Origin of the sequence: Arthrobacter sp. NPDC090010 (genome assembly GCF_044748305.1) — a bacterium.
Taxonomy (GTDB): Bacteria; Actinomycetota; Actinomycetes; order Actinomycetales; family Micrococcaceae; genus Arthrobacter_E.
Genome location: NZ_JBIVFT010000002.1, coordinates 365,793 through 422,844, shown reverse-complemented (window position 1 = coordinate 422,844; position 57,052 = coordinate 365,793). Strand labels below are relative to the sequence as shown.

The window sequence follows — 57,052 nt, the reverse complement described above, 5'->3', positions numbered from 1 at the left end:
GGGAACATCTATGCCGACGAGGCTCTCTGGGCAGCACGCCTGCACGGCGAGCGTGCCACCGACACCTTGCGCCGCCCGGAGACGTTCCGGCTTCTGGAAGCGGCCCGGGACGTCATGGAGCGGGCACTCTCCGCGGGCGGAACGAGCTTCGATTCGCTCTACGTCAACGTCAACGGGGCGTCCGGGTACTTCTCCCGCTCACTCAACGCCTACGGCCGGGAGGGGCAGCCGTGCCTGCGCTGTGCTGCGGAGGGCCGCGAGACCCTGATCCGCCGTGCGTCGTTCATGAACCGCTCCTCGTACTTCTGCCCGAGGTGCCAGCCTGCGCCGCGGAGACGCTGAATGCGGGGCGCTGATGCCGGCGGCAGCGCCTCCCGGCCGCTTGGCGTGGTGCGCAGCTACGCAGGACTCATCATGACGGAGGGATTTTTCGAGGAATTGTTTGCATGCGAACGATTCTGAAATGCAAAACTATCGATCGTAGACGGAATCGATCAGAGCTGTGCCGCGTTCCCAACGGATCTCATCAACCTTTTGGCGCACACGCCGTTGGATCACGCGTTCGTCTAGGCCGATGAGAGCGGCTCGCTCCTTGTCTGCGACTTCGACCACACTGATGGGAATCGCCGCGAATCGTAGGTAGTTCGCCATGGTGGGGAGTGGGACCTGCAACTCACGCTCGACGGACGAACGAACTTGCCGCAGCCGGAGAAGTTCGACAAGGAAGTCGGGGTTCAAGGCGGGAGACTTAGGCGCGGCCTCTTCGCCGATCCGATCCCGCAGCCACGACGACAGTCGAAAGGCCGCCCGATCAAGAGTAAGCCACCAATGCTCGAAGCCCATAGGGCCAACTGGTGTTTTCCCTCTGAGTTGAGTTACGCCAATGGAACTGGTCACGTCGTGGCTGGCGAGACGCAACACAAGGGTCTGATCGGTCTCATGCCCCCATTGTTTTCGGCGATCCTCATGGGTCTGCACCCAAAACTCTTGCACCGCTGCTCGAAGCTCAGGCGAGGCTTCGTTTGCGACGGCCCCAAGGTCCTGTCCGATGATACCGTGCTCTTCCTCGAGATAAAGTGCGAGATCGTCCTCGGGATACGTTTCGCCACGGAAAGTCTCGAGCCACTCGACCATCTGACTTCTACCCCGGCCACTGGCGGCATACATCCCAAAGAGGTATGGAACCGCACCTTCCCAAGAAGTGGGGATCGTGCGCGCGCAGTTCAATGACCTAGAGATATGCTTGAGCAGTTCCTCGATGACACCATCCGTGACGTATAGCGAAGCGCCAGCGTCCCGTGCCGCTTGAATCAACGAGGTGAAATATCGCTGGGTCGCATTCTCCTCAAGGCGTTCTGAAAGGAGAGGCAGCAAGACGTTGGTGTCGAGCCAGATCTTCCCACCTTGGAAAACGTTGAGCATTGCCTTCTGAACATCGGGAGTTTGGCGGAGGAACGAGAATAGGGTATAAGCGGACGCGAGATTGCTCAGGTATGTGCGTGTCGCTACGCTCGGAGCCGCGAGAGTCTCGCCGACGATCGAAATCAGCGCATCGACAGAGGGGCCACCCTCAACTGGTGAGAGCAGTGACTCCAGTGTTCTGGGATCGAAATCTGTGACCTCACCCGTAAGCACCGCTGAAGCAAATGCCTCTCCTCTGCGCAGCAACCAAGTGTCCATGGCAACACGCAAATCGGACGCTGCCGCGATGGCTCGTGATTCATCGATACCATCTAGCACGCTGATTCTTGCTCTTAATTCGTCAAGAAGATCTTGTTCTGACGTCAGCACTGCCGCAGACTGGTTGCGGACGCGCTCCTGTTCCTGAAAGGACAGACGATACTCGTCTGTTCCGCGCATCTGCTTTATCGGGCCCTTCTTCGATAGACGGGCCAGGGCACTCCGCACCTGTGCCTCGACCTGGGCAGGATCACCAGCGGGAACCAGTGCCACGGTCTGTGTGATGATTTCGTCGACAGTCATCGTTAAACCGGCATTCGTATCGTGCATGACGGAACGAACGAGTGCTTCAAACGCGCTACGCGTAATGCCCTGGTTGTCCCGGCGGTCCACGCTGTCGAGAGCGAGATGGATTAGGGCGACACGTGCCTCAGCTGGCCCAAGAGGTCGTGCTACACGGGGAGCGAGCCCGGCAGAGGCTAAAAGGGGATCGACGAACTGACGAGCGAGATCGTTACTCGCAACCGTTCGCTGTTCGTGAGTGTGGGCCCGTTCGACAAACCAAGATCGATCCCGCACATCGACTTCAAAGCCGACTTTACGTTGCTCCGCTACCAGATTGTCAGCATTCGGTCCGACCTTTTGGTTCGTCGCGTAGATCAGCCGGAAAGTGCCACCAAAGTTCTTCTTGAGAGTGGCAATCGTCCCAGTGATCTTCGCGGCCCAGTTTTCGGTGACCGAATACTGGATGAATGTAGTCTGCTCTTCGTTCGGCTGATAGAGCTGCCCGTCCCGACCTCTGTCTCCAGACATGGAAGCCATGGTTCGGAGTGACGGGTAGTCAACGACGAGAAACTCAGCTGCGAACTTTTCGAAAGCGGACCAGTCCTCCGGCCCGAGTTGTCGAAGTGCCATGTCGAGTCGTGCGTCCGTCATGGAGCAACAATATCGTGGAGTGGGATACAACCATCGCAGAAACCGCGTGATTTCTTACGAATCGCTGGAGCCTGAGATCAGTCCTTGGTTGTTGAGCCGTTCAAAGTGGCGTAGGCCGTTCAAACGTTCCAAGAAGGCTGCGTAGTCATTGATCTTCTTGAGAGGGTCTGTGGCGAGCTTGAAGTCGCGTCGGATGCTCGCAGTACCGACCCGGATCGCGTCGCTAGCGCTAGTCGAATCTGCAGCCGCGTCGATCTGGTTGAGCATAATAGTTGCTCGATCTCTAGTGGATCCTGTCGGGTAGTCTTTGGCAAAGGTGTCGAGCGTACGATCAAGCCGTTGATTACGTCTGCCCTCCAATTCCATCTCTTTCGCACGGTTCAACGTTTCTGCTAGTCGCTGAAGTAGCAGGCCAAAGTTATTGTCCAGCGCAGGAACGCCTGCCGGTCGCCGATCATCGGGTGCCTCAGCCAAGTACGCGAGGAGTTCCTTCGCAAAACCCGCCTTCCCAATATCGGTTGCGAAGACGTCGGTGAAAGTCTGTGCAAGGGCATCCCATAGACTTCCTTCCTTGGTCGCTAACTTGCCGGTTACGTCGCTCTCGGTGAGCTTGGATGCGGTCACGTCGTCGTGTCCGAGGAAGTTCTTTGCATACCGCCGCGCCGCGAGGACGGCGACGCCTGCTGGTATGAGATCTTCCGGCTCGCGGACGGCCACCCCCGGGGTTACTTCCAGCGGAGCCCCGGCGGCCCATTCTCCAAGATGAACGACGAGCTCGTCAGCTACGGTGGGTTTGCCGTGCGCCCCGTTCCGTCTAATCTGTCTCCGCGCCGTGTCTCCGGCAGAATCTCCGTCGACGAGGACAGCGCAAGCCGGCTTCACCTGATCCCGGCCACGTGCAAGGTACAACATGTAGGGGATGTTCGAACCGCCTGGGACGATCGTCACCTGGTTCAGGTCGAGGCACTGGCTAGGTGCAACACCGTGGCGCAGTAGTCGCATGTTCATTCCGGCTAGCAGCACCTGGTCAGAGATGCCTTCGACGAAGAGGTTGTCGCCTCCGATGAATGCAGTTTCGGCGACGAAGGAGCCGAGCGAGGTTCGCAACGGCTCATAATGATTGCGTGTCGCGTCTTTGACATGCCGGGTGCCTTCATCACGAGATCCCTTGTCAACGACGCGGACGCGGTGACCGGCGTTGCGGTTGATGAGGAAAGGGGAGTGGGTAACGTAGACGACTTGATCCTCCCGATCGGAGTCGTCGGGGCGAGCGTGGTGCTCGAGCACGCGAAGGAGATCCTGCTGGCCTGACGCCGATAGGTAGGCATCTGGCTCGTCCATGAGGAGAACTTCAGGTTTCGCGTCGGGGCGTTCATGGGCGAGCATTTGTACGTAGTAGCTGAGAAAGTACTGTAGACCGCGGCTGCGTTCCGCGAATGAGTAGTCCGTACCTGTTCGATCGCGGATGGTGAAGACCAGCTCGTGCTCGCGAGGTGAGACGCGGAGTTGGAATTCTGGGTCCTGACTCCACCACCGAGATACGTTGAGATGGCGGGAGATCGAGTTGTTCATCTCCTGGATAAGACCATTGACGAGGCCCTCACGCTCTTCAGCGATCGCCTCCTGCAACTCTTGGAAGCTGGACTGCTCGATTCGAGCAATCTTGACGAGGAGATCGATCCCAAGCTGCTGCTCTTTCCACTTCTTGGAGTCAGTGGTGTCGTTACTTGCAATTATCTGCGCCAAGCTTGAAGCCTGTTGTGCCAACTCATCGGCTGAAGTCGTTGAAGCGAGCAGATCGAATAAAGCAGTTCGCCTTCTCCGTCCTGACAGCGGGTTTGTCCTGCCAGCGAGCATTGAGATTGACACGGAATCAGGGAGCGCAACGTTCGTATCGAGTTCGTGAGGGTGCGGCAAAATCGTCTGGAGCGCGGAAGCTTGAGTATCACTTAGGACGAAACGTTCGTCATCTGCCCCCACTGTAGCTACGACGCCTGGCGTAGGACGAAGTAGCAGCACGTCACCGTTCTTAAGACGCGGGATCCCATGTGCGTTGATCATTTCCGTCTCTTCGAGATCGGGGGTGAGTATTGCTCCGACCTCGGGGTAAAGACGAGAACCGTGTTCGACGGAGAAGAGCGTGGAAGACCGACAGAAATCTCTCTGGCGTAGGCCGTCTCCCGTGAGTACGATTTTGATCGCGTCAAGGAGATGCGTCTTACCTGATTCGTTGGCTCCGACGACAGCTGTGATGTCGGGCTCAAGAGGAATGCGCACGTGTGGCATCCAACCATCCTGGGTTAGCTGCCATGGCAACTGCTTGGCGTTCGGTAGTGCTTTTAACTCGTAGTCGAAGTTGAATGACTTGTAGAAGCGCACCAATAGCTGTGTCACGCGCATCGTGTACCATCACTTTCGTTTCGTTGAGGTTTCGAATGCTGGTGGCACAAAGTCTGCGAAGTGCCACTGACAATAATTCGACATTGGGCGGTCGTTGGCGTTGTGTGACGTCATGCCTAATCAGCGTCACCTTCAGCCATCACGGCGTCGTGCGAACGTCCGGGGCAGCCACTCCGGGGCCCGCATGTGCGCGACGGGGTCCCCGATGATCGGGAACCGGCGGTTGGCTCCGCTGAGTCGGACGGCGGTCACCGGCGTCAGGCACCGTCGATGATGGACTTCAGCACGCAGGTTGCCCCATGCCGTTGGGCCAACCAGCGTAAAACGACAGATGCAGCAGGGTCTCCTTCAGTTCCTCATCGGTGACGCCGTTCTAACGGGTGAACCCCAGATGGACCTTCAGCTGGTCCATCTTGCCCGGGGCCGTCAGGGCTGCGACTGCGATCAGACTACGATCCCGCGCGGACAGATCCTCGCGTTCCCAGACCTCATCGAACAGGACCCGGTCCGTGTGTAGTGGGCCAGCCCAGGGGCGAAGTTTCCGAAGGCATTCTTCGCACCGCTCCAGTCGGTTCCGGGCTCCTTCTCCCTCGTGGTCAGTCTCCTCCGCGGTCGGTTCATGAACGAATCCAGTTCGTCGCGAATGCCGTCCGTGGGGAGTCCCCAGCGAAGGGTGCACCTGCAGCGCCTACCTGGACCGCACTCGCAGCATCGATCCGACGCCTGCGCCGCCGCGCCACCCTCAGGAACCCCGCCATCCCGGGATAGTCTTGAGGGACGCGTATTCCTCCAACCCGTCCTGTACCGGCCCTAGAGAGTCCCCACCACCGTGCACCTGAAGAACCTCACCATCCGCGGCTTCAAGTCCTTCGCCTCGGCCACGAGTTTCACCTTCGAGCCCGGCGTCACCGCGATCGTGGGACCGAACGGCAGCGGCAAGTCCAATGTGGTGGACGCCCTTGCCTGGGTGATGGGGGAGCAAGGGGCGAAGACCCTGCGCGGCGGCAAGATGGAGGACGTGATCTTCGCGGGGACCGCGGGACGGCCTCCACTGGGCCGGGCCCATGTCTCCCTGACCATCGACAACGCCGACGGCGCCCTCCCCATCGACTACAGCGAAGTCACCATCTCCCGGACTCTCTTCCGCACCGGGGGCAGCGAATACGCCATCAACGGCAGCAGCTGCCGCCTCCTGGACATCCAGGAGCTGCTCTCCGATTCGGGCCTGGGCCGTGAGATGCACGTGATCGTCGGGCAGGGCCAGCTGGACCGCATCCTGCACGCCACCCCCGAGGACCGCCGGGGCTTCATCGAGGAAGCCGCCGGAATCCTCAAGCACCGGCGGCGCAAGGAACGGACTCTCCGCAAGCTCGACGCCATGCAGGGGAATCTTCAGCGTCTGAGCGACCTCTCGGCGGAATTGCGCCGTCAGCTGGGCCCGCTCGGGCGGCAGGCCGCCGTCGCACGCCGCGCACAGACGGTGCAGAGCGAGCTGCGCGATGCGAAGGCGCGCCTCCTCGCCGATGACCTGGTCCGGCTCACCGCCGAACTGGAATCGGACGCGGCCCGGGAGCGGACGCTCCAGGAACGCATCGCGGTGATCGAGACGGATCTGGCCACGGGCCGGGAACAACAGGCCCTGGCGGAGCAGTCTGCGGCGGCCATGGCTCCCAGGATCATTCAGGCTCGCGGGACCTGGCATCAGCTGACCACCGCTCGCGAGCGTTTGCGGGGACTCGGACAGCTCGCCACCGAGCGGCACCGTCTGCTGGGCAGCGCCGAGCCGGCGGCACGTCCCGGGGATGCCGAGCAGATGGAACAGCAGGCCCAGCGTGCCCGGGCCGAAGCCGCGCGGCTGGGTGAGGACGTCGCGCAGCTGAAGGAGGCGCTCGACGTCGTCGTCACACAGCGCGCCGAAGCTGAGGCATTGGCAAGGGCGGAGGACGCCCGGGTCACGGCGGCGTTGCGGACCGCGGCTGACCGGCGCGAATCGCTCGCGACCCTCAGCGGCAAGGTCGGGGCGGCGAGGTCCCGGGTCGAGTCGGTCGAGGAGGAACTGGGACGGCTGCATGAGTCGTTGCTGGAGTGCGAACGCCGCCGGGCGGCCGTTGAGGCCGAATTCGCTGCGCAGGAGGCCGAACTGGCGCACAGCGAGTCCGGTGAGCAGGACCTGGACAGTGAGTACGAGGAAGCCGCCGCCGTCCTCGAACATCTGGAGGCCAAGGACGAGGAACTGGCCGGACAGCAGCGCGAAGCCGAACACCGCGTGGCCGCCCTGGGCGCGCGCCTCGAGGCTCTGAAACAGGCCAGTGCGCCTCGCGACGGAAGTGCGCTGCTGGCGGAGCACCCCGGCATTCTCGGCAGCATCGCCGGCGCGGTGCGGGTCACGCCCGGTCATGAGACCGCCATCGCCGCGGCTCTCGGCCCGTATGCCGAGGCGCTTGTCGCGGACGGGCTGCACGGCGCCGCGGAGGCGCTCGGACGCCTCAAGGACGACGACGGCGGACGGGCGCACGTGCTGATCGGCAGCACCGCGGAACAGCCGTCGGCAGCTGAGACTGAGGTGCCAGGCGCCGGGGGATCGGTACTGTCCGCGCACGACGTCGTGGTGCCTCAGGGACCCGGCGCCACGGCGGTGCTCCGCCTCCTGGAGGGCGTGCTCATCACGGAAAGTCTTGAGCAGGCTCGGCAAACGCTCAGCGAGCAGCCCGAAGCGACGGTGGTCACGCGGGACGGCGACGTCCTCTCCGGGCATGCGGCCAGTGGCGGATCGCCGTCGAGCGGCTCCCTGCTGGAAACCCAGACCGCACTCGATGAGACCGGGGCCGCCCTTTCCCGGGCCACCGCGGACACCGAAAGGCTCCGCTTCGCCCGGAAGAGCCTGGCCGAGGAACTGGCCCAGGCGCAGGAACGTGCGGACGCCGCCTTGGACCGGCTGCACGAATCAGACGCTGCGCTGGCGGCGGCGGCAGAGAAGCTCGGTGGTCTGAAGGGTCAGCTGCGATCCATCGCGGCCGAGGCCCAGCGTCTTCAGGACGGCAAGGCAAAGGGGCAGGAGTCCTTGCATCGCGAGAGCGCGGGCCTGGAGGACCTCGCGTCCCGCCTGGCCGAAGCCCAGCGCGAGGCGACGGAGGAGCAGGGCGGCGCTGCGATCCAGGACAGGCGAGAGGAACTTGAGCTGCGCGCCCGCGAGGTGCGGGCAATGGAAGTGGACGCACGGCTCGCCCTGCGGACGGCCGAGGAGCAGCAGTCCAATGGTGAACGGCGGGCTGCTGGACTCGAACGTGCGGCAGTGAGCGAGCGGAGGGCCCAGCAGGAGGCCGCCGCGCGGGCCGAACGGCGGCGACGCCAGGCCGCACGTGCTTGTGCCGTGGCGGAGGCTGCACGGCAAGCCGCGCTGCTGGCCGACCGTTCGGTGGACCAGGCGGCTTCGGAGCTGGCCCGGGTCGAGGAGGACGGCGGCAAGTACGACGCCTTGCTGACGGGACTGCGCGCCGGAAACGAGACGCTGAGCCGGGAGCTGGCTGAACTGACCGGTTCGGCGCACCGTGATCAGCTGGCTCTGACACAGCAGCGTGCCCGGATCGAGGCCGTGGAACAGCGATCGATCGATGAGCTGGGGATCGGACCGGAACAGCTGCTGGCCGAGTTCGGTCCGCATCTGCCCGTGCCCATGGCGGACGCTGCGCAGGACAAGTGGGCCGAGCTGCGCCAGGAGGTGGATGAGGAGGGTAACCCGGTGCCCGTAGGTGTTCCCTTCGTCCGCGCCGAGCAGGAGAAACGTCTCAAGAGAGCCGAGCGGGACCTTTCTTCACTGGGCAAGATCAACCCTCTCGCCTTGGAGGAGTTCGCGGCTCTCGAGGAGAGGCACCAATTCCTCAACACCCAGCTGGAGGATCTGAAGTCCAGCCGGAAGGATCTCCTGGACATCATCAAAGAGGTGGACGCGCGCGTCCAGGAAGTCTTCACCCAGGCCTTCGCGGACACCTCCGAGCAGTTCGTTCACGTCTTCGGGCGGCTTTTTCCCGGCGGTGAGGGCCGTCTGGTGCTGACCGACCCGGAGGACATGCTCACCACCGGCATCGAGGTGGAGGCCCGGCCTGCCGGTAAGAAGATCAAGCGGTTGTCGCTGCTGTCCGGAGGCGAGCGGTCGCTGACCGCGGTGGCGCTGCTGGTGGCGATCTTCAAGGCCCGCCCCTCGCCCTTCTACGTGATGGATGAGGTGGAAGCGGCCCTTGACGACATGAATTTGGGGCGTCTGATCACCATCTTCGAAGAACTTCGCGAGTCCAGCCAGCTGATCGTCATCACGCACCAGAAACGCACCATGGAGGTCGCGGACGCCCTGTACGGCGTGACGATGAGGGGAGACGGCGTCACCACCGTCATCTCCCAGCGCATGGGCGAATAGCGGGCCATGAGAAGCTAGGGGGGTGAATGACCTCCTTCCCTTGATCCTGATCATCGTCGGTGTCCTGGTGGTGCTCGGCATTGCCGTGCCGCTGCTGCTCAAGGGCCGCAGCACCCGAAAGTACACCGGCACTCGCGATGCCAACGACCCGGTCATGCCCCCTTCGGGCGGCACCGCCGTCCTTGACCGGGAGGAGGCTTCCAGCGCCGACGACGGCGGTCCGGCCGCATCTTCGGGAACTCTCACCGAGGAGACCGTCGAGGAGGTCCTGCCGGCCGCCCCGTCCATCGAGCAGCCGGCCCCGGTGGCCGGCCGTCTGCAGCGGCTCCGGGCCCGCCTGCTGGGTTCCAGCAATATGCTCGGCAAAGGTCTGCTGGCCTTGCTCTCGAGCGATCAGATCGACGAGGACACCTGGGATGAGATCGAGGAGACCCTGCTTCTCGCCGACCTCGGCACCGAGCCGACCACTGAACTCATGGATGCCCTGCGCGCCCGGGTCAAGGTCATGGGCAGCCGCGACTCGGCGGATGTCCGCGGCATGTTGCGGGAGGAACTGCTCAAGCTCGTCGACCCCGCCATGGATCGCAGCCTGGACGTGAGCCGCAAGGCCGACCGTCCCGCGGTGATGCTCGTGGTGGGTGTCAACGGTGTCGGCAAGACCACCACCGTCGGCAAGCTGGCGCGCGTTCTTGTGGCGGAGGACAAGGACGTGATCCTCGGTGCTGCGGACACCTTCCGTGCTGCGGCCGCCGAACAGCTGACCACCTGGGGCGAGCGTGTCGGCGTGCCCACGGTCAAGTCCGACGTCGAAGGCGCCGACCCGGCGTCGGTCGCCTTCGAGGCCGTGAAGGCGGGCATCGAGCAGGAAGTCGACGTCGTCATGGTGGACACCGCCGGACGCCTGCAGAACAAGATCGGCCTGATGGACGAGCTCGGCAAGGTCAAGCGCGTCATCGAGAAGCTCGCCGAGGTCGACGAAGTCCTCCTCGTGCTGGATGCGACCACCGGGCAGAACGGTCTCACGCAGGCCAAGGTGTTCTCAGAAGTGGTGGACGTGACAGGCATCGTGCTGACCAAGCTCGACGGCACGGCCAAGGGCGGCATCGTCGTCGCCATCCAGCGCACCCTCGGGGTCCCGGTCAAGCTCGTGGGGCTGGGCGAAGGCCCGGACGACCTGGCTCCGTTCGATCCCGAGGCTTTCGTGGACGCCATCCTCGGCTGATCCACACGACGCTTCGACCCCCGAGGCCGGGGTGCTCCTGAACGTTCAGGAGCACCCCGGCCTCGGGGGTTTCCGCGTTGTCGCGGGTCACCGGCAGAGCGCCGGCTCACCGGCGGAGCACCAGTTCAGCGGTGGAACGTGAGCACTGTCGCGGTTCCTGCGGTCAGGGGGAGCGAGACCGTGTCCCCGCCGCCGAAGCCCGGGATGCCCGGCCTCCGGCTCTCGGGAATGGCGACGGCCTTCTTGCCATCGATCACGGTGGCGTTGTCGGAGGCATAGGACGGCCCCTGCAGCTGGGCCATGGTGCCGCGGCTGGCCGGGAACGGCAGGGAGACGGTGACCTTGCTCTGAGCCGCACGCTGCGGATCGTTGGTGTTGATGATCACCACCGTGAGCTGATCCGCACCCTGCCGGATGGCGTAGGCATAGCTGAGCCGGTCGCCGTCGGCGTTCAGTTTCAGGAACTCACCCGCCGGGAGCTGTGCGACGAAGGCCTCGCCCCAGAAATTGGCCCGGGTCAGGAAGTCTCCACTCGGAGCGGACATGGTTCCGGTGTTGCAGACGGAGGACATGGACGGTCCGCCCTTGCAGGCCGCCAGCGAGGAGTGGAAGCCGAGGCGCTGGACTCCGAGGGCGCCGGAGCTGAGGGCGTAGTCGATGCTCCACAGCGCCGATGCGTGGGACTTGTTGGTCTCGTTCTGGTAGCCGGGGCAGGCTGAGGTGCCGGCCTCGGTGATCCACACGGGCAGCTTGTTCTCGGTGGCCGCGGCCATCATGCGCTGGCGGAAGCCGATGCCCCCGTCCCGGTTCGACCTGCTCAGCAGGTTCGCATACGTGGGCTTGCCCGCGGGATCGGCCCCGTTGCAGCTGGAGAAGGGGTAGTGATGGAAGGAGTAGATCTTCTTCTCGGGGAACTCGGCCGCCGCGAAGCCCCGGCCCCAGGTCATGGAGTAGGTGCCCGGCCCGATGACCGGAACCTCGGGAGCCGCCTTCGCGATGGCATCGGCATAGCTGCGGGCGTCCTGCAGGTACCCGGCCTCGCCCCATCCCTTGGGCCGCATTCCGTTGGCCTCGTAGCCGTTCGGCTCGTTACCGGGCGTGTATCCGAGGAAGCGGGGTCCGAAGACATCCTGGGCGGTCTTGACGAAGTCCGCAGCACGCTCAGGTTCAAGATGGGCCAGATCCACGACGATCGCCGCGGTGGAGTCGCTCGCGTCGAGCAGCCCTTTCACCCTGCGGAGGTCCTCCGGAGTCACCTTCGCGGTGGGATGTGTGGAGTCGCCCTTGACCCATGACGGCAGGGCCTCCCCGCTGGAGGTCCAGAAGGCCCGGCGCTCCACCGAATTGCCGCCGAAACGGAGCATCGGTCCGTTGAGTGACTTCAACAGCTCAACCAGGCCGGTGTTGTCTTTGGACAGCGAGGGCAGGGCGAGATCGGTCAGCTCCAAGGAAAGCCCCACGAGGCCCTTGTCGAGCCGCGCCCCGGTGGCGTCGGGCGAGATCGAGACGGTGAAGGGCTCGACCGGATTCATCGGGGAGCCCGCTGGTGGGCCCGGCTGACGGTAGGCGTTCGCCGCCGTGACGGTCTTGAGTGCCGAGGGAGTGGTGGCCGGGTGGCTTGCAGAGGGGCTTCCGGACGCACGGCTGCTTGCAGCAGGGGAGCCGCCGTCTTCGCCGTACTGGGCGAGCAGCTGCACACCCGCCGTGCCTCCGAGCCCGAGGGCCACGGCGACGCCTCCCGCCACGAACCAGTTCCGTTTCCTCTTACGGAATCCGGTGCCCGAAGCACCCGCGCGGGTACTGCGCCGGCTCTCAGGCCCGCCCGGCGGAACGGGGTCGAAGGGCGACGGATGCTGTGAAGGGCCACTCATGATTCTCCAGTTAAATGTCCGATATTTGAACGTCTGTGGAGACATCCTCGCATTTCCGCGGGCGCAGACGGGCACCAGGACCGCGGCCGGCCCCTGCCCGGAGCGCGAAACATTCCGGAAATATCGCCGTCACGGGGCTTTTACCCAGGGGCCGGAAGCGTAACAGCGGTGCAATCTGGCGCCGTGCCCGGCGAAACACGCGACGTCGAAAGTGGATGTCAGGACGCTCCGGCGTCGGACTGAACCACCGGCCCGTCGTGAGACGGCCCTCAGAGATAAGGACACAAGCCATGGAACTGACCGCCAGCAACGTATGGCTCATGGTGGCCGCAGCCCTGGTGCTGTTCATGACACCGGGCCTGGCCTTCTTCTACGGCGGCATGACCCGTGCCAAAGCCGCCCTGAACATGATGATGATGAGCTTCATCTCCATCGGGATCGTCGGAGTGGTCTGGGTCCTGTGGGGCTCCTCCATGAGCGGAGGGGAGGGCGTCTTCGAGATGTTCGGCAATCCCTTCGCCACCTTCGGACTGGAGAACGTCAGCAGCCCTGACGGACTGATCAAGGCCGGCTATGCCGCCACCTTCGCGATCATCACCGTGGCGCTGATCTCGGGAGCGATCGCGGACCGTGCCAAATTCGGTGCCTGGGCCCTGTTCGTCCCGGTCTGGGTGACGCTGGTCTACTGCCCGATCGCCTTCATGGTCTGGGGTGGCGGGCTCTTCGGTCCCGACGGAGCGATCGGCAAGGCCCTGGGTCCCGCCATCGACTTCGCCGGTGGCACCGTGGTCCACATCAACGCCGGTGTGGCGGGACTGATCCTGGTGCTGATCATCGGCAACCGCCGGGGCTTCGGCAAGGATCCCAACCACCGTCCCCACAACATCCCCTTCGTCATGCTGGGCGCCGCGATCCTGTGGTTCGGCTGGTTCGGGTTCAACGCCGGTGCCGCCACGACAGCGCAGCAGGGTGGACTGATCTGGATCAACACGCTCGCGGCTCCCGCGGCCGGCATGCTCGGCTGGCTCGTGACCGAGCGCATCCGTGATGGCCACCCCACCTCGCTGGGCGCCGCCTCCGGTGTGGTGGCCGGTCTGGTCGCGATCACCCCCGCGTGTGCCAACGTCAGCCCGGTGGGAGCAATCGGCCTGGGCATCGTGGCCAGTGTGGCCTCCGCCCTCGCGGTCGGCCTGAAGTTCCGCTTCGGCTATGACGACTCGCTGGATGTGGTGGGTGTCCACCTCGTGTCGGGTCTGATCGGCACCATCGCCCTCGGCTTCATCGCGATCCCGGTGGACGGCTCGCGTGCCGGATTGTTCTACGGCGGAGGCTGGGATCAGCTGATGTCCCAGCTGGCTGCCGCAGGCTTCTCGGTCGCCTACACGGCCATTCTGACCGCGGTGATCGGCTTCGCGATCCACAAGACCCTGGGCTTCCGGGTCTCCGAGGAGCAGGAGGAGATCGGGGTGGACCTTTCGCTGCACGCCGAGTCCGCCTACGAGTTCGGCCTGGCAGGTCACGGCGGAACCTTCCAGCCGCAGGGATCTCTGGAGGCCATTTCAGCGGCCCTGGATCGCCGTGCCGCGGATTTCCAGAAGGCTGCCACGGGGCAGACCTCGGGCAAGGACCGTAAGGAGAGTGTGGACGCATGAAACTCATCACCGCGATCGTCCGGCCCGAGAAGCTGGAGAGCATTCGAGAAGGTCTGGAAGCCTACGGAGTCCAGGGGCTCACGGTCAGTGCGGCCAACGGCTACGGCCGGCAGCGCGGCTACACCGAGGTCTACCGTGGGGCCGAGTACAACGTGAATCTGCTGCCGAAGCTGAGGGTCGAGGTCCTGGCCACCGACGACACCGCGGACGACATCCTGGACGTCATCATCGCCAGTTCGAACACCGGCCGGGCCGGGGACGGCAAGGTGTGGACCGTGGATGTCCACGAAGCGGTCCGGGTCCGGACGGGGGAGCGGGGAGCAGCGGCCATCTGAGACTGCCAGGCCACCGCACCCCACGACGACGGCGGGTCACCCTGAAGAGGGTGACCCGCCGTCGTCGTATGCTCAGCCCGTCGGCTGAACTCGCGCATTCCGTGCGAGCCCGCGCATAGGGGACGCGGGCTCGCACGGAATGCGCGAGTTTGCGGGGCGGGGGTCAGGATTCGGTGGACGGTCCCTGCGAGCCGGCGGGGTAGTCCTCCAGAGGAACCCGTCCGTGGGCCCACGCCGAGAGGACCGGATCCACGATCCGCCAGCAGTCCTCGGCCACGTCGGAGCGGACGGACAGCAGAGGGTCGCCATGCAGTACGCCGTCCAGGACTTCGCCGTAGGGCAGGAGTCCGGAAGAGTGCAGCTCGGTGGTCAGCTCCACCCGGGACAGGGAGAAGACGTTGCCGGCGCTGGTCACGTCCAGCCCCATGCTCAGTGTCTCGGGGCCGAACCCGATGCGCAGCTCATCCGCCTCATCGGTGCCGGAGAAACCGGCCGGAAGGTGTGCGAGCGGTTTGAACCGGATCACCGCCTCCTTCCGTTTGCTCCCCAGGGCCTTTCCGCTGCGGAGGATGAACGGGACACCGGCCCAGCGGGCATTGTTGATCTCCATGCGAACCTCGGCGAACGTCTCCGTCTCGCGCTCAGGATCGACGCCTTCCTCGGCCACGTAGTCGGGTACCTTGCGTTCCGCTATCTTGCCCGCCGTGTAGCGCGCACGCCGGGTGTTCTTGCGGAACGGTGTTGCCACCTTGCTGGCGCGCAACACGGTCGCGATGCCGTCCCTCAGATCACGCTCGCTCAGGGTGGCCGGTGGTTCCATCGCCATGAGTGCCATGATCTGGAGCAGATGGCTCTGGATCATGTCGCGGAGCGCTCCGGCCCGGTCGTAGTACCCGGCCCGTCCTTCCAAGGCGAGATCCTCGTCGAAGACGATCTCCACCTCTGCCACGTTGTCGCGGTTCCACAGCGGCTCCAGGAACCGATTGGCGAAGCGCATCCCGAGAATGTTCAGCACGGTCGACTTGCCGAGGAAATGGTCCACGCGGTGGATGTGGTCCTCGGGTGCCAGCCTGCGCAGCGTGCCGTTGAGCTCGCGGGCGCTCGCCGCATTGGACCCGAACGGCTTCTCCAGCACGAGCCGGGTGCCGAAGGGGACGTCCTCGGGGGATAACGCCTCGCAGGCCAGCAGGCTGATCCTCGGAGGCAACGCGAAGAAGACCGCCACCGGGCCTTCCAGTTCAGCCAGCAGCGAAGCGAAGGCGCCCGGAGCCGTCACATCCACCTGGCGGTAGGACGAAGTCGCGGTGACTTCCTTCCACAGGGATTTGGCCTCGTCGCCGGCGTCGATGGGCAGGGCTTTGGCGAGCCGGCGCTGCCATTTGCTAGGGGTCCACGATTCGGCTCCCGCCCCGATCAGGCTCAGTTCAGGGGCCCGTCCGGCGGTGACCAGTGAGGCGAGCCCTGGGAGGAGCAATCGCCCGGTGAGATCGCCGGATGCTCCGAGAATGAGAAGGGTCTTGATGTCCTTGGCCCGGGAACGCCGGGCGTGTCTGATGCTGGTCACTATGCCAGCATGCCATCACGTCACCCTGACTTGGTACCCTTGAAAGCTGAAAGTCCGTGCCCCCTGGCACGGGGCCCGTGCCGGGATCACCCGGCTCCGGGTTGCAGTCCTGGTACCTCATTGCGAAAGAAGTGCGCGGCGCGTGTTCAATTCACTCTCTGACCGGCTGACAGCGACGTTCAAGAACCTCCGCGGCAAGGGCCGCTTGAGCGAGGCCGACGTCGATGCCACCGTACGCGAGATCCGTCGCGCCCTGCTCGACGCCGACGTCGCCGTCCCCGTCGTGCGCGAGTTCGCCTCCCGCATCAAGGAGCGCGCCCTCGGTTCAGAGGTGTCCGGCGCTCTGAACCCGAGCCAGCAGGTCGTGAAGATCGTCAACGAGGAGCTTGTGACGATCCTGGGTGGCGAGACCCGCAGGCTGCGTCTGGCGAAGAATCCGCCCACCGTCATCATGCTCGCGGGCCTCCAGGGCGCCGGTAAGACCACCCTGGCCGGCAAGCTCTCCAAGTGGCTCAAGGGTCAGGGACACAGCCCGCTGCTGGTGGCCTGTGACCTTCAGCGTCCCAACGCCGTCACCCAGCTGCAGGTGGTCGGCCAGCGCGCCGGAGTTCCGGTGTTCGCACCGCACCCGGGCACCACGAGCGAGTTCGATGTCCCCAGCGGCGATCCGGTGGCTGTCGCCGAGGCCGGTGTCGCCGAGGCGCGCCAGAAGCTGCATGACATCGTGATCGTCGACACCGCCGGCCGCCTCGGTGTGGACGCCGAGATGATGGACCAGGCCCGCCGGATCCGTGACGCCATCACGCCGGACGAGGTCCTCTTCGTCATCGACGCGATGATCGGCCAGGACGCCGTCAACACGGCGAACGCCTTCCATGAAGGTGTCGATTTCACCGGCGTCGTGCTCTCCAAGCTCGACGGCGACGCCCGCGGCGGCGCCGCGCTGTCCGTGGCCTCCGTGACGGGCAAGCCCGTCATGTTCGCCTCCACCGGCGAGGGCGTGGATGACTTCGAGCTCTTCCACCCGGACCGCATGGCCTCCCGCATCCTCGACATGGGCGACATCCTCTCCCTGATCGAGCAGGCCGAACAGAACTGGGACAAGGATGAAGCGGCCCGGATGGCGAAGAAGTTCGCCGACCAGGAGGACTTCACCTTCGAGGACTTCCTCGCCCAGATGCAGCAGATCCGCAAGATGGGATCGATGAAGAAGATGCTCATGATGATGCCTGGCGCGCAGAACATGCGTCAGCAGCTGGAGCAGTTCGATGAGCGCGAGATCGACCGGGTCGAGGCCATGGTCCGCTCCATGACCCCGCACGAGCGCGTGGCTCCCAAGATCATCAACGGCTCGCGGCGTGCACGCATCGCCAGGGGTTCCGGTGTTCACGTCTCCGAGGTCAACGGTCTGCTGGAGCGTTTCGGTCAGGCCCAGAAGATGATGAAGAAGATGGCCCAGGGCGGAATGCCGGGGATGCCCGGAATGTCCGCGGGCGCCGGTGGCGGCACCGCGCGCAAGGCGGCGAAGAAGAACGCCGGCAAGAAGAAGGTGCGTTCCGGCAACCCTGCCAAGGCGGCTCAGGAGCTGCGTGAGGCGGAGGAACGCCGCGCCAACCGGACCCCTTCGGGTGCCGCCTTCGGCCAGCAGGCACAGGACTTCGACCCGTCGAACATGGAACTGCCCAAGGGCTTCGAGAAGTTCCTGGGCAAATAAGGGCCCGTGTCCTCCTACTCTCCCGCCTCCCGCTCCCGGGTGGTCCTGGTCCCCGGACGTGATGCGTCCGGGGCCTCGGCGTGGCCGCGTCAGCATGGCCTGGCGTTGGACTTCGACGCCCTGTTCCTGAGGCAGGACCCGGAGAAACCGCTGGACGCGGAGACTCTGATCGAGACGCTGGGTGGCGTGCCGGCCGCCGTCGTCGCTCATGGTGAAGGTTCGACGGCGGCCGTGAACGCCGCCGTCGAGCGCCCTCTGCTGGTGAGCGCCCTCGTGCTCTGCGAGCCGTGGCTGCCGGAGCTCACGGCGCGAAATCCCGGGGAGCAAGGCGACGGGATCATCCCCGGTGTGCCGATGCTCGTGGTCTCGGGAGGCTGGGAACCCGCGTATGAACGGATCGCCCGGCTCCTGGCGGAATCCGGTGCGGAGCATGTGGTGGTCCCCGGTGGGCACCGGCCACAGGACTCGCCTGAGGGAGCCGACGCGATCAAGGCATTCCTGCGCAGACACCTCTGAAGGCGCAACGCGGGGTCACTTAGGGCCCGATTTTCCCTTGGGATCGGGCCCTGAGTGACCCCGCGTTGCGGGGACTCAGGTCTTCGGCACCCCGACCGGGATCGACTCGATGTACACCTTGCCGCCCTGATCCAGGAACTCCTGGCTCTTGGCGGCCATCCCGGCCAGCGCCTCCTGAACTTCGGCCTGCTGGGCTTCGCGGGATCCATAGGCGTCACGGATGTCCTGTGAGATGCGCATGGAGCAGAACTTGGGCCCGCACATCGAGCAGAAGTGCGCCGTCTTGGCCGGTTCCGCGGGCAACGTCTCATCGTGGAATGCTTCTGCGGTCTCCGGGTCCAGGGACAGCGAGAACTGGTCTCGCCAGCGGAACTCGAAGCGGGCCTTCGAGAGAGCATCGTCTCGTTCGTGGGCTCCAGGATGCCCCTTCGCCAGATCCGCAGAGTGCGCCGCGATCTTGTAGGTGATCACGCCGGTCTTCACATCGTCCCGATTCGGCAGGCCCAGGTGTTCCTTCGGCGTGACGTAGCAGAGCATGGCCGTGCCGTAGCGGGCGATCTCCGTGGCACCGATGGCCGAGGTGATGTGGTCGTAACCCGGGGCGATGTCGGTGACCAGCGGTCCCAAAGTGTAGAAGGGGGCGCCGTCGCAGAGTTCCTGCTGCCGTTCCACGTTCTCCCGCACCAGGTGGAACGGGATGTGACCCGGTCCTTCCACCATGACCTGCACGTCGTACTCCCACGCCCTCTTGGTCAGCTCCGCCAGCGTGTCCAACTCGGCGAACTGCGCGGCGTCGTTGGCATCCGCTGTGGAACCGGGCCGCAGTCCGTCGCCCAGGGAGAACGCGACGTCGTACCTTGCGAAGATCTCGCACAGCTCATCGAAGTGGGTGTACAGGAAGTTCTCCCGGTGATGAGCCAGGCACCAGCCGGCCATGATGGACCCGCCGCGCGAGACGATGCCGGTGACCCGGTCCGCCGTGAGCGGAACATAGCGCAGCAGCACGCCGGCATGGATGGTCATGTAGTCGACGCCTTGCTCGCACTGCTCGATCACCGTGTCTCGGAAGACCTCCCAGCTCAGCTTGTCCGCCTCACCGTTGACCTTCTCCAGGGCCTGATAGATGGGAACCGTGCCGATGGGGACGGGAGAGTTGCGGAGGATCCATTCACGGGTGGTGTGGATGTCGTCGCCGGTGGAGAGGTCCATGACGGTGTCCGCGCCCCACAGGGTCGCCCAATGCAGCTTGTCCACTTCTTCCGCGATGGAACTGGTGACGGCGGAGTTGCCGATGTTGGCGTTGACCTTCACCAGGAAGGCTTTGCCGATGATCATCGGCTCGGACTCGGGGTGATTGATATTGGCCGGGATGATCGCGCGGCCCGCAGCGACCTCGGAGAGCACGAGCTCCACGGGGCAGTTTTCGCGCAGCGCCACGAAGCGCATCTCGGGCGTCACGATCCCCGCCCGGGCGTAGTGCATCTGGGTCACACGCCGTCCGTTCTTGGCCACGAGCGGTGCTCTGCGCTCGCCCAGCCACTCCTGCGAGGAGGCTCCGCGCCGGACGGCCGAGCGGCCGTCGTCGAGCAGATTGCGTTCGCGGCCCTGATAGGTCTCCACGTCCTCGCGGTCCCGGATCCACTCCGCCCGCAGAGGCGGCAGGCCGCGCTCGGGCTCGCTGCCGGGGCCGACCGTCCGGTAGACCCGCAGGGGAGCGTTGGCCCGGCCGCCGGGCGAATCCTCCAGGTGGATGTTCGTCACCGGGACACGGATGCCGTGTTCCCCATCGAGGAATTCCAGACTGTGGGCAGGGGATTGCTGCAGTGATTTCATCGATACTCACTTCCTTCGCCGGCATTACCCGGTCAGGTTCTACGGTCCGGACAGCATCAGTCCGATCTCAGCCCCTTGCCGGGACACCCGTGTGGTCTCGAACACGGTAACACGAGGCCGCTACGCTTGCTCCATGGCTGAAATGCGACCACGCCCGGTCATCGAATTCACGGGTCCTGTGCTGCTTGGACCGGACGATGAGGCCTTGGGCCTTTGGTCTGTCGGAGGCCGCCTGACCTTCCGGATGCCATCCGTCGAGCCGGATCTGCGAGTGGACGGCTGGGTTCTCCCGGGGCTGGTGGACGCCCACTGCCATATCGGGCTGACCGAGGGCGGAGCCGCGGATGAGGTGCTGACCGTGGAACAAGCGCGCCGGGATCTGGCTGCCGGGACCCTCTTGGTGCGTGACGCAGGATCGCCGGCGGACACGCGGTGGCTTGATGGTCGTGCGGATGCGCCCCGGATCATCCGAGCGGCGCGGCACGTGGCGGCGTCGCGTCGTTATCTGCGGGGTCTGGCGCTGGAAGTGGACGACGCCGGGCTCGTCGAGGCCGTGCGCGAGCAGGCGAGGCTGTCGGTCGCGGCGGACCCTCGGGGCTGGGTGAAGCTGGTGGGGGACTGGATCGACCGCTCCGCCGGGGATCTCAAGCCGTCCTTCCCCGCGGAACTCCTCGCCGAGGCTGTCGCGGCGGCTCATGACGAAGGAGCCAGGGTGACCGCGCACTGTTTCGGTGAGGAAATCCTGGACGATGTCATCGCGGCCGGAATCGACTGCATCGAACACGCCACCGGCTTGCAGGAGGAACATCTGCCGCAGCTGGTCGAGCGGGGCATCCCCATCGTTCCCACGTTGATCAACATCGCGACCTTCCCGGACATCGCGGCCCGGGGGGAGGCGAAGTTCCCACGGTATGCCGCACACATGAGGGCACTGTGGGAACGACGCTATGAGAATGTGGCCCGCGCCCATGCCGCGGGGGTCCGGATCTTCGCGGGCACCGACGCCGGCACCGTGATCGCTCATGGACGCCTGGCCGATGAGGTGAACGAGCTGCACAGGGCGGGCCTGACCACGCAATCGGCGGTCGATTCCGCCTGCTGGGCCGCACGGAGCTGGCTGGGGGCCTCCGGCCTGGATGAAGGCGCTCCGGCCGATGTGGTGGTCTACGCCCAGGACCCAAGGAAGAATCTGACGGTCCTCGCGACTCCACAGCAGGTCTTCCGGGAAGGTGTCCCATACAGGACCCTCGCGGAATGAATTGAAGTGCGGAATAAATTGAAGCTTCAAGTAATTGAGAAGAGTATGAACGCTTCAGCCGCACACTCTCAGGACCTTCTGCCCGCCGATCTTTCCATGGGTACGGTCATGCTCAAGGTCTCCGACATGAAACTCATGAGCGACTATTACCAGCGGGCGCTCGGCCTTGAGGTCATCGCCGAACGGGACGGAGGGCTGGCCCTCGGCCGCGGCGGGAACACCTTGGTGCATCTTGCTCCGGCGGCCGGTCTGCAACTGCCCGGCCGGGGTGAGGCGGGTTTGTATCACACCGCCCTCCTGTTCGAGGATCGCGCCGGCCTGGCGGCGACCCTCGCCACCGCGGCCTCCTACGACCCGAAGCTCTTTCAGGGCAGCGCAGACCACCTGGTCAGCCAGGCCTTCTACTTCGGCGATCCGGAAGGCAATGGCATCGAACTCTACTTCGACCGTCCCCGCGGCGAGTGGTCCTGGAACGCGGGTGACGTCGTGATGGATTCCTTGCCTTTGGACCCCAATGGTTTCCTGCAGCAGCACCTCGCGGAGGAGGCCTTGACCGGACAGCGGCAGGCCGCCGCCGATGTCGGGCATGTCCATCTGCAGGTGGGCGACGTCGCCACCGCCTCCGACTTCTACGTCGGCACGCTGGGCTTCGAACGGACCGCGGCCATCGGCGCCTCGGCGCTCTTCGTCTCGGCCGGCGGATATCACCATCACATGGCCATGAACGTCTGGAACAGTCGTGGCGCCGGTCCTCGCAAGGACACGCTCGGTCTCGGCGAGGTACTGATCCGTGTCCCCGGAGGGGACGACGTCGCGGCGCTCGCCGACCGTCTGCGGGTCGCCGGGGTGACGCATCACCACACCGGCGCGGAACTGCGCTTCGAAGACCCGTGGCGCAACAGCCTCCGGGTCGCGGTGGGATAGCCTGAAGTCGGACGGACCGCCGTTCCCAGGAGAACTGAATACCCTGCGCCTGCCCTTGTTCCGCATATCGACTTTCCGAGGATGACATGAGCCAGTCGAACGCTTTCGTAGAGGTTTTCGTTGCCAACCACCCCCAGGCGCTGAAACGGGCGGGTGAGCTGTCCTCCGGGGCTGCAGCCGCTCCCGAGGCCTTGCGCATCGACGGGGTCAGTGATTTCGAGGTGGAGCAGCTCTGCGCGCTGGCGGCACAGGCCGTGCACAGCGCGGGGGAGCAGGAGCTCGAGATGGCCGATATCGCGGTCGATGAACTCTATGCCTTCCCTGCGACGGCCCTGAGGGTGCTCGAGGAGCTTCCGAAGTACCACGAGGAGGGTGAGGACCCGGCTCTGGCCACTGTGGCCGGACGCTGGGCGGAGGATGAGGACGTGCCTTTCAGCACCGCTGAGGCGCAGCGTCATCTGCTGGCGCTCACCGCGCTCGCCGGAGCCGTCGATTCCGGTTCGCGTCAGCGGCTTTATCTCTGGTCCGCCTGAATTCCGCAGTCCGCGGGTCCATTAGGACGGTTTGCCGGGATCTGGCATAATGATCGGGTACCTGATCTGCGCGGCCCCTCTTCCCGCGCATGCATCATGTTCTCGGAACCCTTCAGTATGGCCCGCCCCACGGGAGCAGAACAAGGGGTTCAACCCCGTTTCAGAAACAGGAGTGACCACAACAGTGGCCGTTAAGATTCGCCTCAAGCGCTTCGGCAAGATGCGCGCACCGTACTACCGTATCGTCGTTGCGGATTCCCGCACCCGCCGCGATGGCCGTGCCATCGAGGAGATCGGCAAGTACCACCCCACCGAGCAGCCCTCGTACATCGAGGTCGACTCCGAGCGTGCTCAGTACTGGCTTTCCGTCGGCGCTCAGCCGACCGAGCAGGTTCTGAACCTCCTCAAGATCACCGGTGACTGGCAGAAGTTCAAGGGTCTCCCGGGCGCCGAGGGCACCCTGAAGACCAAGGAAGACAAGGCTGCGTTCGTGGCTCCGTCCACCGACTCCGTCGTGCTGCCCGAGGCCATCACCCCCAAGGCCAAGAAGGCTGAGGAGGCTTCCGAGGAAGCCGCCGAGACCACCGAGGCTGAGTAATTGCTTCCCGAGGTTCTTGAGCATCTGGTCCGCGGCATCGTGGACAGCCCTGAGGACGTCACCGTGGCCGCCCGCAACGGCCGTCGCGGTGAAAGCCTCGAGGTTCGTGTGAGCGACGACGACCTGGGCCGTGTCATCGGCCGTCAGGGTCGTACCGCCCGCGCGCTCCGCACGGTGATGGGAGCCCTCTCCGAGGGCGGCCCGGTCCGCGTGGATGTCGTCGACGGCGAGCGTCGCCGCTAGAAGCGGCTTGAGACACTCAGGCTAGAACCTCAACGGCCCCTCCGCCCTCATGGTGGAGGGGCCGTTGCTTTGTGCGGTGACATCCGCGGCGTAACCGTGAATGTCACCGCCTCCTTTGACATTCAGGACATTGACAGGAGGACCATGGAGCTCCAGGTCGCACGTTTGGGCAGGCCGCACGGCATCCGCGGCGAGGTCACGGTGGAGGTCTTCACCGATGATCCGGAAGGCCGTTTCGTCCCCGGCGCCGAGTTCGCCACCAAACCCGAGGCGAACGGGCCGCTGATCGTGACCCGTGCCCGCTGGAACAAGGGCATCCTTCTGCTGGGCTTCGAATCGGTGGCGGATCGCAACCGGGCCGAGGAACTCCGGGGCACCTATCTGTTCGTGGAGAGCGACGAACTCGAGGATGAGGGCTCTGACGACGGCTGGTACGAGCACGAACTGCAGGGGCTCGAGGTCCGCGTGGGGGATGAGAAGGTCGGCACCGTCGCCGCTCTGACCACCATGCCGGTTCAGGATCTGCTCGTGGTCGAGACCCTTGACGGCCGTGAGGTCCTGGTTCCGTTCGTCGAGGAGATCGTCCCGGAGATCGATCTTGAGGAGGGGTACGTGCTGCTCACGCCTCCACCGGGTCTTCTCGATCTGAACAACGACGGCGGCGAGTCGCCTCGCGACGGGGACGTGGACTGAACCATGCGCATCGACGTCGTCAGCATCTTCCCGGAGTACCTGGAACCCCTCAAGCTGTCGCTGATCGGCAAGGCCCGCCAGGACGGACTTCTGTCTCTGGACGTGCACGATCTGAGGGACTTCACCACCGACCGGCACAGGACCGTGGATGACACGCCGTACGGCGGCGGTGCGGGCATGGTCATGAAGCCGGAACCGTGGGCTCAGGCCTTGGAGTCCGTCCTGCCTCCGGAGGCGGAGCGCGGCGCGGCGGAGACGGCTGGGGATTCCCGTCCGGTTCTGATCGTCCCGTCCCCGGCCGGGGCCCGTTTCACACAGGCCATGGCATACGAGCTGGCCGAAGAGGAGCACCTGGTTTTCGCCTGCGGCCGTTACGAAGGCATCGACGAGCGGGTTCTAGACTGGTCGCGGGAACGCTTCGACGTCCGCCCAGTGAGCCTGGGTGACTATGTTCTCAACGGCGGGGAAGTGGCCGTCATGGCCATGGTTGAAGCCATCGGCCGGCTGGTGCCGGGTGTGGTGGGCAACGCCGAGTCGCTGATCGAGGAGTCGCATTCGGACGGTCTGCTGGAGTACCCCGTGTACACCAAGCCGTCGTCCTGGCGCGAACACGAAGTGCCCGAGGTACTGCTGTCCGGCAACCACGGGAAGATCGCTCGCTGGCGCCGCCATCAGCAGTTCGAACGCACCGCGGAACGGCGTCCTGACCTTCTGGAGGAGTTCGACGCGACGGCGCTGCCCGGTGCAGACCGTGAGGCTTTCGCTCAACTGGGGTACGACGTCGTCGACGGAAGACTGCGGAGACGCCCCGAAGCGGGCTGACGCGCTGCGTGCGATTGGTCACGGAGAGGTCTCTGTGGCAAAATTGACTCTTGGTGTCCATTGGGCTGCCGCCTGCCACAGGGGGCGCACGGCCAACAAGCGGACCACCGCGGAACCCATCCCCGGGAACCGCGGCGAGCACACTTCAGCATCCTGCCCGGCCGAGCCGTCGGGATGCTGGCTACCAAAGCGGATGACCTGTGGCGTCCGCCAGGAGTGGATCTATGAACATCCTCGATTCCATCGACGCAGCCTCGCTGCGTAACGACGTCCCCGACTTCCGCCCCGGCGACACCCTCAAGGTGCACGTCAACATCATCGAAGGCAAGAACAGCCGTGTTCAGGTCTTCCAGGGCTTCGTCGTCGGCCGTCAGGGTGCCGGTGTCCGCGAGACCTTCACGGTCCGCAAGGTCTCCTTCGGTGTCGGTGTGGAGCGTACCTTCCCGGTGCACTCCCCGATCATCGAGAAGATCGAGCTCGTCACCCGTGGTGACGTGCGCCGCGCCAAGCTGTACTACATGCGCAAGCTGCGCGGCAAGGCAGCAAAGATCAAGGAGAAGCGCGACTTCGGCGCCTCCAAGTAATCCTTCGCGGGAGCACCCGCGGTCACCGCGAGTACCTCCCCAGAGGATCACTTCTTCATGAAGACGACAAAACGCCAGTCCCCCTTCCGGGGCTGGCGTTTTGTCGCTCTCGGGGTGGTTGTCGCGGTGCTCGTGATCTCGTGCGTCCGGGCCTTGTGGGTGGACGTGTATTACATCCCGTCGGCGTCCATGGAACCCCTGTTGCAGGAGGGGGACCGGATCGCGGTCTCCAAGACGGCGTTTCAAGGACGGGCGCCTGAACGGGGGGACTTGGTGGTCTTCGACGGACGCGGCTCCCTGGACCCGGCCGACAGTGGTCGGGGACCCGTCCTGGACGGGTTGAGCGAGGCAGGGCGCTGGCTCGGCATCGTCGGACAGGACACGGTGTACGTGAAACGCGTCATCGGAGTGGCCGGAGATCATGTGGTGTGCTGCACCGCGAACGGCAGGCTGACGGTCAATGGGAAGGCCGTGGACGAGCCCTATCTCTATCCCGGAGATGCGCCGAGCACGGTCTCCTTCAACGTCCTGGTGCCGGCCGGCCGGCTATGGCTGATGGGGGATCACCGCTCCGTGTCCGTCGACTCCCGGTCATTGCTGGGTGCACCGGGCGGCGGCATGATCCCGGTCGAGCGTGTCCTGGGGGAACCGGTCAGGATCGTCTGGCCGCTTGATAGATTGAGACAGATCCCGTCACCGGCGCTTGGCCGATGACCCGAACGGAAGGACAGCATTGGGAGCACACCTTCCTGAACCGGACTCGCAGGCCGGACAGGCGCCAGACGAACGCAGAAGCCGTTCGAAGAGGCGGAAAAAAGAACATCCGGTGCTCTCCTTCTTGAAGGAGATCGGCGTGATCGTCGGAGTGGCGGTCCTGCTGTCCTTCCTCATCAAGACCTTCCTCTTCCGGGCCTTCTACGTACCGAGTGAGTCGATGGTTCAGACCCTCGAGGTCAACGACAGGATCTTCGTGAACCGCCTGGTGCCCACGCCGATCGGCCTGGAGCACGGCGACGTGGTGGTCTTCCGGGACACCAAGGGCTGGCTTCCGCCGATCGAACAGACGAACCGTGGTCCCTTCGCCTGGGTGAACGATTCCCTGGCCTTCCTCGGACTTCTGCCGGATGAATCCAAGCAGTACCTGGTCAAGCGCGTGATCGGGCTGCCGGGGGATCACGTGGTCTGCTGTGACGCCCAGGACAGAATCCAGGTCAATGGTGTGAGCCTCAACGAGAGCTACATCAACCCGGCCGTCAAGCCTGTTCCGCAGAGATTCGATGTGACCGTGCCCGCCGGCAAGATCTGGGTCATGGGCGATAACCGGAACAACTCCGCGGACTCGCGGGCCCACCAGGGCGGACCGGGCGCCGGTTTCGTGGACATCAGCGATGTGGAGGGCCGCGCCGTCGTCATCGTCCTCCCGCTGAACCGGATGGGCGGCCTGGGCAACTATCCCGAGGTGTTCAAGGACGTGCCCGCGCCGGCGAAGGCTGCCGAGAACGTGCGTCCCGATCAGATCCCCGCGGCTCTGGCGAGCCATTCCGGGGAGTGACCTTGCCTGCTCCCACACTGGAGTTCGAACGTTCCCTTGCCACCCAGGGAGTCCGCTTCCTGGCCTGCCTCGACGAGGTGGGGCGTGGCGCGCTGGCGGGGCCCGTCAGCGTGGGGCTCACGGTTCTGGATCTGGAACAGCTGGTGGAACTTCCGCAGGTGCGGGATTCCAAGCTCCTGAAGGCTGCTCGGCGCGAAGAACTGGTTCCCGTGGTCCGGGATTGGGCACGTCACGCAGCAGTCGGGCACGCACAGGCGGCTGAGATCGATGCGTTCGGCATCGTGGAAGCACTGGCGCTTGCCGCTGAACGGGCCTGGGCGCAGGTGCGGGGCGCCGGAGGCGTGGCCGACGCCGTGCTGCTGGATGGAAAGCACAATTGGCTTCAGCGCCCGGCGGATTCCCTGTTCGACGCTCTGGCGCCGTCGTCGACGTCGGGCGAGGACGACGGCGTTCCCAGCCTCCGCGATCTGCCGGTGACCATGCGGATCAAGGCGGACATGGACTGCCAGGGCGTTGCGGCTGCAAGCATTCTCGCCAAGGTGGAACGTGACGAGTTGATGGCCGTCATGGCACAGGAGTTCCCCATGTTCGGCTGGGAGATCAACAAGGGCTACGGGACGGCAGTCCACAAGACCGCCCTGCGCGAGCACGGGGCGTGTGAACAGCACCGCAGGAGCTGGAAGCTCCTCTGAGAACGGGATCGGATGGCGTGCGCCACCCTGTCCGCTGAGGGAAGATGGAAACATGAGTGCCGAGGATCTTGAGAATTACGAAACCGAGATGGAACTCCAGCTGTACCGCGAGTACCGGGACGTGGTGGGACTCTTCAGCTACGTCGTGGAGACCGAGCGGCGCTTCTATCTGGCCAACCATGTCGATCTGCAGGCCCGCAGCGCCGACGGGGAGGTCTATTTCGACCTGACACTCAATGACGCCTGGGTCTGGGACGTCTACCGCACGGCGCGGTTCGTGAAGAACGTCCGGGTGATCACGTTCAAGGACGTCAACGTCGAAGAGCTGCCACGGAACGACGACCTGGGCCTGCCACAGCCCGATGACCTGGGGAACTGAGCCCCTTTCCGGTCAAGGTGACGCGGGCGGCTCTGGGACTTCGGGGCGTCATCCTTTCCAGTCACGACGCAGCAGCCCATACACCCAGGAATCCGACACATCCCCGTTCACGATGCAGTCCTCGCGGAGAGTGCCTTCGAGCACGAAGCCAAGCTTTTCCAGCACACGGGCGGACGCCCAATTTCCGGTGTCGGTCTCGGACTGGACGCGGTTCAGATCGAGTGTCGCGAACGCCCATCGGAGAAGGGCACGCGCTGCCTCGGTCGCATAGCCGCGGCCCCAGCTCGACTGATTGAGACAGTAGCCCAGCGAGGCGCTGCGGAACTCGGGGTTCCAGCTGTTGAAGGTGCACCAGCCGACGAAGCTGTGATCGGAGATCCGTTCGATCACCACGCGTGCGCCGCTGCCTTCCTCTGACATCCGCCGGCATCCGTCCATGAAGCGCGTGACTGATGTCCTGTCGGTCCACGGTGGGGAGTCCCAATAGCGAAGGACGTCGGCATCGCTCTGCAATGCGAACAGGTCCTCGGCATCGGCCTCGGCAAAGGGACGAAGTCGAAGACTCGCGGTTTCCAGGGTCGGAGTGGGCAGTGCCATGTGTGCATCATCGCACGGTGCGCACGAATGGGGCGTGGTGAGCCCGCTCTTTCGGCTGTTGTGGAGGTTTTTGCCCGGGCCCTGTCCACATAGCTTGTCCGCTTTCCCCGGGAGGGTTCTCGCCGCTGAAGACTGGTGTCGGAGGTGGATACATGAGAACGAAGGACGTGCTCGGGTGGCGCGGTGAAGCGCTTGCCGCGGATTTTCTGGAGGACCAGGGGATGCGTGTGGTGGAGCAGAATTGGCGGTGTGCGGCGGGGGAGCTGGATATCGTGGCGGTCGATGGTGACACCTTGGTGGTGGCTGAGGTCAAGACGCGCAGCAATATGGACTACGGGCATCCGTTCGAGGCCGTGACTCGGGAGAAGCTGTTGAGGCTTCATCGTCTGGCCCGGCAGTGGGCGGGGGAGCATGCTCTCCGTTTGCCCAAGAGACGTCTTGATGCGATCGCGGTGCTGGCTCCTCGTGGTGCTGCTCCGGTCATCGAGCATTTGAAGGGGATCGGCTGAGGTGGGCCGGGCTCGGGGTGTGGGCAGGTGTCTGTCCGTGGCGTTGAACGGTCTGCGGGGACGGATGGTCGAGGTCGAGGCGGACATCGGGAACACGCTGCCAGGGTTCGTGATCCTTGGCCTGCCGGACACTGCGTTATCGGAGTCGCGTGAACGGATCCGTTCCTGTGCGACGAATTCGGGTATTCCGTTGAGCCGGCGGAAGATCACGGTGAATCTGTTCCCGGCGTCCTTGCCGAAGCGGGGTTCGGGATTCGATTTGGCGATAGCTGTCTCGACCGTCGCCGCCAATGGGGAGATCCGGGGCACGGAGGGCGTGGTGTTCCTGGCAGAGCTCGGGCTCGATGGCAGACTTCGGCCGGTGCGGGGCGTGCTGCCCGCGGTGGCTGCGGCCGTGAAGGCCGGCCATAGGCGTGTGGTGGTGGCCCGCGGGAATGCGGCGGAGGCCTCCTTGGTGCCGGGAGCGGAGGTCTCCTCTTACGCCACTTTCGCTCGTCTGGTACTTGACTTCGGGGCTGAACCGAAGGACCTGAATCTCGGTTTCGAGCCACTGGAGACGGGAAATACGGAACAGGCGGCGGGATCTTCCGGGGCGGAGCCGGATCTGGCGGAGGTTGCCGGGCAGTCCGAGGCGCGTTTTGCGTTGGAGGTCGCGGCGGCCGGCGCCCACCACATGCTCATGGTCGGACCGCCGGGAGCGGGGAAGACGATGCTCGCGGAGCGTCTGCCGGGGCTGCTTCCAGCGCTCGACGACGACGCCGCACTGGAAGTCACCAGTATTCATTCCTTGGCAGATCAGGGAGAAGTGCGCAGGGAGCTTCTGCGCCGCCCTCCTTTTGAGAACCCGCATCACACGGCGACGTGTGCCGCGATCATCGGCGGAGGCTCGGGACTTCCACGGCCCGGAGCCGCTTCTCGCGCCCACCGGGGCGTGCTGTTCATGGACGAGGCTCCCGAGTATGAGCGACGTGTTCTCGACGCTCTCCGGCAGCCCTTGGAGCATGGCGAACTCGTGATTCATCGGGCGCACGGAGTGGCTTCCTACCCCGCACGCTTCCAGCTGATTCTCGCGGCGAACCCGTGCCCGTGTGGCAAATCCAGCGGTAAGGGAACCGAGTGCACCTGCACGCCGCTCATGCGACGCCGGTACTTCGGTAAGCTCTCCGGCCCGCTTCTGGACCGGGTGGACATCCAGCTGCCAGTCCACAAGATCAGCCGCGCGGAGCTGGAAGCTCAAGGTAGCGCCGAAACCACCGCAGCGGTCCGGCTGCGGGTCGAAGCCGCTCGCGGTGCCCAAAGCGAACGATTGCGGCGTTTCGGACTCGAGACCAACTCCATGGTGCCGGGCAAAGTCCTGAGGGGCACGCTGAGACTCGACGGCAAGACCACCCGCATCCTGGACACGGCAATGGACCGGGGAGTGCTCAGCGCTCGCGGCTATGACAGGGTACTGAGACTTGCGTGGACCCTGTCGGATCTCAGTGGCCAGGGCACACCCTCGGCCGATCATGTCGGACAGGCGCTCTCGCTACGTTCACCGGAGCTGAGCTCATGAGCGGGATGGGCCCCGGAGCCGACTCCGGGCATGTCGAGGAAGGCTGGCATGATGAAGCGACCGGAGAAATCCTTGAACAAGCGGTGCCGGTGATCGGTTCCAGGGTCGTCGTGCAACCCGCGCAAGCTGTGGAACGTTCAGAGCCGTCCGGATCCGTGGATCGTTCGGAGCGCCTGGCCAGAGCTTCCCTGACGCGGCTCATGGAACCGCAGGACGCTGCCGGTCTGGCGTTGGTCGAATTGTTGGGGGCCGTGGACTGCCTGGATTTCATCACATCCCGCTCCTCTCATGAGCCGACCCTGGAGAAGCAGCTGTGGGAGCTGTTGGAGGAGCACCATGCCAGCCGGGGGTGGAAGGGGCTTTCTGCGGCGCTGGCGAGGTGGCGGCCCCGGCTGGAGTCTCTCGCCCCGGGCCGCGATCTTTCGGTGGTTGAGAGGCTCGGCGGGGGCTTCCTGGTGCCTGCGGACCAGGAGTGGCCGGAACAGTTCAACGATCTCGGGCTGCAGAGGCCTCTGGGGCTCTGGTACCGAGGCCGGCCGGGTCCCTGGCCTGGCCCGGAGAACGCGGTGGCGATCGTCGGATCGAGGGACAGCACCGGATACGGGGCTGCCGTGACGGCCGATCTTGCCCACGAGCTTGCACGGCGCGGCCGCACTGTGGTGTCCGGCGGAGCCTATGGAATCGACGCCCACGCACATCGTGCTGCGCTGACAGGACACGACCCCGCTTCTGAGGGCATACCCACCATGGCTTTCATGGCAGGTGGGATCGATCGCTTCTACCCCAGCGGCAATGAAGAACTGCTGCGCGTCGTCGGCCAGAGGGGTGCCGTCGTGGCCGAGGTGCCGCCCGGGTCGGCGCCGACCCGGTACCGCTTCCTGCAGCGGAACAGATTGATCGCCGCGTTCTCGGGTGCCACCGTGGTGGTCGAGGCACGTTGGCGTTCCGGTGCGTTGAACACGGCACATCATGCAGAGGCTTTGGGCCGGGCCGTGGCCGCTGTACCAGGACCGGTTCACTCGGCCAGCAGTGCAGGATGCCATCGCTTGCTGAGGGAGGGTGGAGCAGTGCTTGTCACCGACGTCTCGGAAGTCCTGGAACTTCTCGACGGCCCGGTAGCGGACCCGTCAGACCACGAAGCCACGGCCCGGGCGGCGATTCACGATGGACTTGCTCTGGAAGACCTGGTTCTCCTCGATGCGCTCCCGCTGCGCACCGCCTCCACCGTGGACAAGCTGAGCATCGTCGCAGGACTGGACTCGATGAATGTGCGGGCAGGACTTGGCCGGCTCCAGTTGCTTGGACTGGCAGAAGCCGTCGGGGCGCGCTGGAAGCGTCGCGCAGAGAAAGACCGAACAGGGAAGAACTGAGGGGAAGGGCGGAACGGCGAAGCTTCGCGCAGAGAAGGACCGAGCAGGAAGAGACTGAGCAGGAAAAGACTGAGGAGCCGTGCTCCCCACCTGGAACCGCAGCTGTCGGGCTGATGGCCTTTCGTCAGGCTCGCTCAGATGGCGCAGGGCGCGCCCAACCAGCTAACAGCTCCGGGAATGGCACCATGAAAGTCCACTACGACATGTGAAAGGAACGGCCTGTGACCACGGAACCGCGGCAGCCCGGCTTCCGGCAGGACTTTCTGGAGGACTACACCCGGTACCTCAGCGGGGAACGTGGCCGGTCCGGAAACACCCTGAAGGCCTACCTGACCGACGCTCAGCAGCTGATGACCTTCTCCCTCAGCCAGGGCCTGGCGTCCTGGGAGGAAGTGGACCTTCAGCTGCTCAGGGACTGGCTTGCCGGCCTGTCGTCGGACGGCAAGGCGCGGGCCACGCTCGCCCGGCACGCGGCCAGCGCCAGAACGCTGTTCTCCTGGCTGCTCCGGGAAGGTCACGTCCAGCAAGACCCCACCCTGAGGCTCCGCTCCCCGAAGAAAACCTCCTCACTGCCCACCGTGCTGCGCCCCTCTCAGATGGATCAACTGCTCCAGGAACTGCAGGAAGCGGCCCAGGACGGAGACCCACTGGCCCTGAGGAACCTTGCAATCGTCGAACTGCTCTATGCCTCAGGAATCCGGGTCGGTGAACTGATAGGCCTGGACGTTGACGACCTCGACCTGGAACGCCGGACCATGAAGGTTCTCGGCAAGGGAGACAAGGAGCGCACCGTGCCGTTCGGAACACCGGCGGCCCGTGCCGTAGAGGGATGGCTTCGCAGAGGTCGACCCGCCTTGGCCGGACCATCCAGCCGTGCCGCACTCTTCCTCGGCGCCCGTGGAGGCAGGATCGACCCTCGTCAGGTCCGTTCGCTTGTTGCCGCCCGCTTCCAAGCGCTCGGAGACACCGCCGCAACGGGGCCGCACGCTCTCCGGCACACCGCCGCGACACATCTGCTGGACGGAGGCGCGGAGCTGCGCGCGGTCCAGGAACTCCTGGGGCACAGCACCCCGGCTACCACGCAGCTCTACACCCACGTCTCCGTGGAACGTCTCCGTGACAGCTATCGCCAGGCGCATCCCAGAGCCTGACCCGTGGTCGGCAGAGCAGCCTCGGAGGATGAGCGGCTGACGTTGCCCATGGCCCGCGGTCGAGGTCAATGAGCCTGGGCCCGCCTCCAGGAGCCTCCGTAGCGAAAACATGACGGGATGAGGTTCCATGATGTCCTCCGGACACGGCCTGTGACACCGGAACAGAGCGTCACTGGCGCAATCGTCGGTGCTGCGGCAGAATAAGTACCAACGCCGAGGTTCAAGCAGTACTTGAATCTCGCGTTCATGTCGTTCCGGCGGCACTCAATTCAATACATTGCGGCAATCACCTGACTTCAGGGAGTCGAAGGGCGTTGGGGAAGACGTACCTACGGCTAAGGAGGAAGGCATGTCTGTTGCAATGACCAGGGGAGTGTTGTTCATTCACTCCGCCCCAGCTGCGCTGTGCCCTCACGTCGAGTGGGCGGTGGCATCGTTGCTGGATGATTCGGCGACCCTTGACTGGGTGGCCCAGCCCGCTGCACCCGGAATGTTCCGGGCTGAGTTGGCGTGGAACGGACCCGCAGGGACCGCCATTCAGCTTGCCTCTGCTCTGCGCGGATGGACTCACCTTCGCTACGAGGTCACCGAGGAAGCGTCCCAGGGTACCGATGGTGGCCGTTGGTCCCACACCCCCGAACTGGGCATCTTCCATGCCGTCACGGATGCCCACGGCAACATCATGGTCTCCGAAGACCGTATCCGCTTCGCCTACGAGGCCGGTGCAGGGGATCCTGCGGCGGTCTATCACGAACTCTCCCTCGCCCTGGGCGAGGCCTGGGATGAGGAACTGGAACCCTTCCGGCACGCCTCTGAAGGAGCCAATGTCCGTTGGCTCCATCAAGTCGGCTGAAGAAGGCGCGATCTCCCGAGCTCTCGGGTGCGTGACTCCACGCTGCACGCACTCGAGGCGCCGTGAATGCTCTTAGCCGGAAACGACGTCGGCGCCGCTCACCCCGAAGGTGAGCGGCGCCGACGTCGTTGTTGCGCGGTTCTCAGTAGTTGCGGACCGCGATCACGGCGTTGTGGCCGCCGAAGCCGAAGGAGTTGCTCAGGGCGACGATGTCGCCCGCAGGCAGGTCACGGGCGGTGGTGACCACGTCGAGCGGGATCTCCGGATCCTGGTTCTCGAGGTTGATGGTCACCGGGGTCTTGCGCTCGTAGACGGCCAGGGTCGTCAAGACCGCCTCGACGGCGCCCGAGGCGCCCAGGAGGTGGCCCATCTGGGACTTGGTCGCGGAGACCGCGACGTTGTCCACGTGGGTGCCCAGAGCGGCACGGAGAGCCGTGTACTCGGGCTTGTCGCCGACCGGGGTCGAGGTGGCGTGTGCGTTGACGTGCACGACGTCCTCGGCCTGGATACGACCATCGAACATCGCCGCCTTCAGCGCACGGGTGGCGCCCAGACCCTCGGGGTCAGGAGCGGTGATGTGGTAGGCGTCCGCGGTGACGGAGGTGCCGGCCAGCTCACCGTAGATGCGGGCGCCGCGAGCCAGGGCGTGCTCCTCGGCCTCGATGACCAGCGCGCCTGCGCCTTCGCCCATGACGAAGCCGTCGCGGTTCACATCGTACGGACGTGAGGCGTGCTGGGGATCGTCATTGCGGCGGGAGAGCGCCTGCATGGAGGCGAAAGCCGCGATCGGCATCGGGTGGATGGCCGCTTCCGCGCCACCGCACATGACCACATCGGCCTTGCCGGAGCGGATCAGGTCCAGGCCCAGGTGCAGGGCCTCGGTACCGGAGGCGCAGGCGGAGACAGGGGTGTGGGCGCCGGCGCGCGCACCGAGGTCCAGGCTGACGGCAGCCGCCACGCCGTTAGGCATGAGCATCGGGACAGTCATGGGCAGGACGCGACGCGGGCCGCGCTCCTTGAGGGTGTCCCAGGCGTCGAGCAGCGTCCACACGCCACCGATGCCGGTGGCGAAGGCGACGCCGAGGCGATCCTTGTCCATCTCTTCGATGCCGGAATCGGCCCAGGCCTCGCGGGCGGCGACCACGCCGAACTGGGTGGAAGGGTCCATGCGCTTCATCTCGACGCGGCTCAGCTTCTCGGAAGCAGGTTCGGAGCATCGCGCGGCGAAGGTGACGGGGAGCTCGTAGGTGCTGACCCACTCGTCCTCAAGAGTGCGCGCACCGGAAACACCCTTCAGGGCGTTCTTCCACATGGTGGGTACGTCGCCGCCGATAGGCGTGGTGGCACCGAGGCCGGTGATGACAACTTTGCGAGACATTGTCACTCTCCAAGTGATGATGGATGTCTGCCCGATGGGGCATCAGGTTCAGGGGTGTGCCGGAATGAAAGGGAACCCGCAAGGTGTCCGGCACGGGCACCCGCTCCGTGGCTCCTGACGGAGGAGTCAGGAGCCACGGCGGGTCATACCGGGAACCTCACCCCGGTGGGGGCGGCTCGCCGGCATGGAAAGGCGATCAGGCCTGGGCGTTGGCGATGAAGTTCACAGCGTCGCCGACGGTCTTGAGGTTCTTGACCTCTTCGTCGGGGATGCGCACGCCGAACTTCTCCTCGGCGTTCACCACGATGGTCATCATGGAGATGGAGTCGATGTCCAGGTCCTCGGTGAAGGACTTGTCCAGCTCGACAGCCTCGGGAGCCAGACCGGTCTCCTCGTTGACGATTTCAGCCAGGCCGGCCAGGATCTCTTCGTTGCTAGCCATTTCGGCTCCTTTTCTGTGTTGTTCCGGCTACCGCCGGGGGCTTATCGACCAGCTTGTGCTGACCGCGACTGTGAAGTTGTACGGTGATCGCGCCGGACTCAGGGGAGCCGGACGACCTGGGCCCCGAAGACCAGACCTGCGCCGAAGCCGATCTGCAGTGCCAGCCCGCCGCTGAGGCCGGGGTTCTCCTCGAGCAGGCGGTGCATGGCGAGAGGGATCGACGCCGCGGACGTGTTGCCCGAATCGACGATATCCCTTCCCACCACGACGTGTTCGGGAAGCTTGAGCTGCTTGACCATCTCGTCGATGATCCGCATATTGGCCTGATGCGGGACGAAGGCGCTGAGATCCTCGGCGGTCACACCGGCGGAGTCGAGGGCGGACTGCGCCACCTTCGCCATCTCCCAGACAGCCCAGCGGAAGACGCTCGGACCGTCCTGACGCATGGTGGGCCAGATGTTCAGGGCGGCGGAGATGAGGGCTTGGTCGTCGCTCTCGTCGGCATGCCGGGCCAGCGACTCCAGTTCTCGCACCTCATTGAGGGAGTGGGTCATGCCGATGGCCTCCCACTTGCTTCCGTCGGAGCCCCAGACGGAGGGGCTGATGCCCGGTTCCTCCGATGGGCCGACGATCACGGCACCGGCGCCGTCCCCGAGAAGGAAGGAAATGGTCCGCTCATGGTTGTCGATGAAGTCGGAGAGCTTTTCAGCTCCGACCACCAGGACGTACTCCGCGGTACCGGAACGGACCAGCGCATCGGCCTGAGCCACGCCATAGCAGTACCCGGCACAGGCGGCAGAGATGTCGTAGGCGGGGGCCGGTGCGGCACCCAGACGTTCCGTGAGAGCCGCCGCTGCGGACGGCGTAGCGTACGGATGGGTCACCGTGGAGACGATCACGGCGCCCAGCCGGGAGGCCTCAAGCCCGGCGCGCTCCAGCGCGTCTCGGGCGGCGCCCTCCGCCATGTCGATGACGCTGACATCCGCAGCGGCACGACGGCGCGTGACGATGCCGGTCCGCTGCCGGATCCATTCGTCCGAGGAGTCGATCCACTGACAGACGTCGTCGTTGGTCACCACCACATCGGGGCGGTATGCGCCCACGGCATGGATGCGGCTCCCGGAACGAGTGGCGTTCTGCCGGAGGACGGGAGCCATCAGCGGGCGCCCTCGGTGTCTTCAGCCGCGGCCGTGTGGTGTCCGGTGCCAGCGGGTGCGGACTCCTGCTCGACCTCTGCGAAAAGCGCGAGGGCGGCTTCCAGATCGGCGGGAGTCTTGACGGCAACCGTCTTGACGCCCTTCATGCCGCGCTTGGCCAGGCCGGTGAGGGTGCCTGCGGGGGAGAGCTCGATGAGGCCCTTGACACCCTGGGCGAGCAGGGTCTCCATGCAGAGGTCCCAGCGGACGGGGCGGGAGACCTGGGCCACCAGGCTCGCGACTCCGGCCTTGCCGTTGGCGATGGGCTGACCGTCGAAGTTGGACAGCAGCGGCACCTGGGGCTCATGGATGTCCAGCTCATGCTGGAACGAGTCCAGAGCGCCGACGGCCGGAGCCATGTGGGTCGTGTGGAACGCGCCGGCGACCTTGAGCGGGATCACGCGGGCCTTGGCCGGCGGATTCCCGGCCAGAGCCTCGAGCTGTTCGAAAGTGCCCGCAGCGACGATCTGACCGGCGCCGTTGACATTGGCCGGGGTGGCTCCAGCGGCCTCGATGGCGGCCAGAACCTCGCTCGGCTCACCGCCGACGATGGCGGTCATGCCGGTCGGAGTGACCGCAGCGGCCGCGGCCATGCCGTTGGCGCGCTCCCGGACGAAACGCATCGCGTCCTCTTCGCTGAGGACACCTGCCAGAGCGGTGGCGGTGATTTCGCCGACGGAGTGCCCGGCCAGCGAGATGGGAAGGCTTGAGAGTTCGACGTCGAACAGGGCCTTGGCGGAGACCAGACCGGCGGCCACGATGAGAGGCTGGGCGACGGCGGTGTCCTTGATGGTCTCTTCATCAGAGGTGGTGCCGTGAGCGGTGAGATCGAGCTGGGCGACCTCGCTGAGGGCGGCCAGGTGCTCGGCGACGCCGGGAACCTCCAGCCACGGGGCGAGGAAACCGGGGGTCTGAGAGCCCTGTCCAGGGCACACGATAGCTAGCACGTATATCAGCTTTCCAAATCGAAGGGGCGTTTCCGCCTGTTTGCTCGCACGAAGCTCGCCAAGCCTATTTGTAGGAAGTCTACAAGAGAGGCTCAGTGAGCGCGGGTAGCGTGCCGTTCATGCGCCGGCCGCTGTGGTGGAGCCAGCCGCCCGACTGCCAACGCGGTCTGCAGGACGTACGCCTCGCGGGGGATCAGAGGGTCCCAGCCGGTCACGTCGCAGACGCGTTTGAGACGGTATCGCACGGTGTTGGCGTGGACGAAGAGCTCCCGCGCCGTGGCTTCCAGGGAGTGGCCCAGTTCCAGGTAGGTGCTCAGAGTGTCGACGAGTCCGTTCGAGGCGGCGAGCAAAGGACGGTAGATCCCGCTCACCAGCTGCCTTCGGGCCGTCTCGTCGCCGGAGATGACCCGTTCCGGCAGGAGGTCCCCGGCCGCCACCGGACGGGGTGCCGCCGGCCACGCGCGGGCCGCGGTCAGGCCCGCGAACGCCGCCTGGGCGGAGAGGCTGGCGTCGACGATGGAGGCCGCTTCGGGGCCGTGGACCACGGGTCCGGGGGCGAAGAGATCGCTGAGCTTGGTGAGAGAGCCTTCACGGTCGTGCAGTCCGCCCAGAACCAGGATCAGCCGGTCTCCCTGAATCCCCACCAGGGCGTCTTCCGCGTAACGTCCCGCCGTCCTGCGCAGCTCACTGACATAGCTGGCGCTCGGTTCCAGGGGGGCCTTGCCGACCACCACGGTGAAGCGTTCCTGCGCCTTCCAGCCGAGTGCCGCGATGCGGGACCGCAGGGCATCCGTGTTCTCTCCGCGGAGGATCGCGTCGACGATCAGGGCCTCGAGCCGGGTGTCCCACGAGCCTCGGGATTCCGCGGCGCGTGCGTAGACGTCCGCCGCGGCGAAGGCCACCTCGCGGGAGTATCGCAGAACGGCTTCCCGCAACTCAGGCTGAGCGGATTCGGGGGCGAGGACCGGGACCTGTTCCTCGACGACCTCGACCACGATCCGGATGAGCTGGAGGGCCTTCTGCAGGCTGATGGCGCGAGTCATCTCGCTCGGGGCCGTGCCGAAGACGTCGGAGAGGATCCAGGCGGGGGAACTGGGACGCTCGTACCAGGTGACGAAATTCGCGATGCCGTTCTGCGCCACGAGGCCGAGGGTGGAGCGCTCGTCCGCACTCAGCCGGGCGTACCAGGGAAGAGAGGCTTCCAGCTGCCGAATGGTCCGGGTGGAGAGCTGGCCCACGTTGGCACGGAGCTTCTTGAGCGTCTCCGCCTTGTCTGCCGGGCTGGTGGGTACGGTGCTCGGCTTTCCGTCGGAGGGCTTCATCCTACGAGCATAGTGCCAGCCGCTTTGTGTGAAGGCTACAACTGCCTGCCGAACACTCAGGATTGATCACGACGACGGCGGTCAGCTCGCCGTCGGACGCGGGAGAGGCCCCCACCCCGGCGGGGGTGAGGGCCTCTCGGCAATCGGAAGGATGTCAGGCGTCGCCGCCCGCGCCTCCCGTGGTTCCGGCGTTGACGTTCATCAGGTCGTACTTCTCGATCGCGGCACGCGGAGCCGAGGCGTCGACCTTGCCCTCCGCTGCCAGCTGCTGCAGAACGGCGACCACCACGGAGTGGGTGTCGTTCTTGAAGAAGCGGCGAGCGGCCTGGCGGGTGTCGGAGAAGCCGAAGCCGTCCGCGCCGAGGCTGGTGAAGCGGTTCGGCAGGTACTGGCGGACCTGATCGGAGACCGATCGCATGTAGTCGGAGACCGCCACCACGGGGTGGGGGTTGTCTGCGAACTTCCCGGTCAGGTACGGGGTGCGCTGGTCCTCCGGGTTGAGCAGATTGTGCTCGTCCGTGGCGACGCCATCGCGGCGCAGTTCGTTGAAGGAGGTGACGGAGAAGACGTCCGCCGCAACACCCCAGTCCTCGGCGAGTACCTTCTGGGCTTCCAGGCCCCAGGGCACGGAGACACCGGCCGCGAAGATGTTGGCGCGGGGACCGTCCACGGTGGGGGCACTGATGTGGTGGATACCGCGGACGATGCCCTCGACATCCACGCCCTCCGGCTGTGCCGGCTGGTGGATCGGCTCGTTGTACACCGTGAGGTAGTACATGACGTTCGGGTCCTGGGAGTCCGGGCCGTACATCTGCTCGAGGCCGTGGCGCACGATGTGTGCGATCTCGTAGCCGTAGGCCGGATCGTAGGCGCGAACCGCGGGGTTGGTCCCGGCCAGGATGAGGGAGTGGCCGTCGGCGTGCTGGAGGCCTTCACCGGTCAGGGTGGTGCGCCCGGCGGTGGCGCCGATCACGAAGCCGCGCGTCATCTGGTCGCCGGCGGCCCAGAAGGAGTCACCGGTGCGCTGGAAGCCGAACATCGAGTAGAAGACGTAGATCGGGATCAAGGGCACGCCGTGGGTCGCGTAGGCGGTGCCCGCCGCGGTGAAGGCTGCGACGGCCCCGGCCTCGTTGATGCCGGGGTGGATCAGCTGCCCGGTTGCGGCTTCCTTGTACGCCAGGACCAGTTCGCGGTCCACGGACAGGTAGTTCTGGCCGTTCGGGTTGTAGATCTTGGCGGTCGGGAAGAACGCGTCCATACCGAAAGTGCGGGATTCGTCGGGGACGATCAGGGCGACGTGCTTGCCGAAGTCCTTGTCGCGGAGCAGATCCTTGAGCATGCGGACGAAGGCCATGGTGGTGGCGGCCTTCTGCTTGCCGGAACCCTTCCGGGCGACCTCGTAGGCCTTGTCCGAAGGAAGAACGAGTTCCTCGTGCTGGTGACGACGTTCCGGCACCGAACCGCCCAGAGCACCGCGGCGCTCCATCATGTACTTGATCTCCGGGGCGTCATTGCCCGGGTGGTAGTACGGCGGGCGGTACAGGTCCTGCTCCAGCGCTTCGTCACTGACGGGGATTCGCAGGTGGTCGCGGAAGGCCTTCAGGTCCTCCATGGTCAGCTTCTTCATCTGATGCGTCGCATTACGGCCCTCGAAGTGGGTGCCGAGGCCGTAGCCCTTGACCGTCTTGGCCAGGATCACCGTGGGCTTGCCCTTGAACTCGGTGGCGGCCTTGTAGGCGGCGTAGACCTTGCGGTAGTCGTGGCCACCGCGCTTGAGGTTCCAGATCTGCTCGTCCGTCAGATCGGCGACGAGTTCCTTGGTCTGCGGGGTCCGTCCGAAGAAGTGCTCGCGCACGAACGCGCCGGACTCTGCCTTGTAGGTCTGGTAGTCGCCGTCGACCGTCGTGTTCATCAGGTCCACCAGCGCACCATCGCTGTCCTTGGCGAGCAGGTCATCCCACTCGCGGCCCCAGACGACCTTGATGACGTTCCAGCCGGCGCCGCGGAAGAACGCTTCGAGTTCCTGCATGATCTTGCCGTTGCCGCGGACGGGTCCGTCGAGGCGCTGGAGGTTGCAGTTGATCACGAAGGTCAGGTTGTCCAGGCCCTCATTGGCGGCGAGCTGCAGCAGGCCGCGGCTTTCCGGCTCGTCCATCTCACCGTCGCCGAGGAATGCCCAGACGTGCTGATCGCTCGTGTCCTTGAGCCCACGGTTGTGGAGGTAGCGGTTGGACTGGGCCTGGTAGATGGCGTTCATCGGGCCGATGCCCATGGAGACCGTGGGGAACTCCCAGAACTCCGGCATCAGGCGCGGGTGGGGGTACGACGAGAGGCCGTGGGGTGCCTTGGACTTCTCCTGGCGGAAAGCGTCGAGGTCGTCCTCACTCAGACGGCCTTCCATGAAGGCGCGGGCGTACATGCCGGGGGAGGCGTGGCCCTGGAAGAACACCTGGTCGCCGCCGCCGGCGTGGTCCTTGCCGCGGAAGAAGTGGTTGAAGCCCACCTCATACAGCGTCGCTGCACCGGCGTAGGTGGAGATGTGGCCGCCGACGCCGATATCGGCGCGCTGGGCACGGTGCACCATGATCGCGGCGTTCCAGCGCATGTAGGCGCGGTAGCGGCGCTCGAACTCCTCGTTGCCGGGGAAAGCCGGTTCGGAGTCGACAGGGATGGTGTTGACGTAGTCGGTGGTGGTCACCATCGGCACGCCGACGGACTGTGCGCCGGCACGCTGCAGCAGGGACCTCATGACGAAGCGGGCACGTTCCGTGCCGCGCTCCTTCACCAGAGCATCGAACGATTCAACCCATTCGCTGGTCTCCTCAGGATCCGCATCAGGGACCCCTGCGGTGAGCCCGCTCAGGATGGAAGGGGTGATTTCTTCAGCAGCCACGTCAAACCTCTCTTTGATGCAACTGCGGGGCCTCGCTGATCCAGGGGCCACCGCACGCGGCAATTCGCTTCCGGGCGCCGGGCAGGTGATCCCGGCACTCTCAACTTGTCACGCGTCTCGCGCACCCGGGATACCGGGCGCGACTCACTCGTGTTCATGGATCACTCTAGCCCTCACCTCGCGGCATATGCATTCGGGGCGCCTTGCATTGCGTCGCGCGCACGGAGGGCGCTGAGCGGGCTCCGGGAGGCATGCACAGGGACAAATCGGCGTCAACCGCTGCGAAAGCGCGTGGAATGCAGCACAATGGGAAGGAACACGGGCCGGGTAGAGTCGCCGGACCATCACAAGGAGGAACGAGTGAGCGAGGCCGACGCCGTCGAGGACGTCACCATTGCCGGCCGTCTGGGTTTCAAGGACGGCGATCTGATCCAGGAATTCGGTTACGACGAGGATGTCGATTTCGACTTCCGCGGTGACCTTGAGGACATCGTGGGTTCGGAGCTTCTGGACGAGTACGAACAGGAAGTCGTCGACGGCGTGATCCTCTGGTGGCGCGAGGACGACGGGGACCTGGTGGATGCCCTGGTCGACGTTCTCCCCGCGCTGGAAGGCGACGGGGTCGTATGGATTCTCACGCCGAAGTCGGGCCGTGACGGCTATGTTCCGCCGGCTGACATCCAGCACGCTGCTCCCACCGCGGGTCTGCACTGCACATCGACCATCTCCGCCGCGAAGGACTGGTCCGGGACCCGACTGGTGTTCCGGAAGAAGAAGTGATGTCTGAACAGCTGACGAACCCCTTGGGACTGGTTTCCCCGGGCGTCGGTGAGGTTGCACCGGACTTCACACTGGTGAACCAGTTCGGTGAAGAGGTCACGCTGAGCGCTTTCCGCGGACAGCCGGTGGTTCTCGTCTTCTACCCCTTCGCGTTTTCCGGCATTTGCACGGGTGAGTTGTGTGAGATCCGTGACAACATCTCGCTCTTCTCCGGACTGAACGCCAAGGTCCTGGCCATTTCGGTGGACAGCAAGTTCGCTCTGCGGGCCTGGGCGGAGCAGCAGGGCTACGATTTCGATCTTCTGGCGGACTTCTGGCCGCACGGCGAGGTCGCCGGCAAGTACGGCGTCTTCGACGAGGAATCGGGCATGGCCGTGCGTGGCACCTTCATCCTGAACTCTGAAGGGCTGGTCCACTACGCGGTGGTCAACTCCCGTGGCCAGGCACGCGACTTCGAGGCCTACCGGGAAGCTCTGGCGGCGCTGTCCGCATGAGCCCGAACGACGACGGCGGGACGCTGCAGCAGGCGATCGAGCAGCTGCGGGATCGCGCCGTCGTCGTCCTCACCGGAGCGGGCATCAGCACCGACTCCGGCATCCCGGCCTACCGAGGACCGGGTTCGCGGCCGTCGAATCCCATCACGGTGCAGGAGTACATGGGTTCCGAGCAGGCGCGTCGGCGCTACTGGGCCAGGAACCATCTCGGCTGGCGGCGGGTGAAATGGGCCGTTCCCAACGAAGGGCACCAGGCTCTGGCGGAGCTGGAGCGCGGCGGAGCGGTCCGGGCTGTGATCACGCAGAACGTCGACCGCCTGCACGAGGATTCCGGTAGCGAGAACGTGGTGGACCTGCACGGACGGGTGGACCAGATCATCTGCACGGAGTGCGGGGACCTGTTGCGCCGACGGACCTTGGAAGAGATTCTGACGTCACTGAATCCCGGTTTCGTCGAGCGTGCCGAGGCTCTTGGTGTGGTGGAAGCGCCGGACGCGGATGCCCAGATCGATGATTCCCTGGCTCGCGAATTCGTGGTGGCGCCGTGCCCGAGGTGCGGGGGAGTGCTGAAGCCTGACTTCGTGTTCTTCGGCGAGAACGTGCCCAAGCCGAGGCTCGCACGGGCCCTGAAGCTGGTGGACGAGGCTGAGGTTCTGCTCGTGGCGGGGACGTCGCTGACGGTCATGAGCGGCCTGCGGTTCGTCCGTCAGGCCGCGAAGGCGGGGACTCCCGTGGTGCTGGTCAACCAGGGGCCGACGCGCGGGGACGAGTTCGCCACCGTACGCCTGCATTCGGGGACCTCGGAGACGCTGCGCGCCGTGGCCGACGCCCTCCTTCCTCGGCGCTCGGCCGGCCGGTCCCATGGCGCGGAGCGGGTGACGGTTGAAGGTTTGGCCGCTGAGCAGGGGATCCGCTAAGGTTGATACCTGTTGGCCGCGGTGCGGTCAACACTCCAAGGGCCTTTAGCTCAGCTGGTAGAGCGCCACGTTTACACCGTGGATGTCATCGGTTCGATCCCGGTAGGGCCCACCACGAAACACCCCGCCTCCAAGGAAGCAAATGTCCTGGAGGCGGGGTTTTCTCGTTCCCTGAGAAGGTCGGTTTCGAGGACGCGGCCGGGAAGCCGGGTCAGTCCCGCAACCGTGCGACCTCGTTCACCCAGGCGCGATGTGCGAAGTCGCCTGCAGCGAAGGGCAGCGGAATTCCGAGGGATTCGTGGGTCTGGGACACGAACCGCAGCGCGACCACCGGCACGCCTGCCGCTGACAGGGCACGGGCATAGGCCTCGCCGTCTCCGCGCAGCGGGTCCAGTTCGGCGGTGAAGATGACCGCCGGCGGCAAGCCCTCGTGCGAGGTTGCCAGGAGCGGTGAGGCATGGGGATCCCGCGCCAGCTGGCGGTCCGGGCCGAGGTACTGCGAGACGAGTGCACGGCCGGCCTTCTCGAGGATCACGTGTGGCATGGCGGGCCCGATGCCCTTCATATCGGCATGGCCGATCGTCAGATCGAGCGCCGGGTTCTCCAGTATCTGCAAACGGATGGGCCGGCCGGCCCGCTCGCGGTTCATCAAGGTGATGACGGCTGCAAGATTGCCGCCCGATGAGGCGCCGCCCACCGCGATGCGATCGGCCGAGCCGCCCAGCTCATCGGCGTGTTCGCAAGCCCACTCGAACGCCGCCCAGCATTGCTCGGGCTGCACCGGAAACCGGTGTTCGGGAGCGTGCGCGTAGTCGGGCGCGACGATGATCACCCCGGCGTCCCTGGCGCGCCGTCGCAGTCGTGCGTCCCAGGCACTCCAGTCGACGCCGCCCAGCGTGAACCCGCCACCGTAGCAGTAGACGAGCACCGGAAGGCCTGAGCCTGGAGGGGCCGGATCCTGGCCCGGCCAGTAGACCCTCACTCGCACATCCGGCGCGCCCTGGGCCGGCACGAGGTGATCGACGCTCGCCGTCGTGAGCGGCTCGTGACCGTATTCGGCCTGGATACGGTCGTCGTTCTCCTGGGCGACAAGTCGTCTCCCGGCAGCATCGCTTGGTTCCTGGCGTTTCAACGGTGCGACGGCACGCTCGAATTCGGTGACCGTCGGATCGACCTGGGGATGACGCCAGCGGCCGCGTCTGAACCTCATGTCACGTCCTTCCTGCCGGCGATACCAGGATCGCTGAAACCGGACTCAGCGTTACGAATACGGTCAACGTACGCTCTTGATCTTCAGGACCGAGAACCCGGCGAAGACGGCCATGACGAAAGCGGCGACGTAGAGAGCCACGAAATTCTCCCCGTTCGGGGAGCCGATCCTGGTGAGCAGGAATCCGAGAGCCGGGACCAGGATGTTCGGCAGCAGATAGGCGAGGGCGACGATCCCGAGGTCCTTGCCGGCTTCCGATACCGAAGGCAGGCACTCCGTCATCAATGCGACGTCGGCCGAGATGTAGGCTCCCTGCCCGGCTCCGACGAGGGCGATCCCGACGAGGAAAATGGGAACCCCTGGCGTCGAGACGGCGACGATGAGTCCGACGGCGCTCAGCAGTGCGCCGAACAGCACGCTGGGCTTGCGCCGACGGGTCCGGTCGGAGATGACGCCGAAGATGAAAGCGAAGGCGAGGTTGCAGACGGTGAAAGCCAGTGTCGCCTGGGTCTGCAGTCCCGAGATCGTGGCGGGATCATCGACGTCGAAGCGGCCCGAGATCGTGAGGTAGAGGTAACTGGTGACGGTCACGATCGATGCGGTCATGAGGAAGCGGCAGATCCACGCCCACGCGAAGTCGGGGCATTGACGTGGGCTCAGCCAGAACGTCCCGATGAATGACTGGAGATCGAACGGTGCCGGGGGATCGGTCCGTCTGAGATCACGGAGGGTGGCGAACAGGGTCAGAGACAGCACCACGGCGACGGTGCCGGGGATCAGGAACATGGCAGCCTGACCCGCTGACGCGATCTGACCGGTGACCATGGTGCCGACGAGAATGCCCACCGTTGCGGCGGCACCGGTGACGGCCGACATGATCGCCCGGATGCGACGGCGGATCTGGTCGGCGAAGAGGCTGTGCTGTGCCATGGCGACGGCGCCCCACCCGACGTAGTTCAGCACGATCCCGATCCAGAGCCAGGCCGCGGACGGGGCGAAGGCGAGAGCGAGGTAGCCCGCGAATGCGATCAGGGAGCCCAGGAGGATCCACGGGCGCCGCAGCCCCAGCCGGGAACGGGAACGATCACTCAGGCGCCCGAAGATCGGTGTCACCACGAGCGTCGCGAGTCCTCCGATCGTCAGCAGGCCGCTGAGGTTCGCTGAGGCCGAGGCGGCATCCCATTGCTTCAACAATTGCGGCACGGCAACTCCAGCCACACCTTGTGCGATGCCGGTCGCGCCCCAGGCCACGGCGAAGCTGATCCAGAACAGGGGGGTCTGCCGTTCGCCCGGCACAGTCTCGGCGAGCGCAAGCGCACCGGAGTCGTCCAGGTTCCGCGCCGGGGACTCGAGCGGGCTGGCCGTGTTGCTTTCGTGGACCGACATGTAACTCCTCGTTGAGCTAGTGCACGGGTGGTGATGTCAGAGGTGAGTGACTTCGAGTGTATGCGCGTACATTGAAGTCGACAAGAGTCTGTCCCGGGTTCCTTCACGGTGTCGCCTGCAGCGTGGTCCCGGCATATTCTGGGGTGATTGAATTCAGGAGTCATCGAGCGAGAGGACCAGCGTGTGACAAAGGTGCGCCCGTCGGTTTACGACGTCGCTGCTGCGGCCGAAGTGTCGACTGCATCGATCTCGAGGTACTTCCGTTCCCCTGACAAGCTCAGCGAACAGATCAGGACCCGCATCGAGCAGGCCGTCCTTGAGCTTGGCTACTTGCCGAGCGGTCTCGCCAGAGGGCTTGCCGAACGGCGCACGGGCAGCATCGGACTCTATTCGTTCAGTGGACACGAGCCCGACGAATGGGAGCGTTCAGAGGCGTCCGGACGAACCGGCGAGGTGGCCCGGGTGGTCGAACACGGCACGTGGCCCCGCCTGTACCCGCTGTTCGCGGACGAGGTTCTTCGCGGCGTCGAGCTCGAGTGCACCTTGCGGCGGCTGCCTCTCGCCGTCGGGTGGCAGGACGCTGAGGGGAGGGGAGTCGCCCTCGACGACATCGCCCGGCGAAGCGATGGCCTCATCGTCCTGCCCGCAACGATCGACGAAGCGCATCTGAGACTGCTTTCGCGCCGCATGCCTTTGGTGCTGGTGTCGCAGCCGGTGCCGGACGGCGTCGTCGCGTCGTCGGTGCGGGTCGATGATCTCAGCGGGATGCGTGCGATCACCGCGCACCTTGCCGACGAACACGGGGCACGAAACTTTGCATTCGCCGGCTCCACTGCGGGGCCCGAGCATGAGGCGCGCTTCGCGGGTTTCGAGCAGGTGCTGCGGGAGCGCGGTCTCACCGTTCCAGGGGCGCCGCTCATCAATACGGGATCGCGGTCGGGCTCGTTCACGGCGATGGGCGATGTGCTCGCTGAGCGGCCCGCACTCCTCAGCAGTCTCCCTGACGCAATCGTCTGCTCAAGCGATCAGACGGCGCTCGGTGTGCAGGAGGCACTTGCCGAACGAGGACTCGACGTCCCTGGAGACGTCGCGGTGACCGGTTTTGACGGGATAGACGCGGGGCGGCTGACCGTGCCTTCGCTCACGACCGTGCGCCAGCCGATGGACGAGCTGGGGCGAGAAGCCGTCGGGCTGCTCTCGGAGGCGTTGACGGGGGACGCGCAGCCGCGCCACGTCGTTCTGTCGGTTTCGCTCGTGACACGGCGCAGCTGCGGCTGTGTCTGATCGTTGCCGGAGCGACGATCAGACCCGATACCCTTCCAGATCCCGGCCGACCAGAGTCGGTTCCCTCCACGTGAACGTGAATTCGGCGGAGTCCGGGACAAGCCTCAGAAGACCTACATGTGGTCCTTCGATCATGCGCAGCTCGGCATCGAAGACATCGTCGCCGTGCCAGCCGCCGCGTACGGCGAACGGAACCGGCGGCCCTTCCAGCAATGCGCCCCGCGTCCAGTCATCGTTCCCTACCCCGAGCCGGTAAGCCTCACCGCCGATCTCCAACACCAGTGCGTCGCGCTCCAGGCGAACGACGTCGAGCTCCGGCAGATCGACGCCACCCAGCGCGCCGAAACGTACGGAGGGGATGTCGGGGTCGGCCGGGGCGCGCGTGAAGGCGATGTGGGACACGTCGCGGGACGAGGCGGCAGCAAGCGGTGCGGAAGGACCGGGCGCACCTTCCTGAAGGAGAGCCGCTGCTGCGGCCCACTCCGGGGCGTTTTGGGCCGCCTCTCGCCAGTCCTCCGGAGCCGCATCGCCTCGCAATGCGACGACCATTCCCGCGAGCATTCCCAGATTCGCTTTGGCCTGTGCCGCCGCGACACGTTCGGCACCAGGGAGTGGAGCCGGAACGGAATGCCCACGAAGACGTTGGGCGAGGGCGGTGTCCACTTCGGCCTGCCGGCCGGAGAACGCCGGATCATCGTTGCGGTCGGCAAGGGCCGGCAGCAGGTGGTCCCAGACGGCATCCAGCAGGGCCTGTCCGAACGGAGTCGAGGCGGTCATGGCGACGACCGCATTCACTCCCGGCAGCACGATGCACAATTGCGAGTAGGCGCCACCTGCGTGGTAGCCGTGGTCGCCGATCCAGAACTGATAGCCATAGCCGAGAGAACTGTCGCGGTCCACCGCCTGACCGGGAGGGAAGCGGTGTGCTGAATCGTTAGCCATCTGAGCCGACGTCGCCAGTTCGATCCAGGCCGCGGGTACCAGTTGCCGGCCGTGCCACATCCCGCGCTGCAGCAGCAGCTGCCCGAACGCTGTGATCGTTTCGGTGCGCAGATAGAGCCCTGTGAAACCCGGGTTGGTCTCGCCGCCCGCCCACTTGGCATCGCCTGCGCCAAGCGGCTCGAGCAGCCGTGGCCTGAGGTAATCGAGCAGCGACATTCCGGCGACGCGCTCCACGATCTTGGCGACAGCGAAGGTGGCCAGCTGATCGTAGGTGAAGACTTCACCTGGTGCCTGCTCGGGTCCGTAAGCGACGAGCATCCGGCGCAGCGCGGCGTCGTTCACCGGCATCTCCGTGCTCGGGTCGAGCACGGGATCGAGCAGATGCCCGACCGACATCCGAAGTGCATCGGCGATGGTCGCTTCGCCGTAGCCGGAGGCCTCGGCGAGATGATCGGAGAGCCGGTCATTCATGGTCAGCAGGCCCTCGCTCTCGGCGATTCCGGCGGCCACCGAGGTGAAGCTCTTGCTCAAGGAATAGAGCAGGTGAGGCGTGGCCGGATCGTAAGGACGCCACCACGATTCTGCGACGACCGCGCCATCGACGGCGATCATCAAGCTGTGAAGTTCGATGCCGGCTGCGGAGACCGCGTCCAGGAACGAGTTGATGGCATGGGGATCCACTCCGGCCTCGTGCGGCGTGCTCCTGGGCAAGATCTCAGCGGTCATCCGGTTCACCTCTCGTGACTGTTCTCTGTATGCGCGTACAAACGACTTGGAGACAACCTAATCACGAGCTGAATTCCGTGTCCACGGCATGAGCCGTGCTGAAGTGGCGCAGTGCTGAAGTGGTACAGCGCTGAAACGGCGCAGGTCTGCCGCTTGGCTCGGTGGACGTTCCTTCGTGAATCAGCACTCTGGAGGTGGGCCTGTGGCCGACGTGCGCGAAGGTGAGATCGAAGCGTTCGCCCAATCCGTCCTGATGTCGGTATTCCGTTCCGAAAGCCGCGTCATGGATCGCGCCCTCGGCCCACTAATGAGAGTCATGGGATGCCGCTGGAGGCACTGTGACATGAGGACTCCACGCCATCCGTGGTGGAGAGCTGCGAATGGCGGAACCAGCGGAACTCGTTTCGCCGGCCGAAGCTGCCGGAGCCCTCATCCCGTCTTGATCTGGCGACCGGGTTACGGTCGCCAGATCAGACGTCGGAAACCGAGAAAACATGAGGAACCCATTGTGAGCGACAGCTATCTTGCCTTCGACGGCAAATGCGCCTTCTCCCTGTCCCTTGGGGGCAGTTCCAGGGCACCCGAAGGCAAGCCGGAATGCGCTTTGACGCGCGATGGGAGAACCTACATTTTCGCCGGTGCTGTGCCGAAGGCGCTCTTCCAATGGATTCCCGGCAGTGCGGCCCGGGCCCGGCGGAACTGGGTCAAGACGCTGCGCTGATCCCGGAAATCGCAGTCCAGGACCTCTAGATGTGGTGTGCCCGCCGGGCACGCTCAAACGGCCGGTCACCGGCCGGAAGGAGAAAGAAATGACGAAGTACCTGGTGCTGTATCGCGCGGGCGTCAGTGCCCGTGAGCAGATGGCCAACACCACTCCGGAGCAGGCCAAGGCAGGCATGGACCAGTGGATGGCTTGGTTTGCCAAGGCCGGAGACGCGATCATCGACGGCGGTTCGCCGGTTGCCGGGGAGGATGCCTCGATCGGAGGCTATTCGGTTCTTCAGGCCGAAGACCGTGCGGCCCTGGACGCAGTGCTGGAAGGCCATCCCCATTTGCAGATCGGGACCATCGAGGTTCTCGAGTTCCTGCAGATGCCGGGCATGTAATCCGGACGGCCCGCGGGGCGGGGCACCGTTGCGTGAACTACAACCGCCCCGCCCCGCGGATGCCGACCGGTGCGCGCTCCCGTCTGACGAGGTTGACGGAACCGGCCCGCGCGCGCATACCGCCGTGGCATTGACGATGGCGTGATCGACGACGGCGCCGATCGGCTCCTCCGCACACCTTTCCTTCGCCCGGCTTCGGCCGGGTCTGCCGCCATGGGGTGCGGTGCTGTTCTTCGCCCTGCGGCGACTCTCCGGGTTCATCCAAAGCAGCGTGATCGACCTCGCGTTGATTTATTTGACTGTTAGTCAAATAATGGTCGGGAGATCCGGAGACGATCCAGCAGACCTTCGCGGCGATCGCTCCGGACGGGAAGGCCGGCGGTCCGGGGACATCATTGGGGGCGTTCCCGGGCCGCTTCCTTCTCTGCCTGAGGGGAGTGCAGGGAGCCAGAGAGCAGAGCGTCAAGGCCCGCGCTGCCCTCCGTTGTGATCTCGACACTGCGGGGGACCGTCCCGCGGAAGGCCCACCCGAGATCGAACAGGCGCGATGCGATGGCGGTGCCCAACGGGCCGGCCAGGTGATGCGCCTGTTCGGTCCAGTCGACGCAATAGCGCAGTGGGGGTGTGGCGGTGAGGTGTTCGGCCGCGATGCCCCAATCGGACAGTGCAGTGATCCCGTTATCCGTGAGCCGGTAGTGGTTCCCCTTACCGGGTGCGGAGAGCCGGTCACCGTCGCGCTCCGGACGGTACAGACCGTCGTCTCCCTCGACCCAGTCCGCGGCGATCATCCGGCGGAACAGTGCCACGCCGGCCTGCCCGGCGAGATGGCGGTAGCAGGTCCTGCCGGAACGTAGGGCGTGCATCCTGGTGTGCACGCGCAGGGAGGTGATCGGTTCCCGGGGCGCCAGCCTGGCCAGAGCTTCGAGGACGCCCTCGACTTCCTGGGTGGCGAGCCGGTAGTAGCGGCTGCGTCCCTGCTGCTCCACCGTCACGAGCCTGCGGTTCAGAAGCATCGCGAGGTGATTGCTGACGGTGGAGGCTGATACTCCGGCCTCTTCGGCGAGCCTCCCGGCCGGGAGGGCCCGCCCATCGGAGAGGGCCATCAGTACGCGCGCCCGGCGCGGGTCCGCGAAGGCTGCGGCGACTGCGGCGATGTCCGGCTCACCGGCGTCGCCCGGATGGTTGTTCATACTCCGATGCTAGAAGGAGAACGTTTCGACGTCGGCTGAAATGTCCCGCCGCGAGAATCAGGGACATGACTGCGAACCGAACACGATGGCCACTGGCACTGGCCCTGTGCAGCGGATACTTTCTGGTTCTGCTCGATGTGACGGTGGTCAACGTCGCGCTTCCTCAGATCGATGGGGAACTGAGCGCGGGAAGTGCCGGCCTGGCCTGGGTGGTGGATGCCTATTCGGTGCCGTTGGCCGGCCTTCTGCTCGCCTCGGGTGCCATCGGCGACTTGGTGGGGCATCGGAAGGTGGTTCTCATCGGGTTCTTCGGCTTCGGGGTGGCTTCGGCGGCCTGCGCACTGGCACCGTCGATTGCCGTACTGATCGCCGCTCGTGCGGTTCAGGGGGTGGGTGCAGCCTTGATGCTCCCGGGCACTCTCGCTCTCCTGGTTCAGGATGCTCCAGGGGAGAAGGCAAGGGCCCGCCTTGTCGGCATCTGGGCGGCGATCGGCGGAGCCGCATTGCCCGCCGGTCCTGTGGTGGGTGGCCTGCTGGTCCAAGCGGCAGGCTGGCGTACGGTCTTCTTCCTGAGCGTCCCGGTCATCGGGCTGGCGCTTCTGCCTCTCCTCAGATCTCCGCGGCGGCGTACGACGTCGCGCTCGCGAGGGACGGTCGATTGGATCGGGGCGGTGTTGCTCGCCGTGGGTGTCAGCTGTGCCGTCACCGCGATCATCGGGGCTCCGTCCGGGATGCCCGCAGTTTTTCTGGGAATGGGCGCCGTGGTTGCCTTGAGCGGGTTCCTCGTGGTCGAGCATCACACGAAGCATCCGCTGCTCCCGGTGCCGTCGTCCGCGCGTGGCCCTCTGGGCCTTGCCTGTCTGGTCGCGGGCATCATGAATCTGTGCACGCTGGGTACCTTGTTCCTTCTGACCCAGGTGTTCCAGAGTGCGCTTCAGCTGAGTCCATTGGCCGCGGGCCTGCTGACGCTTCCGGCCATGGTTCCCTTGCCGTTCCTCGGGGCGCCTGCCGGAAGGCTCGGTGCGCACCTCGGGGTTTGGCGCACGAGCGGGCTGGGTCTCGGCCTCGCTGCGGCCGGGCTGCTGGCGATGGCTGTCACGGTCACCGGCACTGACCTGATGGGTTTGGTGATCTCACTACTGCTCTGGGGCTGCGGCTTGGGGTTCCTGACACCGGCGATCGTCGCGGCGGCGCTCCGTACGACGCCGGAGCTGCCCGGGCTGGCCTCGGGAGCGAGCAACACCAGCCGTCAGACTGGTGGCGCCCTGGGCATCGCACTCTTCGCCACGATCGCGGGAAGCGCCGATGGCCCGGACTTCCTGCAGCACGCTGTTCAGCTGATGCTGGGTTCGGCCGCGCTCTTCGCCGGGATCGGCGCCCTCTGTCTTCTGGGGAGGCGGGGCTGAACGGGCCAGGCGGGCTGAGCCGGGGCACGGGATGAATCCTGGACTCATCTGCGTTCCGGGTCCTCTGACACGCCCTTCGGCCCGATCCCGCGGACCGCTCCGATCATGGCGCCGGCGATGAAGCCTGCACCGAGCAGGCCTGAGGTGGTCAGGCGCTCGCCGAGAAACAGGCAGCCGATCAGTGCCGCCGCCAGTGGTTCGATCAGGGTGAGAAGCGCCGCCTGGGTGGCGGACACGGTCCGTAGGGCGTGGAAGTACAGCCAGTACGCCAGGACGGTCGGAACCACAGCCAATCCGAGCGCCGAGGCGACGCTCGTCGCATTGACGGTGAACGAGCCGGAATCTCCGGCCAGGACGGAAAACGGCACCAGCAGCAAACCTCCCACCGTGAAGCTGTAGCCGGTCTGCACCGCGGGTTCGATCCTGTCCGGTGAGTTCGCGATCACCAAAGTGGTGATGGCGAAGAACACGGCGGAAGCGAGCGCCGCGGCCCCTCCGAGAATGATCGTCAGGACGGTGATCCGCTCGCCGGGTGCCCCGAGCAGCAGCACAAGGCCGATACCTGCGGTCAGCATGGTGGCGGCCAGTTGCTTCGTCAGAGACCGCCGTCGTTGCAGCAGCTCGACGGCGACGACCGCTACCGGTGCGAATCCGATGGTGATCAGGGTGGCTATGCTGACGTTGGTCACGATGACCGCGAGGAAGTAGCTCGCCTGGAACAGCGCGGTGAGCAGGGCGATGAGGAAGATCCGTGTCCAGATCGTCCGTCCGCTGGGGAACGGCGACCGGGTCACACACAGCAGAAGCAGTACCAGCATGCCTCCGAGGAGAAGCCTGCAGCCCGCCACGCCGAGCGCTGAAAGATGCCCGTGCAGTGCGAGGAGGTGTCCCAGGGGGCCTCCGGTGCCCCAGAGGATTCCGGCGGTGACCATTGCTGGAAGGCCGACCGTGCCGGAGGAGTGTTGTGAGGTGAAATGGCGTGAAGCAGCGGAAAAACGGTGTTTCGACATGAGCGCACAGATCCTTTGAATGCGCCGTGGCACGAGAGCGTGCAGGCGTCGCCGAGTAACAGGGACTCGCGTGCTGCTCGTCTATCGAAACACCACGCGCCAGGAGATCCGGGCGCGCCAACCTCCGACTCGGTGAGCCGTCACCTTAGTCGAATAGGGATGGAATCGGGAGCGGTCATCCGCCCACGTGCGCCAGGATCAGGCGCGGGGCGGTGTGATGATTCGATGCATGGGCACACTCTAACAAGCGGCGGGATTCGGCGACCAGAACCGGGTCCCTGACGGCTGTTGCGCGGGAGGCTGCGGCATCGTGGTGGCCAGGACATCGCGGACCGATCGTCCGACGGCGATCCGGAAGCATGCGACGGCCGCATCATCCGCGAGGATCACCGTGAGCGGTCCGTGGGTTGTCCAGCGCGGTGGATCACCGGGCAGCCCCGCCAAGGGCTGCAGTTCAGGCGCAGGATGGGGCGCGAACCGGGGGAGCGGAGGGAGACCGTTCCGGATGCGCCACGTGGCGGCAACGGCTGCCACGAGCCAGCTCTCCGCGAAGTCAGCAGGCCGGAGCGAGGCGATAGGTGCCCCGCCGCCCCGGTAGACCAGCGTCATGGTGTCCGAACGCTGGACCGACCACGACTCCCCGAAGAGGGTGAAGCGGTACATCCGTCGGTTGTGCAGATCTCCGACACCGCCCAGGGAATGCAGCGCAGCGACGCATTCCGACGTGAGGAGACGTTCCGGGTTCTCCTGTTCCAGCCGTCGTTGTTCCTGTTCCCACGAGGCTTGGGCGATCGGCCGGTAGTCCCGTTCGAGGGCGTCCCAATCGGCTGGGGACCCTTCGGTCAGCCGTCGGTGCAGCCACCCAGGTTCGATGCCGGGAACATAGCGGAAGTGAATGCCGTGAGGGCCTCGTGCAGCGGTCACGTACTTGTCTTCGACGAGTAGTTGAACCCCGTGATCGAGGGACCACACCGCGATCGGCTCACCGTGCACGATGGCCGCCCAGGCCCAGCCTGCAAGCTGGATCTCCGGAGCCGCCTCGCCCAATAGGGCGCTGAGGGATGTGCCTTCCTCAACCCGAATCTCGCGGGCGTGAGAGCGCATGTCATCGCCCATGTGCACACTGTCCCGGTCGATGGTCACGGTGATCTGTTCACTCACCCGGACAATGCTAGAGCCACCGTGTTCGCTGCCCGATATTCAGTTGTCGAGTTCTGTACTTCGGGACCTGTTGAACGACCTCTGCTTAATGCTGGGGCGAGGAATTCATGAGAACGACGTGAAATTGCCTCGAGACGGCCGTAGCTGTCGCGTCCGGAAGGCCGGTCAGAGGTCGTCGTCGAGGCGGGCCGTGAGGATCTGGTGGGCACTGGCCTGAAGAATTCCGAGCGACTCCTGGATCAGAGGGGAGCCGATGCTGCCCCGTCGGACCACCGCGATGATGCGGCGCGACGGGCGCCCCTTGCCGGTGATGCGCAGCCGCACGACGTTTTCGGCGCCGCGGAGGGGCGCGAGCCTCGGCAGCAGGCCGACGCCGAGCCCTGCACCGACGAATGCGATCATGGTCTCCCACTCAGCCGCCTCATGGGCGATCCGCGGTGTCACGCCGACCGCCGTGAACGCCGCTGTGAAGAGCGAGTGGTAGGTGGAACCGGCAGCCTCCGTGATCCATGGCTCCGAGGCCAGCTCCTCCAGCGTGACGACCTCCCGCGATGCCAGAGGGTGGTCGGCAGGGATGATCACATCGAGCGGATCGTCGAGCAGGACCGTTTTCTCGAAGCGCTGCTCGTCTTCCCGAACCTCCGATTGCATGGCGATGATCACGGCCAGGTCGATGCGTTCCGCGACGAGGAGGTCGAAGCACCGGGCCGGCGCGGCCTCGAGAACCTGGACGTCCACCGAAGGACGGGTCGACCGCAGGGTCGCGGCGAGCGGGGCGAGGAGATGGGCGGCCGCTGTGGAGAAGCCCCCGAGCC

Annotated in this window: 50 protein-coding genes, 1 tRNA gene, 1 pseudogene and 1 riboswitch (2 of these 53 only partly in view); of the genes and pseudogenes, 32 read left to right on the top strand and 20 right to left on the bottom strand. The window is 65.5% G+C overall.

Going from position 1 to position 57,052, the window contains the following annotated elements:
- Window positions 1–342: the 3' portion of a bifunctional DNA-formamidopyrimidine glycosylase/DNA-(apurinic or apyrimidinic site) lyase gene (mutM, locus tag ACIPXZ_RS04785; protein ID WP_400590984.1), read on the top strand. It extends 615 nt beyond the left edge of the window; 342 of the gene's 957 nt are visible here — the last part of the coding sequence; the start codon falls outside the window, past its left edge; it ends in the stop codon at window positions 340–342.
- A gap of 129 nt (window positions 343–471) precedes the next feature.
- Here the strand turns inward: mutM and ACIPXZ_RS04780 are convergent, their stop codons facing one another.
- The 3 genes and pseudogenes from ACIPXZ_RS04780 to ACIPXZ_RS04770 all read right to left on the bottom strand — a co-directional run bounded on the left by ACIPXZ_RS04780 (window position 472) and on the right by ACIPXZ_RS04770 (window position 5,695).
- Window positions 472–2,616 (bottom strand): hypothetical protein, encoded by a 2,145-nt coding sequence (locus ACIPXZ_RS04780; protein WP_400590983.1) that lies wholly within the window; start codon window positions 2,614–2,616, stop codon window positions 472–474.
- A gap of 54 nt (window positions 2,617–2,670) precedes the next feature.
- Window positions 2,671–5,010 carry an AAA family ATPase gene (locus tag ACIPXZ_RS04775; protein ID WP_400590982.1) on the bottom strand — a complete coding sequence of 780 codons (2,340 nt, stop codon included), beginning with the start codon at window positions 5,008–5,010 and terminating at the stop codon, window positions 2,671–2,673.
- A gap of 286 nt (window positions 5,011–5,296) precedes the next feature.
- A pseudogene (locus ACIPXZ_RS04770) lies at window positions 5,297–5,695 on the bottom strand (carboxymuconolactone decarboxylase family protein).
- 150 nt (window positions 5,696–5,845) lie between these two features.
- Here ACIPXZ_RS04770 and smc point away from each other — a divergent pair.
- Both smc and ftsY read left to right on the top strand, forming a co-directional pair.
- Complete coding sequence (gene smc / locus ACIPXZ_RS04765) at window positions 5,846–9,427, top strand: chromosome segregation protein SMC (RefSeq protein WP_400590981.1); 3,582 nt, start codon at window positions 5,846–5,848, stop codon at window positions 9,425–9,427.
- 22 nt (window positions 9,428–9,449) lie between these two features.
- The gene (gene ftsY, locus ACIPXZ_RS04760) at window positions 9,450–10,649 is read left to right on the top strand and encodes a signal recognition particle-docking protein FtsY (RefSeq protein ID WP_400590980.1); all 1,200 of its coding nucleotides are present in this window, start codon (window positions 9,450–9,452) and stop codon (window positions 10,647–10,649) included.
- Window positions 10,650–10,774: 125 nt separating this feature from the next.
- On the opposite strand, the gene ACIPXZ_RS04755 is transcribed toward ftsY, so the two are convergent.
- Entirely contained in the window at window positions 10,775–12,520 is a 1,746-nt protein-coding gene (locus ACIPXZ_RS04755; protein ID WP_400590979.1) for a hypothetical protein, read from the bottom strand.
- A 290-nt stretch (window positions 12,521–12,810) separates the two neighbouring features.
- Here ACIPXZ_RS04755 and ACIPXZ_RS04750 point away from each other — a divergent pair, with 290 nt between their 5' ends.
- Both ACIPXZ_RS04750 and ACIPXZ_RS04745 read left to right on the top strand, forming a co-directional pair.
- Window positions 12,811–14,172, top strand: coding sequence for an ammonium transporter (locus tag ACIPXZ_RS04750; RefSeq protein WP_400590978.1), 1,362 nt, complete (start codon window positions 12,811–12,813; stop codon window positions 14,170–14,172).
- Entirely contained in the window at window positions 14,169–14,507 is a 339-nt protein-coding gene (locus tag ACIPXZ_RS04745; protein ID WP_400590977.1) for a P-II family nitrogen regulator, read from the top strand. Before ACIPXZ_RS04750 ends, ACIPXZ_RS04745 begins: the two co-directional genes overlap by 4 nt.
- 163 nt (window positions 14,508–14,670) lie before the next feature.
- On the opposite strand, the gene ACIPXZ_RS04740 is transcribed toward ACIPXZ_RS04745, so the two are convergent.
- Entirely contained in the window at window positions 14,671–16,071 is a 1,401-nt protein-coding gene (locus ACIPXZ_RS04740; protein ID WP_400590976.1) for a glucose-6-phosphate dehydrogenase, read from the bottom strand.
- Between the two features lie 142 nt (window positions 16,072–16,213).
- On the opposite strand from ACIPXZ_RS04740, the gene ffh reads away from it, so the two are divergent.
- Complete coding sequence (gene ffh, locus ACIPXZ_RS04735) at window positions 16,214–17,785, top strand: signal recognition particle protein (protein WP_400590975.1); 1,572 nt, start codon at window positions 16,214–16,216, stop codon at window positions 17,783–17,785.
- A gap of 6 nt (window positions 17,786–17,791) precedes the next feature.
- On the top strand, window positions 17,792–18,301 hold the full coding sequence (locus tag ACIPXZ_RS04730) for an alpha/beta fold hydrolase (RefSeq protein ID WP_400590974.1): 510 nt from the start codon (window positions 17,792–17,794) through the stop codon (window positions 18,299–18,301).
- Window positions 18,302–18,376: 75 nt separating this feature from the next.
- Here ACIPXZ_RS04730 and thiC read toward each other — a convergent pair whose 3' ends face one another.
- Window positions 18,377–20,134 (bottom strand): phosphomethylpyrimidine synthase ThiC, encoded by a 1,758-nt coding sequence (gene thiC / locus ACIPXZ_RS04725; RefSeq protein ID WP_400590973.1) that lies wholly within the window; start codon window positions 20,132–20,134, stop codon window positions 18,377–18,379.
- Window positions 20,128–20,235, bottom strand: a riboswitch (TPP riboswitch). (Overlaps the previous gene by 7 nt.)
- 32 nt (window positions 20,236–20,267) lie before the next feature.
- Here thiC and ACIPXZ_RS04720 point away from each other — a divergent pair.
- From ACIPXZ_RS04720 to ACIPXZ_RS04665, 12 genes are all read left to right on the top strand, one after another.
- Complete coding sequence (locus ACIPXZ_RS04720) at window positions 20,268–21,392, top strand: amidohydrolase family protein (RefSeq protein WP_400590972.1); 1,125 nt, start codon at window positions 20,268–20,270, stop codon at window positions 21,390–21,392.
- 45 nt (window positions 21,393–21,437) lie between these two features.
- On the top strand, window positions 21,438–22,316 hold the full coding sequence (locus tag ACIPXZ_RS04715) for a VOC family protein (protein WP_400590971.1): 879 nt from the start codon (window positions 21,438–21,440) through the stop codon (window positions 22,314–22,316).
- Between the two features lie 86 nt (window positions 22,317–22,402).
- The gene (locus ACIPXZ_RS04710) at window positions 22,403–22,849 is read left to right on the top strand and encodes a hypothetical protein (RefSeq protein ID WP_400590970.1); all 447 of its coding nucleotides are present in this window, start codon (window positions 22,403–22,405) and stop codon (window positions 22,847–22,849) included.
- Window positions 22,850–23,033: 184 nt separating this feature from the next.
- The gene (rpsP, locus tag ACIPXZ_RS04705) at window positions 23,034–23,447 is read left to right on the top strand and encodes a 30S ribosomal protein S16 (protein WP_400590969.1); all 414 of its coding nucleotides are present in this window, start codon (window positions 23,034–23,036) and stop codon (window positions 23,445–23,447) included.
- The gene (locus ACIPXZ_RS04700) at window positions 23,448–23,690 is read left to right on the top strand and encodes an RNA-binding protein (RefSeq protein ID WP_400590968.1); all 243 of its coding nucleotides are present in this window, start codon (window positions 23,448–23,450) and stop codon (window positions 23,688–23,690) included.
- A 144-nt stretch (window positions 23,691–23,834) separates the two neighbouring features.
- Entirely contained in the window at window positions 23,835–24,383 is a 549-nt protein-coding gene (rimM, locus tag ACIPXZ_RS04695; RefSeq protein ID WP_400590967.1) for a ribosome maturation factor RimM, read from the top strand.
- 3 nt (window positions 24,384–24,386) lie between these two features.
- Window positions 24,387–25,205 (top strand): tRNA (guanosine(37)-N1)-methyltransferase TrmD, encoded by an 819-nt coding sequence (gene trmD / locus ACIPXZ_RS04690; protein WP_400590966.1) that lies wholly within the window; start codon window positions 24,387–24,389, stop codon window positions 25,203–25,205.
- A gap of 224 nt (window positions 25,206–25,429) precedes the next feature.
- Window positions 25,430–25,789 carry a 50S ribosomal protein L19 gene (gene rplS, locus ACIPXZ_RS04685; RefSeq protein ID WP_400590965.1) on the top strand — a complete coding sequence of 120 codons (360 nt, stop codon included), beginning with the start codon at window positions 25,430–25,432 and terminating at the stop codon, window positions 25,787–25,789.
- Between the two features lie 57 nt (window positions 25,790–25,846).
- Entirely contained in the window at window positions 25,847–26,503 is a 657-nt protein-coding gene (lepB, locus tag ACIPXZ_RS04680; RefSeq protein WP_400590964.1) for a signal peptidase I, read from the top strand.
- A 112-nt stretch (window positions 26,504–26,615) separates the two neighbouring features.
- Window positions 26,616–27,341, top strand: a complete 726-nt coding sequence (gene lepB, locus ACIPXZ_RS04675) for a signal peptidase I (RefSeq protein ID WP_400590963.1) — start codon at window positions 26,616–26,618, stop codon at window positions 27,339–27,341.
- The gene (locus ACIPXZ_RS04670) at window positions 27,338–28,033 is read left to right on the top strand and encodes a ribonuclease HII (RefSeq protein WP_400590962.1); all 696 of its coding nucleotides are present in this window, start codon (window positions 27,338–27,340) and stop codon (window positions 28,031–28,033) included. The genes lepB (ACIPXZ_RS04675) and ACIPXZ_RS04670 overlap by 4 nt, the downstream gene beginning before the upstream one ends.
- A 52-nt stretch (window positions 28,034–28,085) precedes the next feature.
- A complete protein-coding gene (locus tag ACIPXZ_RS04665; protein ID WP_400590961.1) occupies window positions 28,086–28,412 on the top strand; it encodes a DUF2469 domain-containing protein in 327 nt (108 codons plus the stop codon).
- A 48-nt stretch (window positions 28,413–28,460) separates the two neighbouring features.
- Here ACIPXZ_RS04665 and ACIPXZ_RS04660 read toward each other — a convergent pair whose 3' ends face one another.
- The gene (locus tag ACIPXZ_RS04660; RefSeq protein WP_400590960.1) at window positions 28,461–29,009 is read right to left on the bottom strand and encodes a GNAT family N-acetyltransferase; all 549 of its coding nucleotides are present in this window, start codon (window positions 29,007–29,009) and stop codon (window positions 28,461–28,463) included.
- Between the two features lie 152 nt (window positions 29,010–29,161).
- On the opposite strand from ACIPXZ_RS04660, the gene ACIPXZ_RS04655 reads away from it, so the two are divergent.
- From ACIPXZ_RS04655 to ACIPXZ_RS04635, 5 genes are all read left to right on the top strand, one after another.
- Window positions 29,162–29,518 carry a YraN family protein gene (locus tag ACIPXZ_RS04655; protein ID WP_400590959.1) on the top strand — a complete coding sequence of 119 codons (357 nt, stop codon included), beginning with the start codon at window positions 29,162–29,164 and terminating at the stop codon, window positions 29,516–29,518.
- 37 nt (window positions 29,519–29,555) lie between these two features.
- Entirely contained in the window at window positions 29,556–31,073 is a 1,518-nt protein-coding gene (locus tag ACIPXZ_RS04650; RefSeq protein WP_400590958.1) for a YifB family Mg chelatase-like AAA ATPase, read from the top strand.
- 200 nt (window positions 31,074–31,273) lie between these two features.
- Window positions 31,274–32,443, top strand: coding sequence for a DNA-processing protein DprA (gene dprA / locus ACIPXZ_RS04645; protein ID WP_400591097.1), 1,170 nt, complete (start codon window positions 31,274–31,276; stop codon window positions 32,441–32,443).
- A 221-nt stretch (window positions 32,444–32,664) separates the two neighbouring features.
- Window positions 32,665–33,594 carry a tyrosine recombinase XerC gene (locus tag ACIPXZ_RS04640; protein ID WP_400590957.1) on the top strand — a complete coding sequence of 310 codons (930 nt, stop codon included), beginning with the start codon at window positions 32,665–32,667 and terminating at the stop codon, window positions 33,592–33,594.
- Window positions 33,595–33,943: 349 nt separating this feature from the next.
- Window positions 33,944–34,447 (top strand): DUF3145 domain-containing protein, encoded by a 504-nt coding sequence (locus tag ACIPXZ_RS04635; RefSeq protein ID WP_400590956.1) that lies wholly within the window; start codon window positions 33,944–33,946, stop codon window positions 34,445–34,447.
- Window positions 34,448–34,589: 142 nt separating this feature from the next.
- Here the strand turns inward: ACIPXZ_RS04635 and ACIPXZ_RS04630 are convergent, their stop codons facing one another.
- From ACIPXZ_RS04630 to aceE, 6 genes are all read right to left on the bottom strand, one after another.
- Window positions 34,590–35,825, bottom strand: a complete 1,236-nt coding sequence (locus ACIPXZ_RS04630) for a beta-ketoacyl-[acyl-carrier-protein] synthase family protein (protein WP_400590955.1) — start codon at window positions 35,823–35,825, stop codon at window positions 34,590–34,592.
- A gap of 196 nt (window positions 35,826–36,021) precedes the next feature.
- Window positions 36,022–36,267 carry an acyl carrier protein gene (locus tag ACIPXZ_RS04625; protein ID WP_167262726.1) on the bottom strand — a complete coding sequence of 82 codons (246 nt, stop codon included), beginning with the start codon at window positions 36,265–36,267 and terminating at the stop codon, window positions 36,022–36,024.
- Between the two features lie 98 nt (window positions 36,268–36,365).
- Window positions 36,366–37,424 (bottom strand): beta-ketoacyl-ACP synthase III, encoded by a 1,059-nt coding sequence (locus ACIPXZ_RS04620; protein WP_400590954.1) that lies wholly within the window; start codon window positions 37,422–37,424, stop codon window positions 36,366–36,368.
- Window positions 37,424–38,410 carry an ACP S-malonyltransferase gene (locus ACIPXZ_RS04615; RefSeq protein WP_400590953.1) on the bottom strand — a complete coding sequence of 329 codons (987 nt, stop codon included), beginning with the start codon at window positions 38,408–38,410 and terminating at the stop codon, window positions 37,424–37,426. Before ACIPXZ_RS04615 ends, ACIPXZ_RS04620 begins: the two co-directional genes overlap by 1 nt.
- A gap of 92 nt (window positions 38,411–38,502) precedes the next feature.
- Complete coding sequence (locus ACIPXZ_RS04610) at window positions 38,503–39,732, bottom strand: PucR family transcriptional regulator (RefSeq protein WP_400590952.1); 1,230 nt, start codon at window positions 39,730–39,732, stop codon at window positions 38,503–38,505.
- A gap of 154 nt (window positions 39,733–39,886) precedes the next feature.
- Complete coding sequence (gene aceE / locus ACIPXZ_RS04605) at window positions 39,887–42,625, bottom strand: pyruvate dehydrogenase (acetyl-transferring), homodimeric type (protein ID WP_400590951.1); 2,739 nt, start codon at window positions 42,623–42,625, stop codon at window positions 39,887–39,889.
- 360 nt (window positions 42,626–42,985) lie between these two features.
- Here aceE and ACIPXZ_RS04600 point away from each other — a divergent pair, with 360 nt between their 5' ends.
- The 4 genes from ACIPXZ_RS04600 to ACIPXZ_RS04585 all read left to right on the top strand — a co-directional run bounded on the left by ACIPXZ_RS04600 (window position 42,986) and on the right by ACIPXZ_RS04585 (window position 44,931).
- Window positions 42,986–43,405 carry a DUF3052 domain-containing protein gene (locus ACIPXZ_RS04600; RefSeq protein ID WP_400590950.1) on the top strand — a complete coding sequence of 140 codons (420 nt, stop codon included), beginning with the start codon at window positions 42,986–42,988 and terminating at the stop codon, window positions 43,403–43,405.
- Complete coding sequence (locus ACIPXZ_RS04595; protein WP_400590949.1) at window positions 43,405–43,899, top strand: peroxiredoxin; 495 nt, start codon at window positions 43,405–43,407, stop codon at window positions 43,897–43,899. The genes ACIPXZ_RS04600 and ACIPXZ_RS04595 overlap by 1 nt, the downstream gene beginning before the upstream one ends.
- Complete coding sequence (locus ACIPXZ_RS04590; protein ID WP_400590948.1) at window positions 43,896–44,816, top strand: NAD-dependent protein deacetylase; 921 nt, start codon at window positions 43,896–43,898, stop codon at window positions 44,814–44,816. The genes ACIPXZ_RS04595 and ACIPXZ_RS04590 overlap by 4 nt, the downstream gene beginning before the upstream one ends.
- Window positions 44,817–44,855: 39 nt before the next feature.
- Window positions 44,856–44,931, top strand: a tRNA-Val gene (locus ACIPXZ_RS04585).
- A 96-nt stretch (window positions 44,932–45,027) separates the two neighbouring features.
- On the opposite strand, the gene ACIPXZ_RS04580 is transcribed toward ACIPXZ_RS04585, so the two are convergent.
- On the bottom strand, window positions 45,028–46,026 hold the full coding sequence (locus tag ACIPXZ_RS04580; RefSeq protein ID WP_400590947.1) for an alpha/beta hydrolase: 999 nt from the start codon (window positions 46,024–46,026) through the stop codon (window positions 45,028–45,030).
- A gap of 63 nt (window positions 46,027–46,089) precedes the next feature.
- Entirely contained in the window at window positions 46,090–47,412 is a 1,323-nt protein-coding gene (locus ACIPXZ_RS04575; protein WP_400590946.1) for an MFS transporter, read from the bottom strand.
- A gap of 183 nt (window positions 47,413–47,595) precedes the next feature.
- Here ACIPXZ_RS04575 and ACIPXZ_RS04570 point away from each other — a divergent pair, with 183 nt between their 5' ends.
- On the top strand, window positions 47,596–48,696 hold the full coding sequence (locus ACIPXZ_RS04570; RefSeq protein WP_400590945.1) for a LacI family DNA-binding transcriptional regulator: 1,101 nt from the start codon (window positions 47,596–47,598) through the stop codon (window positions 48,694–48,696).
- Between the two features lie 18 nt (window positions 48,697–48,714).
- Here ACIPXZ_RS04570 and ACIPXZ_RS04565 read toward each other — a convergent pair whose 3' ends face one another.
- Entirely contained in the window at window positions 48,715–50,364 is a 1,650-nt protein-coding gene (locus ACIPXZ_RS04565; RefSeq protein WP_400590944.1) for a serine hydrolase domain-containing protein, read from the bottom strand.
- 508 nt (window positions 50,365–50,872) lie between these two features.
- Here ACIPXZ_RS04565 and ACIPXZ_RS04560 point away from each other — a divergent pair.
- On the top strand, window positions 50,873–51,085 hold the full coding sequence (locus ACIPXZ_RS04560; protein ID WP_400590943.1) for a hypothetical protein: 213 nt from the start codon (window positions 50,873–50,875) through the stop codon (window positions 51,083–51,085).
- Window positions 51,086–51,173: 88 nt separating this feature from the next.
- Window positions 51,174–51,470 carry a YciI family protein gene (locus ACIPXZ_RS04555; protein ID WP_400590942.1) on the top strand — a complete coding sequence of 99 codons (297 nt, stop codon included), beginning with the start codon at window positions 51,174–51,176 and terminating at the stop codon, window positions 51,468–51,470.
- Between the two features lie 392 nt (window positions 51,471–51,862).
- On the opposite strand, the gene ACIPXZ_RS04550 is transcribed toward ACIPXZ_RS04555, so the two are convergent.
- A complete protein-coding gene (locus ACIPXZ_RS04550; RefSeq protein ID WP_400590941.1) occupies window positions 51,863–52,660 on the bottom strand; it encodes an ArsR/SmtB family transcription factor in 798 nt (265 codons plus the stop codon).
- Between the two features lie 65 nt (window positions 52,661–52,725).
- Between ACIPXZ_RS04550 and ACIPXZ_RS04545 the strand changes: the two genes are divergently transcribed.
- Window positions 52,726–54,066, top strand: coding sequence for an MFS transporter (locus ACIPXZ_RS04545; protein ID WP_400590940.1), 1,341 nt, complete (start codon window positions 52,726–52,728; stop codon window positions 54,064–54,066).
- Between the two features lie 44 nt (window positions 54,067–54,110).
- Here ACIPXZ_RS04545 and ACIPXZ_RS04540 read toward each other — a convergent pair whose 3' ends face one another.
- From ACIPXZ_RS04540 to ACIPXZ_RS04530, 3 genes are all read right to left on the bottom strand, one after another.
- Window positions 54,111–55,076, bottom strand: coding sequence for a DMT family transporter (locus tag ACIPXZ_RS04540; RefSeq protein WP_400590939.1), 966 nt, complete (start codon window positions 55,074–55,076; stop codon window positions 54,111–54,113).
- A 240-nt stretch (window positions 55,077–55,316) separates the two neighbouring features.
- Entirely contained in the window at window positions 55,317–56,237 is a 921-nt protein-coding gene (locus ACIPXZ_RS04535; protein ID WP_400590938.1) for a hypothetical protein, read from the bottom strand.
- Window positions 56,238–56,402: 165 nt separating this feature from the next.
- Window positions 56,403–57,052, bottom strand: the 3' portion of a protein-coding gene (locus tag ACIPXZ_RS04530; protein ID WP_400590937.1) for a LysR family transcriptional regulator. 280 nt of this gene lie beyond the right edge of the window; 650 of the gene's 930 nt are visible here — the last part of the coding sequence; its start codon lies beyond the right edge, outside the window; its stop codon occupies window positions 56,403–56,405.

Bases quoted from the DNA above. Each gene is read 5' to 3' on its own strand.
- ACIPXZ_RS04780 (WP_400590983.1), bottom strand. From the start codon at position 2,616: ATGACGGACGCACGACTCGACATGGCACTTCGACAACTCGGGCCGGAG.
- ACIPXZ_RS04755 (WP_400590979.1), bottom strand. From the start codon at position 12,520: ATGAGTGGCCCTTCACAGCATCCGTCGCCCTTCGACCCCGTTCCGCCG.
- ACIPXZ_RS04750 (WP_400590978.1), top strand. From the start codon at position 12,811: ATGGAACTGACCGCCAGCAACGTATGGCTCATGGTGGCCGCAGCCCTG.
- ACIPXZ_RS04745 (WP_400590977.1), top strand. From the start codon at position 14,169: ATGAAACTCATCACCGCGATCGTCCGGCCCGAGAAGCTGGAGAGCATT.
- thiC (WP_400590973.1), bottom strand. From the start codon at position 20,134: ATGAAATCACTGCAGCAATCCCCTGCCCACAGTCTGGAATTCCTCGAT.
- ACIPXZ_RS04720 (WP_400590972.1), top strand. From the start codon at position 20,268: ATGGCTGAAATGCGACCACGCCCGGTCATCGAATTCACGGGTCCTGTG.
- ACIPXZ_RS04715 (WP_400590971.1), top strand. From the start codon at position 21,438: ATGAACGCTTCAGCCGCACACTCTCAGGACCTTCTGCCCGCCGATCTT.
- ACIPXZ_RS04710 (WP_400590970.1), top strand. From the start codon at position 22,403: ATGAGCCAGTCGAACGCTTTCGTAGAGGTTTTCGTTGCCAACCACCCC.
- rimM (WP_400590967.1), top strand. From the start codon at position 23,835: ATGGAGCTCCAGGTCGCACGTTTGGGCAGGCCGCACGGCATCCGCGGC.
- trmD (WP_400590966.1), top strand. From the start codon at position 24,387: ATGCGCATCGACGTCGTCAGCATCTTCCCGGAGTACCTGGAACCCCTC.
- rplS (WP_400590965.1), top strand. From the start codon at position 25,430: ATGAACATCCTCGATTCCATCGACGCAGCCTCGCTGCGTAACGACGTC.
- lepB (WP_400590964.1), top strand. From the start codon at position 25,847: ATGAAGACGACAAAACGCCAGTCCCCCTTCCGGGGCTGGCGTTTTGTC.
- ACIPXZ_RS04665 (WP_400590961.1), top strand. From the start codon at position 28,086: ATGAGTGCCGAGGATCTTGAGAATTACGAAACCGAGATGGAACTCCAG.
- ACIPXZ_RS04660 (WP_400590960.1), bottom strand. From the start codon at position 29,009: ATGGCACTGCCCACTCCGACCCTGGAAACCGCGAGTCTTCGACTTCGT.
- ACIPXZ_RS04655 (WP_400590959.1), top strand. From the start codon at position 29,162: ATGAGAACGAAGGACGTGCTCGGGTGGCGCGGTGAAGCGCTTGCCGCG.
- dprA (WP_400591097.1), top strand. From the start codon at position 31,274: ATGGAACCGCAGGACGCTGCCGGTCTGGCGTTGGTCGAATTGTTGGGG.
- ACIPXZ_RS04635 (WP_400590956.1), top strand. From the start codon at position 33,944: ATGTCTGTTGCAATGACCAGGGGAGTGTTGTTCATTCACTCCGCCCCA.
- ACIPXZ_RS04630 (WP_400590955.1), bottom strand. From the start codon at position 35,825: ATGTCTCGCAAAGTTGTCATCACCGGCCTCGGTGCCACCACGCCTATC.
- ACIPXZ_RS04625 (WP_167262726.1), bottom strand. From the start codon at position 36,267: ATGGCTAGCAACGAAGAGATCCTGGCCGGCCTGGCTGAAATCGTCAAC.
- ACIPXZ_RS04620 (WP_400590954.1), bottom strand. From the start codon at position 37,424: ATGGCTCCCGTCCTCCGGCAGAACGCCACTCGTTCCGGGAGCCGCATC.
- ACIPXZ_RS04610 (WP_400590952.1), bottom strand. From the start codon at position 39,732: ATGAAGCCCTCCGACGGAAAGCCGAGCACCGTACCCACCAGCCCGGCA.
- ACIPXZ_RS04595 (WP_400590949.1), top strand. From the start codon at position 43,405: ATGTCTGAACAGCTGACGAACCCCTTGGGACTGGTTTCCCCGGGCGTC.
- ACIPXZ_RS04590 (WP_400590948.1), top strand. From the start codon at position 43,896: ATGAGCCCGAACGACGACGGCGGGACGCTGCAGCAGGCGATCGAGCAG.
- ACIPXZ_RS04580 (WP_400590947.1), bottom strand. From the start codon at position 46,026: ATGAGGTTCAGACGCGGCCGCTGGCGTCATCCCCAGGTCGATCCGACG.
- ACIPXZ_RS04575 (WP_400590946.1), bottom strand. From the start codon at position 47,412: ATGTCGGTCCACGAAAGCAACACGGCCAGCCCGCTCGAGTCCCCGGCG.
- ACIPXZ_RS04565 (WP_400590944.1), bottom strand. From the start codon at position 50,364: ATGACCGCTGAGATCTTGCCCAGGAGCACGCCGCACGAGGCCGGAGTG.
- ACIPXZ_RS04555 (WP_400590942.1), top strand. From the start codon at position 51,174: ATGACGAAGTACCTGGTGCTGTATCGCGCGGGCGTCAGTGCCCGTGAG.
- ACIPXZ_RS04550 (WP_400590941.1), bottom strand. From the start codon at position 52,660: ATGAACAACCATCCGGGCGACGCCGGTGAGCCGGACATCGCCGCAGTC.
- ACIPXZ_RS04545 (WP_400590940.1), top strand. From the start codon at position 52,726: ATGACTGCGAACCGAACACGATGGCCACTGGCACTGGCCCTGTGCAGC.
- ACIPXZ_RS04540 (WP_400590939.1), bottom strand. From the start codon at position 55,076: ATGTCGAAACACCGTTTTTCCGCTGCTTCACGCCATTTCACCTCACAA.